Origin of the sequence: Bacillus sp. 03113 (assembly GCF_006546985.1) — a bacterium.
Lineage (GTDB): Bacteria > Bacillota > Bacilli > Bacillales > Cytobacillaceae > VATK01.
In genome coordinates this window covers 173,015-230,685 of the sequence record NZ_VATK01000004.1, presented here as the reverse complement: position 1 = coordinate 230,685, position 57,671 = coordinate 173,015, and the positions used below count along the sequence as shown (strand labels likewise).

Annotated in this window: 53 protein-coding genes and 1 riboswitch (2 of these 54 running past the window's edge); of the genes, 35 read left to right on the top strand and 18 right to left on the bottom strand. The window is 34.6% G+C overall.

Features of this window, described 5'->3' with window-relative positions; all coding sequences use genetic code 11:
• Both FDO66_RS05295 and FDO66_RS05290 read left to right on the top strand, forming a co-directional pair.
• A protein-coding gene (locus FDO66_RS05295; protein ID WP_141431380.1) for a LutC/YkgG family protein crosses the window boundary here: on the top strand, positions 1 to 487 show its 3' portion. It extends 233 nt beyond the left edge of the window; the window shows 487 of its 720 coding nt (coding positions 234-720); its start codon lies beyond the left edge, outside the window; it ends in the stop codon at positions 485 to 487.
• A 224-nt stretch (positions 488 to 711) separates the two neighbouring features.
• Positions 712 to 1,296 (top strand): DUF2087 domain-containing protein, encoded by a 585-nt coding sequence (locus FDO66_RS05290; RefSeq protein WP_141431379.1) that lies wholly within the window; start codon positions 712 to 714, stop codon positions 1,294 to 1,296.
• A 24-nt stretch (positions 1,297 to 1,320) separates the two neighbouring features.
• Here FDO66_RS05290 and FDO66_RS05285 read toward each other — a convergent pair whose 3' ends face one another.
• Positions 1,321 to 2,106, bottom strand: coding sequence for a carbon-nitrogen family hydrolase (locus FDO66_RS05285; protein WP_141431378.1), 786 nt, complete (start codon positions 2,104 to 2,106; stop codon positions 1,321 to 1,323).
• Between the two features lie 150 nt (positions 2,107 to 2,256).
• Between FDO66_RS05285 and FDO66_RS05280 the strand changes: the two genes are divergently transcribed.
• Positions 2,257 to 3,453 carry a pyridoxal phosphate-dependent aminotransferase gene (locus tag FDO66_RS05280; protein ID WP_141431377.1) on the top strand — a complete coding sequence of 399 codons (1,197 nt, stop codon included), beginning with the start codon at positions 2,257 to 2,259 and terminating at the stop codon, positions 3,451 to 3,453.
• Between the two features lie 344 nt (positions 3,454 to 3,797).
• Positions 3,798 to 4,049: an aspartyl-phosphate phosphatase Spo0E family protein gene (locus FDO66_RS05275; RefSeq protein ID WP_141431376.1), complete on the top strand. Its 252-nt coding sequence runs from the start codon at positions 3,798 to 3,800 to the stop codon at positions 4,047 to 4,049.
• Positions 4,050 to 4,240: 191 nt separating this feature from the next.
• Here FDO66_RS05275 and FDO66_RS05270 read toward each other — a convergent pair whose 3' ends face one another.
• Positions 4,241 to 5,464, bottom strand: coding sequence for an MFS transporter (locus tag FDO66_RS05270; RefSeq protein ID WP_141431375.1), 1,224 nt, complete (start codon positions 5,462 to 5,464; stop codon positions 4,241 to 4,243).
• Positions 5,465 to 5,913: 449 nt separating this feature from the next.
• On the opposite strand from FDO66_RS05270, the gene FDO66_RS05265 reads away from it, so the two are divergent.
• Both FDO66_RS05265 and FDO66_RS05260 read left to right on the top strand, forming a co-directional pair.
• On the top strand, positions 5,914 to 6,354 hold the full coding sequence (locus FDO66_RS05265) for a MarR family winged helix-turn-helix transcriptional regulator (protein ID WP_141431374.1): 441 nt from the start codon (positions 5,914 to 5,916) through the stop codon (positions 6,352 to 6,354).
• Between the two features lie 138 nt (positions 6,355 to 6,492).
• Entirely contained in the window at positions 6,493 to 8,187 is a 1,695-nt protein-coding gene (locus FDO66_RS05260) for a M3 family oligoendopeptidase (RefSeq protein WP_141431373.1), read from the top strand.
• A 99-nt stretch (positions 8,188 to 8,286) separates the two neighbouring features.
• Here FDO66_RS05260 and FDO66_RS05255 read toward each other — a convergent pair whose 3' ends face one another.
• Together FDO66_RS05255 and FDO66_RS05250 are read right to left on the bottom strand one after the other, a co-directional pair.
• Positions 8,287 to 9,870 (bottom strand): ATP-binding protein, encoded by a 1,584-nt coding sequence (locus tag FDO66_RS05255; protein ID WP_141431372.1) that lies wholly within the window; start codon positions 9,868 to 9,870, stop codon positions 8,287 to 8,289.
• Positions 9,871 to 10,319: 449 nt separating this feature from the next.
• A complete protein-coding gene (locus FDO66_RS05250) occupies positions 10,320 to 12,479 on the bottom strand; it encodes an ATP-dependent Clp protease ATP-binding subunit (protein WP_141431371.1) in 2,160 nt (719 codons plus the stop codon).
• A 216-nt stretch (positions 12,480 to 12,695) separates the two neighbouring features.
• On the opposite strand from FDO66_RS05250, the gene FDO66_RS05245 reads away from it, so the two are divergent.
• Entirely contained in the window at positions 12,696 to 13,748 is a 1,053-nt protein-coding gene (locus FDO66_RS05245; protein WP_141431370.1) for a YkvI family membrane protein, read from the top strand.
• A gap of 40 nt (positions 13,749 to 13,788) precedes the next feature.
• Here FDO66_RS05245 and FDO66_RS05240 read toward each other — a convergent pair whose 3' ends face one another.
• The 4 genes from FDO66_RS05240 to FDO66_RS05225 form a co-directional block, all read right to left on the bottom strand.
• A complete protein-coding gene (locus FDO66_RS05240; protein WP_141431369.1) occupies positions 13,789 to 15,150 on the bottom strand; it encodes a PFL family protein in 1,362 nt (453 codons plus the stop codon).
• A gap of 16 nt (positions 15,151 to 15,166) precedes the next feature.
• Positions 15,167 to 15,442, bottom strand: coding sequence for an ACT domain-containing protein (locus tag FDO66_RS05235; RefSeq protein ID WP_141431368.1), 276 nt, complete (start codon positions 15,440 to 15,442; stop codon positions 15,167 to 15,169).
• Positions 15,443 to 15,534: 92 nt separating this feature from the next.
• Positions 15,535 to 15,613, bottom strand: a riboswitch (glycine riboswitch).
• A gap of 286 nt (positions 15,614 to 15,899) precedes the next feature.
• A complete protein-coding gene (locus FDO66_RS05230) occupies positions 15,900 to 16,511 on the bottom strand; it encodes a CPBP family intramembrane glutamic endopeptidase (RefSeq protein WP_141431367.1) in 612 nt (203 codons plus the stop codon).
• A 304-nt stretch (positions 16,512 to 16,815) separates the two neighbouring features.
• On the bottom strand, positions 16,816 to 16,992 hold the full coding sequence (locus tag FDO66_RS05225) for a YkvS family protein (RefSeq protein ID WP_141431366.1): 177 nt from the start codon (positions 16,990 to 16,992) through the stop codon (positions 16,816 to 16,818).
• Between the two features lie 426 nt (positions 16,993 to 17,418).
• Here FDO66_RS05225 and FDO66_RS05220 point away from each other — a divergent pair, with 426 nt between their 5' ends.
• The 5 genes from FDO66_RS05220 (at position 17,419) to FDO66_RS05200 (ending at position 21,848) form a co-directional block, all read left to right on the top strand.
• Complete coding sequence (locus FDO66_RS05220) at positions 17,419 to 17,613, top strand: hypothetical protein (RefSeq protein ID WP_141431365.1); 195 nt, start codon at positions 17,419 to 17,421, stop codon at positions 17,611 to 17,613.
• 407 nt (positions 17,614 to 18,020) lie between these two features.
• Positions 18,021 to 18,287, top strand: a complete 267-nt coding sequence (locus FDO66_RS05215) for a phosphocarrier protein HPr (protein ID WP_141431364.1) — start codon at positions 18,021 to 18,023, stop codon at positions 18,285 to 18,287.
• Complete coding sequence (ptsP, locus tag FDO66_RS05210) at positions 18,287 to 19,999, top strand: phosphoenolpyruvate--protein phosphotransferase (protein WP_141431363.1); 1,713 nt, start codon at positions 18,287 to 18,289, stop codon at positions 19,997 to 19,999. Before FDO66_RS05215 ends, ptsP begins: the two co-directional genes overlap by 1 nt.
• Positions 20,000 to 20,158: 159 nt before the next feature.
• Positions 20,159 to 20,944, top strand: a complete 786-nt coding sequence (locus tag FDO66_RS05205; protein WP_141431362.1) for an SDR family oxidoreductase — start codon at positions 20,159 to 20,161, stop codon at positions 20,942 to 20,944.
• A gap of 28 nt (positions 20,945 to 20,972) precedes the next feature.
• The gene (locus FDO66_RS05200; protein WP_141431361.1) at positions 20,973 to 21,848 is read left to right on the top strand and encodes an NAD(P)-dependent oxidoreductase; all 876 of its coding nucleotides are present in this window, start codon (positions 20,973 to 20,975) and stop codon (positions 21,846 to 21,848) included.
• A gap of 113 nt (positions 21,849 to 21,961) precedes the next feature.
• Here FDO66_RS05200 and FDO66_RS05195 read toward each other — a convergent pair whose 3' ends face one another.
• Both FDO66_RS05195 and FDO66_RS05190 read right to left on the bottom strand, forming a co-directional pair.
• Positions 21,962 to 23,119, bottom strand: coding sequence for an aminotransferase A (locus FDO66_RS05195; RefSeq protein WP_141431360.1), 1,158 nt, complete (start codon positions 23,117 to 23,119; stop codon positions 21,962 to 21,964).
• Between the two features lie 643 nt (positions 23,120 to 23,762).
• Positions 23,763 to 23,966 carry a hypothetical protein gene (locus FDO66_RS05190; protein ID WP_141431359.1) on the bottom strand — a complete coding sequence of 68 codons (204 nt, stop codon included), beginning with the start codon at positions 23,964 to 23,966 and terminating at the stop codon, positions 23,763 to 23,765.
• Between the two features lie 320 nt (positions 23,967 to 24,286).
• Between FDO66_RS05190 and FDO66_RS05185 the strand changes: the two genes are divergently transcribed.
• Positions 24,287 to 25,609, top strand: coding sequence for an MFS transporter (locus tag FDO66_RS05185; RefSeq protein ID WP_141431358.1), 1,323 nt, complete (start codon positions 24,287 to 24,289; stop codon positions 25,607 to 25,609).
• A gap of 210 nt (positions 25,610 to 25,819) precedes the next feature.
• A complete protein-coding gene (locus FDO66_RS05180; protein WP_141431357.1) occupies positions 25,820 to 26,725 on the top strand; it encodes a chemotaxis protein in 906 nt (301 codons plus the stop codon).
• Positions 26,726 to 26,783: 58 nt separating this feature from the next.
• On the opposite strand, the gene FDO66_RS05175 is transcribed toward FDO66_RS05180, so the two are convergent.
• Positions 26,784 to 27,251 (bottom strand): YkyB family protein, encoded by a 468-nt coding sequence (locus tag FDO66_RS05175; RefSeq protein WP_141431356.1) that lies wholly within the window; start codon positions 27,249 to 27,251, stop codon positions 26,784 to 26,786.
• Positions 27,252 to 27,528: 277 nt separating this feature from the next.
• On the opposite strand from FDO66_RS05175, the gene FDO66_RS05170 reads away from it, so the two are divergent.
• Positions 27,529 to 29,067: a Ppx/GppA family phosphatase gene (locus FDO66_RS05170; RefSeq protein ID WP_141431355.1), complete on the top strand. Its 1,539-nt coding sequence runs from the start codon at positions 27,529 to 27,531 to the stop codon at positions 29,065 to 29,067.
• A gap of 81 nt (positions 29,068 to 29,148) precedes the next feature.
• A complete protein-coding gene (locus tag FDO66_RS05165; protein WP_141431354.1) occupies positions 29,149 to 31,248 on the top strand; it encodes an RNA degradosome polyphosphate kinase in 2,100 nt (699 codons plus the stop codon).
• Between the two features lie 72 nt (positions 31,249 to 31,320).
• Here the strand turns inward: FDO66_RS05165 and FDO66_RS05160 are convergent, their stop codons facing one another.
• Positions 31,321 to 31,596 (bottom strand): hypothetical protein, encoded by a 276-nt coding sequence (locus FDO66_RS05160; protein ID WP_181444450.1) that lies wholly within the window; start codon positions 31,594 to 31,596, stop codon positions 31,321 to 31,323.
• Positions 31,597 to 31,779: 183 nt separating this feature from the next.
• Between FDO66_RS05160 and FDO66_RS05155 the strand changes: the two genes are divergently transcribed.
• Positions 31,780 to 32,238, top strand: coding sequence for a MarR family winged helix-turn-helix transcriptional regulator (locus tag FDO66_RS05155; protein WP_141431353.1), 459 nt, complete (start codon positions 31,780 to 31,782; stop codon positions 32,236 to 32,238).
• A complete protein-coding gene (locus FDO66_RS05150) occupies positions 32,235 to 35,363 on the top strand; it encodes an MMPL family transporter (protein ID WP_141431352.1) in 3,129 nt (1,042 codons plus the stop codon). Before FDO66_RS05155 ends, FDO66_RS05150 begins: the two co-directional genes overlap by 4 nt.
• Positions 35,364 to 35,410: 47 nt before the next feature.
• Here the strand turns inward: FDO66_RS05150 and FDO66_RS05145 are convergent, their stop codons facing one another.
• Both FDO66_RS05145 and FDO66_RS05140 read right to left on the bottom strand, forming a co-directional pair.
• Positions 35,411 to 36,283 (bottom strand): metallophosphoesterase, encoded by an 873-nt coding sequence (locus tag FDO66_RS05145; protein WP_141431351.1) that lies wholly within the window; start codon positions 36,281 to 36,283, stop codon positions 35,411 to 35,413.
• 210 nt (positions 36,284 to 36,493) lie between these two features.
• Entirely contained in the window at positions 36,494 to 37,276 is a 783-nt protein-coding gene (locus FDO66_RS05140) for a C39 family peptidase (protein ID WP_258535584.1), read from the bottom strand.
• Positions 37,277 to 37,491: 215 nt separating this feature from the next.
• Between FDO66_RS05140 and FDO66_RS05135 the strand changes: the two genes are divergently transcribed.
• The 9 genes from FDO66_RS05135 to FDO66_RS05095 all read left to right on the top strand — a co-directional run bounded on the left by FDO66_RS05135 (position 37,492) and on the right by FDO66_RS05095 (position 45,617).
• Entirely contained in the window at positions 37,492 to 38,706 is a 1,215-nt protein-coding gene (locus FDO66_RS05135) for an EAL domain-containing protein (RefSeq protein WP_141431350.1), read from the top strand.
• 248 nt (positions 38,707 to 38,954) lie between these two features.
• Positions 38,955 to 39,191 (top strand): YkuJ family protein, encoded by a 237-nt coding sequence (locus FDO66_RS05130; RefSeq protein WP_141431349.1) that lies wholly within the window; start codon positions 38,955 to 38,957, stop codon positions 39,189 to 39,191.
• A 314-nt stretch (positions 39,192 to 39,505) separates the two neighbouring features.
• Positions 39,506 to 39,961, top strand: a complete 456-nt coding sequence (gene cbpB / locus FDO66_RS05125; protein WP_141431348.1) for a cyclic-di-AMP-binding protein CbpB — start codon at positions 39,506 to 39,508, stop codon at positions 39,959 to 39,961.
• 157 nt (positions 39,962 to 40,118) lie between these two features.
• Complete coding sequence (locus tag FDO66_RS05120; protein ID WP_141431347.1) at positions 40,119 to 41,003, top strand: transcriptional regulator CcpC; 885 nt, start codon at positions 40,119 to 40,121, stop codon at positions 41,001 to 41,003.
• 263 nt (positions 41,004 to 41,266) lie between these two features.
• Positions 41,267 to 41,977, top strand: a complete 711-nt coding sequence (gene dapD, locus FDO66_RS05115; RefSeq protein WP_141431346.1) for a 2,3,4,5-tetrahydropyridine-2,6-dicarboxylate N-acetyltransferase — start codon at positions 41,267 to 41,269, stop codon at positions 41,975 to 41,977.
• A 180-nt stretch (positions 41,978 to 42,157) separates the two neighbouring features.
• Complete coding sequence (locus FDO66_RS05110; RefSeq protein WP_141431345.1) at positions 42,158 to 43,285, top strand: N-acetyldiaminopimelate deacetylase; 1,128 nt, start codon at positions 42,158 to 42,160, stop codon at positions 43,283 to 43,285.
• A gap of 323 nt (positions 43,286 to 43,608) precedes the next feature.
• Positions 43,609 to 44,151, top strand: a complete 543-nt coding sequence (locus tag FDO66_RS05105; RefSeq protein ID WP_141431344.1) for a peroxiredoxin — start codon at positions 43,609 to 43,611, stop codon at positions 44,149 to 44,151.
• Positions 44,152 to 44,293: 142 nt separating this feature from the next.
• Complete coding sequence (locus FDO66_RS05100; RefSeq protein WP_141431343.1) at positions 44,294 to 44,749, top strand: TlpA family protein disulfide reductase; 456 nt, start codon at positions 44,294 to 44,296, stop codon at positions 44,747 to 44,749.
• A gap of 208 nt (positions 44,750 to 44,957) precedes the next feature.
• Positions 44,958 to 45,617, top strand: a complete 660-nt coding sequence (locus FDO66_RS05095) for a potassium channel family protein (protein WP_141431342.1) — start codon at positions 44,958 to 44,960, stop codon at positions 45,615 to 45,617.
• A gap of 176 nt (positions 45,618 to 45,793) precedes the next feature.
• Here FDO66_RS05095 and rnjA read toward each other — a convergent pair whose 3' ends face one another.
• Positions 45,794 to 47,461 (bottom strand): ribonuclease J1, encoded by a 1,668-nt coding sequence (gene rnjA / locus FDO66_RS05090; RefSeq protein ID WP_141431341.1) that lies wholly within the window; start codon positions 47,459 to 47,461, stop codon positions 45,794 to 45,796.
• Positions 47,462 to 47,464: 3 nt separating this feature from the next.
• Positions 47,465 to 47,677 (bottom strand): DNA-dependent RNA polymerase subunit epsilon, encoded by a 213-nt coding sequence (locus FDO66_RS05085; RefSeq protein ID WP_141431340.1) that lies wholly within the window; start codon positions 47,675 to 47,677, stop codon positions 47,465 to 47,467.
• A gap of 778 nt (positions 47,678 to 48,455) precedes the next feature.
• Here FDO66_RS05085 and FDO66_RS05080 point away from each other — a divergent pair.
• Complete coding sequence (locus tag FDO66_RS05080; protein ID WP_141431339.1) at positions 48,456 to 49,226, top strand: Cof-type HAD-IIB family hydrolase; 771 nt, start codon at positions 48,456 to 48,458, stop codon at positions 49,224 to 49,226.
• Between the two features lie 385 nt (positions 49,227 to 49,611).
• Here FDO66_RS05080 and def read toward each other — a convergent pair whose 3' ends face one another.
• Entirely contained in the window at positions 49,612 to 50,166 is a 555-nt protein-coding gene (def, locus tag FDO66_RS05075; RefSeq protein ID WP_141431338.1) for a peptide deformylase, read from the bottom strand.
• A 182-nt stretch (positions 50,167 to 50,348) separates the two neighbouring features.
• On the opposite strand from def, the gene FDO66_RS05070 reads away from it, so the two are divergent.
• The 7 genes from FDO66_RS05070 to FDO66_RS05040 all read left to right on the top strand — a co-directional run bounded on the left by FDO66_RS05070 (position 50,349) and on the right by FDO66_RS05040 (position 57,485).
• Positions 50,349 to 51,038 (top strand): YkyA family protein, encoded by a 690-nt coding sequence (locus tag FDO66_RS05070; protein WP_258535580.1) that lies wholly within the window; start codon positions 50,349 to 50,351, stop codon positions 51,036 to 51,038.
• Positions 51,039 to 51,777: 739 nt separating this feature from the next.
• Entirely contained in the window at positions 51,778 to 52,893 is a 1,116-nt protein-coding gene (pdhA, locus tag FDO66_RS05065; protein WP_141431337.1) for a pyruvate dehydrogenase (acetyl-transferring) E1 component subunit alpha, read from the top strand.
• Positions 52,894 to 52,896: 3 nt separating this feature from the next.
• The gene (locus FDO66_RS05060) at positions 52,897 to 53,874 is read left to right on the top strand and encodes an alpha-ketoacid dehydrogenase subunit beta (protein WP_141431336.1); all 978 of its coding nucleotides are present in this window, start codon (positions 52,897 to 52,899) and stop codon (positions 53,872 to 53,874) included.
• A 45-nt stretch (positions 53,875 to 53,919) separates the two neighbouring features.
• Complete coding sequence (locus tag FDO66_RS05055) at positions 53,920 to 55,212, top strand: dihydrolipoamide acetyltransferase family protein (protein WP_141431335.1); 1,293 nt, start codon at positions 53,920 to 53,922, stop codon at positions 55,210 to 55,212.
• A 3-nt stretch (positions 55,213 to 55,215) separates the two neighbouring features.
• Positions 55,216 to 56,625 (top strand): dihydrolipoyl dehydrogenase, encoded by a 1,410-nt coding sequence (gene lpdA, locus FDO66_RS05050; protein ID WP_141431334.1) that lies wholly within the window; start codon positions 55,216 to 55,218, stop codon positions 56,623 to 56,625.
• Positions 56,626 to 56,836: 211 nt separating this feature from the next.
• Positions 56,837 to 57,091 carry a hypothetical protein gene (locus FDO66_RS05045; RefSeq protein ID WP_141431333.1) on the top strand — a complete coding sequence of 85 codons (255 nt, stop codon included), beginning with the start codon at positions 56,837 to 56,839 and terminating at the stop codon, positions 57,089 to 57,091.
• A gap of 271 nt (positions 57,092 to 57,362) precedes the next feature.
• Entirely contained in the window at positions 57,363 to 57,485 is a 123-nt protein-coding gene (locus tag FDO66_RS05040) for a GapA-binding peptide SR1P (RefSeq protein WP_141431332.1), read from the top strand.
• Positions 57,486 to 57,661: 176 nt separating this feature from the next.
• Here the strand turns inward: FDO66_RS05040 and FDO66_RS05035 are convergent, their stop codons facing one another.
• Positions 57,662 to 57,671 carry the 3' end of an aminotransferase class I/II-fold pyridoxal phosphate-dependent enzyme gene (locus tag FDO66_RS05035; RefSeq protein ID WP_141431331.1) on the bottom strand. 1,460 nt of this gene lie beyond the right edge of the window, so the window shows 10 of its 1,470 coding nt (coding positions 1,461-1,470); the start codon falls outside the window, past its right edge — the gene reads right to left on this strand; its stop codon occupies positions 57,662 to 57,664.

Below are 57,671 nucleotides of genomic sequence, written 5' to 3'. Positions count from 1 at the left end.
TAAAGTTGTTGAAGCCTTTGGAGGCGGACCGATCGTAACCTGGAAGGATCTTAGGTTCGAGGAATACGGGCTATTACCTCTTTTTAAACAGGAATGGCCTGCGAACGATATTGATGTTTATGAGTGGGATTATTCTCAAGGAGAAGAAAATGTGCATAAAGCAGAACAAGCCAATATTGGGATTGCTATAAGCGAGATTACATTGGCTGAATCTGGAACCGTAGTATTGTTTAGCAGTAAGGATAGAGGGCGATCCATTAGCTTTCTCCCGGCAACCTCGATAATGATTGTTCCAAAAAGCAGTATTGTTCCACGTATGACGCAAGCAGCTCAATTGATTCGCAGCAAGGTAGAGCGAGGAGAAACTATTCCTTCTTGTATTAATTTTATTACTGGACCGAGCAACTCTGCTGATATAGAAATGAATCTTGTTGTTGGTGTCCATGGTCCGGTTAAGGTTGCTTACATTGTTGTAGAGGATTTGTAAAAAACGGATAAGAAAAAAAGCTGAAAGAGGTCATATAGCTTCTTTCAGCTTTTTTTCTTAATCATGAGTGAGGGTTCTTTAGTAAACAGTGCTGTACTAAGGACGATGATGGGCTTACCTATACCTACATACATAATGATACGAAGATGTCTTCATATTGACAGTTCATCCATTGTTTGATATATATCTAATTAGATAAACATCGAATGAAAGGAGGAGGATTGATGCAGCTCGACCGATTAGTTGCTTTTCATAAAACGATGGGAGACCCCACACGAATACGGATTCTTCGACTTCTAGCAAATGGTCCTTTACATGGCCAAGCCATTGCAGGGAAGCTTGGACTTACTCCACCAACAATTACTCACCATTTAAAAAAACTTAGAGAAATAAATGCGATTTATGAAAGAAGAGAGAGAAACACGATTTATCTTTACTTAAATAAATCAGTGATTAGTCAGCAAGCGGCTGTATTAAATGAGTTAATTGATGTAAAAGAGGGGCAGGCAGAAAACATGCCAAATATGAATATGGAAAAGCAAAAAATTCTTCAATCCTTTTTTTCTAAAGAAGGAAAACTTATCTCCATACCCGCTCAAAGAAAAAAGAAGCTTGTTGTACTTGAGTCAATCGTAAAGCGACTCAAAAAAGGCCATAAGTATGAAGAAAAAGAATTAAATGAATTTATCAAACAGTTTCATGAGGACTATGCTACGATCCGACGAGAATTTATCATTTATCACTTTATGTATCGTGAAAAAGGGATATATGAATTAAATCCCGAAGAAATGTGGGCAAAGGAGGAGTAGACTCGCTACCTTTGCCCAGTACTTTTATAAATAATATTCCGGTTTTCTATCTGCAAAAATCGGGATCATTTTCCGAACTTCTTTAACTTTTGATAAATCGATTTCACCATGGAGAATTTCTTGTTCTACACCTGCTTCTGTGATGATCTCTCCCCAAGGATCTATGATGATCGAGTGGCCAGCAAATGTATTATTTGGGTCGTCACCAGCTCTATTACAAGCAATGATATAGCATTGATTTTCTATCGCTCTTGCAATTAATAATGCTTTCCAATGCTCCAATCGAGGCAGCGGCCACTCTGCTACAACAAAAATAGCTTCCGCTCCTTTTGTTGTGTGAGCTCGAATCCATTCAGGGAAACGGATATCATAACAAATCATGCTTGCAAACGAATGGTCCTCTAATGTAAACAGGCCTTTCTCTTTTCCGCTTTTTAAAAACAAATGCTCATCCATTAACTGAAACAAATGAAGCTTGCTATATTCGTGGATTTTTTCTCCTTTTTTATTCACGACTAATAGAGTATTATAAATTCCATCATCGGTTTTATTAGCAATGGATCCTCCAATGATGTGCACTTGGTATTTTTGAGCCATTTTTTGTAGAAATGAAGTGGAGCTTGCTGCATTAGAATCTGCTAGTTCATCCAGTCGTGTAAGATCATAGCCAGTAGTCCACAGTTCAGGTAGGACGATCACATCCGTTTGTTGCTCTATGGCTTGGGCAATCAACTTCTCTGCCTCAAGCATATTTTTAGTTGGATCACCAAACGCAATATTCATTTGTAAACAAGAAATTTTTAATTTCAAAATACTCACCCTCTGCTATAATTAGTTATTGTATTCTATCGTTAAGAGTAAAATAATTGATTTTACTTTTAAGTCTTTACTTTACGTTATATCATTTAACTATCGTATTTCAATAATAAAATATTATTTATTATAAAAGCAGGTGAAAGCATGACTTTTTATCCACAATCTGAATTATTAAATAGTTTACCAAAGCAATTCTTTGCATCACTTGTATCCAAGGTTGCAAAGTTTGTAGAACAAGGACATGATATTATTAATTTAGGACAAGGGAATCCGGATCAGCCAACCCCAAGTCATATTATTAAAAAGCTGCAAACAGCAGCAGAAAACCCTCTGAACCATAAATATCCTCCTTTTCAAGGCTATTCCTATTTAAAAGAAGCTGTAGCTGAGTTCTATCGAAAAGAATATCAGGTCGAATTAGATCCTGAAAAGGAAGTAGCAATCCTATTTGGAGGGAAAGCAGGATTGGTTGAAATTCCTCAGTGTTTATTAAATCCAGGAGAGACTGTTTTAGTCCCAGACCCAGGTTATCCTGATTATTGGTCTGGTGTTGCTTTAGCAAAAGCAAAAATGGTCACTATGCCTCTACTTGAAGAGCATGACTTTTTGCCTGATTATCAGCAGATCAGTCAGAATGTTAGAGATGAAGCAAAGCTCATGTTTTTAAATTATCCGAATAATCCTACCGGAGCTACTGCAACGAAAGAGTTCTTTGAAGAAACTGTCGCATTTAGTCAAGAAAATAACATTTGTGTCATTCATGATTTTGCCTATGGAGCCATTGGATTTGATGGTAAAAAGCCTGTCAGTTTTCTGCAAACTAAAGGGGCTAAAGAGTCTGGGGTAGAGATTTATACACTTTCAAAAACCTATAATATGGCAGGATGGCGTGTTGGCTTTGCAGTCGGCAATGAAAGTGTCATAAATGCGATTAATCTACTTCAAGATCATTTATATGTAAGTCTGTTTGGTGCCATTCAAGAGGCGGCAGCAGCTGCATTAACAGAGTCCCAAGCGTGTGTAAAGGAACTTAATGATTTATATGAAAGCAGAAGAAATGTTTTCATTAAAGGGCTTCAAGACATTGGTTGGAAGGTAAAAGCGCCACAAGGCTCTTTTTTTGCATGGTTAAAAGTTCCTGATGGATTTACTTCAGAGCAGTTTTCTGATTATTTATTAGAAAAGGCTCACATTGTCGTTGCTCCTGGTGTAGGCTTTGGCCAATTTGGTGAAGGGTACGTTAGAGTAGGGCTATTGACATCAGAGGATCGTTTGGTTGAGGCAGTGGATCGAATGAAAGCACTACCTATTTTTACGACGCACCAAATACATGCCAAATAAAATGTGAATATTAAGTGGCATTTTTCTGAAAAAAACTTATTTAACAATAATTAAAATGAGGCTGGTATGAAGGATTCAAATCCTTTTGTGCCAGTCTTATTTTTTTACACATACGGTAAAAAAATTAACCCATTTCCTATTTTAAGGATTTAATTATGACAAGAAAAACATTTGTCGAATGATTTGAGTTAACAGATCAATATTTGTCGAAATAGCTAACGGATATTTTTTTTTGTCTAATATTGCGAATCTATTTACAATAATAGAAATATCTGTAATAATTTTTTCAGAAATCATTTTAATAGAATGAATATAGCAAAAGGGAAAAATTAGGAGGTAAGCAGGTGCTTGATACTAATAAAATCATATTGAACGAAATACAAAATAAGAGAGAAAAAATGATAGAATGTGCTCAAAAGCAAGGTTTTAATAGTGAAGAAACGATCCGATATAGTCAAGAACTTGATTGGTTAATTTATTTATATCAATGTAGTCTTCATTTTGAAAGCAGAAAAAAGGAAGAGTTGAAGGAAATGTTAAAAAAATTCATGCTCGTTTGGGCAAATACCCAAGCTAACGTACAACGATTTAGTTAATAGATCCGAAAACCTTCTTAAAAACATTAAAATTGTGAACTATTCATACTTTAGTATGCTCACTTTCTATCAAACAAATGACTATTATTTTGGAGATAAAATGAGTTAATAGTTTAATGGCAGACGATTGACTAAGGTTAGCCTACGTCTGCACATCATTTTTGCAGTGGTACCCCAACAAAAGTTTTTATTTATGAAGTTCTTTTTCGATCTGATGGAAGAAATAGAGTTAATAGCCCTAATAAAGGCAAAAATCCCGACAAAATAATTGTTTGTGGCAGACCAATCAAATCTGCTAAATATCCTAAAGTCATCGAACCAATTGCTCCCATTCCAAAGGCTAAGCCAACTGTCAATCCTGACATGGTTCCTATTTTTTCTGGAACAAGCTCTTGAGCATAAACAACTGTAACAGAAAAACTAGACATTAAAATAAATCCAGTAATGATAAGCAAGATAAATGCGATAGATGGAGATGCAAAAGGGAGTATGATCGAAAGTGGAGCCGTCCCTATCATAGAATATAAAATAATATTCTTTTTCCCAAAACGATCAGCTAAAGGACCTCCAAAAAATGTACCCACCGCACCTGATACTAGAAAAGCAAAAAGAAACATTTGAGAATGCTCAATGGTAAATCCATATTTTTCAATTGCATAAAATGTATAGAAATTAGTAATACCAGATGAATACCATGTACGCGCAAAAATTAAAAATAAAATCAAAATTAGTGAGAAGTAAACACGCTTTGAGATGTTCACTTTATTTTTTTGATAAGTCTCTTTTTTGTATTTGCGTGTTTCTTTTTGAATTTCAATCTTATTTGAATACCAACGAGCGATATAAATAAGCAGGCCGACAGCAATTGCTGCGACGATTGTAAATAATATGGCTCCTTTTTGCCCAAATGGTACAAGAATGATGGCTGTGATAAGAGGTGCAAGTGCTTGGCCAGAATTTCCACCAACCTGATAAATGGATTGCGCAAGTCCTCTGCGAGGTCCAGCTGCCATATAAGCTACTCTTGAACCCTCAGGATGAAAAACTGCAGATCCAAGACCAATAAAAATAACAGAGATAGCTACCAACTCGAATCTAGGAGCAAACGCTACCCCGATAACACCTATTAAAGTAACGGTTAAGCCAATAGGCAAAGCGTATGGTCGAGGTTTTTTGTCTGCAATAATTCCAACAACTGGCTGCATAACAGAAGATACCATATTTAAAGAGAAAGCAATGATCCCAAGCTGAGTATAATTGAGATTCATCGATTTTTCTAAGATTGGAAACATGGCAGGAACAACAGCTTGAATGGAATCATTTAATAAGTGGCAGCAGCCAATAATGAATAAAATTTTGTAAGCAGTAGATTGAGATGAAGCGGATGTTTTTGATTTTATTGCTGTAGTACTCATAACAAACTCCTTTTTTTAGAGTTGATCACTTTATTAACAAACTATTCCATATGAATTACTATACATGTTTTCTAAAATTTTTAAACCACTTTTTTCTTACTTAATTGAATGGTTTTAATAGAAGTTAGAATAGATCGTGGAAAATTGACTTTAAAGGAATTATTTATTATAATTAGTTTGAATTCAAGATATTCTTAATTATTGGCTGTTTTCTCAAAGTTTGTTGCTTTTGACATAAAAAACATTGAGAGAAACGTTTTGGAGCAGCCTGCATACACGTAGACTCCTGTGGGAATGCGAGAAAGGCGAGACCCCGCAGGAGCGTATGCGACGAGGAGGCTTGACGCTCGCCCACCGAAAGCGAAGTGTATGCAGGCTGTGCGTTTAAAAGCAACAATCTATACGAAAACAGCCTAATTATTTTACTTATAAAGGATTTTGATACGCATATGAAAACAGAACAAATTAACCAATCATTAAAGCTATTTATTGTTCTTTCACGAGCCTTTAGGGCGGTAAATGAAAAAATAAACAAGTTAATTCAAACATATGGCTTGAATCCAACTGAATTTGCGGTGCTAGAACTTTTATATCATAAAGGAGATCAGCCGTTACAGCAAATTGGCGGGAAAATTTTACTTGCTAGCGGAAGTATTACGTATGTTGTAGATAAACTAGAACAAAAAGGTTTTTTAAAAAGGGTTGCCTGTCCAAAGGATAGACGTGTGACCTATGCACAAATTACAGATCAAGGAAAGTCATTAATGGACGAAATATTTCCTGATCATGAAAAGCATATTCAAGAAGTATTCTCACATCTATCAGAAGAAGAAAGAAGTGAAGCAATCTTCCTTTTAAAGAAAATAGGATTATCCGTGCAAAAATATTAAATCGTGCCTAACGGCCGATTTTTTTTGCAATTAGGAGGAAAATATAAGACTCTTGTAGAAACTAAATTAAGATAATGAAGAAAAATTTGGAAATACGCAATAAGAAACAGCATAAGTAATGAAAATTGGAGGTTAAAAATGAAGTTTTCAGAGTATACATACGTTCGACCAAATTTAGAAGAAGTGAATGAAAAATTTGAAGGACTGATCAAAAGTTTTAATGATGCAAACAATGTCGATGAGCAGTTAACCGTTATAACAGAAATAAATCAACTACGAAATAAACTTAGTACCATGTTTAATCTTTGCTATATTCGTCATAGTGTCAATACAATTGATGAGGTTTATCAGATTGAACAAGATGTTATGGATGAAATGCAGCCGCATATAGAAGGACACGTTACGAATTATTATAATGTACTTGTCCAGTCCAAATTTCGCAAAGAGCTTGAAGCTAAATGGGGGAAGCAGCTTTTCGCCTTGGCTGAGGCTCAGCTTAAAATTTTTTCTCCCGAGATTGTTACACTATTACAAAAAGAAAATAAGCTTTCTACTGAATATACAAAGCTTATTGCCTCTGCTAAGATCATGTTTGATGGAGAAGAAAGAACACTTGCCCAAATGGAGCCTTATACCGAGTCTCCTGATCGTGAAATCCGTAAAAAAGCAAGTGAAGCTAAATTTGGCTTTTTTGCTGAAAATGAGAATGAGCTTGATCGGATTTATGATGAATTAGTTAAAGTTAGAACAGAGATTGCTAAAAAACTAGGCTATCAAAATTTTGTAGAACTAGCATACAACCGTATGTATCGTACAGATTATAACGCCGATATGGTGGCTAAATTTCGTGATCAAGTGAAGGAATACATTGTTCCTATTGCAACAAATTTAAAGGAAAGGCAAAAAAAGCGTATTAAAATAGATGCTTTAAAATATTATGATGAAGGATTCAAATTTCTTTCAGGAAACGCATCCCCAAAAGGAAGTCCAGATTGGATCATTGAAAACGGACAGACCATGTACAATGAGCTTTCAGATGAAACAGGTTCCTTTTTTTCTTTTATGAGAGAGAATGAATTAATGGATCTTGTAGCAAAGAAAGGGAAGGCTGGAGGTGGATATTGTACGTTTATTGAAGATTATAAAGCACCATTTATATTCTCAAACTTTAATGGAACTTCCGGCGATATTGATGTACTTACACATGAAGCTGGCCATGCCTTTCAAGTATATTCAAGTAGAGATTTAGGGATTCCTGAATATTATTGGCCAACGTATGAAGCTGCAGAGATTCATTCAATGAGCATGGAATTTTTTACTTGGCCGTGGATGGAGCTATTTTTCAAAGAGGACTCTGATAAATATAAGTTTGCACATTTGAGCTCGGCCTTACTGTTTTTACCATATGGTGTGTCTGTTGATGAGTTTCAGCATTGGGTTTATGAAAATCCAGTAGCTACCCCTAACGATCGAAAAAGAAAGTGGAGAGAAATTGAACAAAAATACTTGCCTCATAAGGATTATGATGGCAATGAATATTTAGAAAATGGTGGATTTTGGCAAAGGCAAGCGCATATTTATAATTCTCCATTTTATTATATTGATTATACACTTGCGCAAATTTGTGCCTTGCAATTTTGGAAGCGATCAAGTTCGGAACAAAAAGCAGCCTGGTCTGATTATGTGAAATTATGTAAATTAGGAGGAAGTCAGTCATTTACCAAATTGGTAGAATCGGCAAACTTAATATCTCCGTTTGAAGAAGGATGCGTTAAATCTGTCGTTACAGAGATCGAAAATTGGCTCAATACAATTGATGATCAGAATTTATAATCAAGGATTATTTTCTTAAGTTGGAAGGCGTATATTTTTTAAGGGATATAAGGCATAGTAAACGGGCAGGAAAGGTCAAATTTTCCTGCCCGTTTATTATTAATCATGGAGCTTGTTTTCTATTATGATTGGCAAGTAGATTTCTGCTCTAGTACCTTTTGTTTCGTGGTTTGATATGTTAAATCTTCCATTATGCTGTTCTATTATTTGTTCAGTGATCATGAGCCCTAGTCCAGTACCGTTTTCCTTTGTTGTAAAAAATGGAGATTTTATTTTCTTTAGAATTTCTTCAGGAATACCACTTCCAGAGTCTATCACTTCAATTCGTACCTTATCTTCTATCACTTCACAGCTTAAGGAAACAACTCCACCTTTTGGCATTGCTTCAAATGCATTTTTTAAAAGGTTAATAAAAACTTGCTTCAACTGATTTTTATTACACAGTACCATTATGTCTTCATCGATATTTTCCTTAATAATTGTTACGTTTTGATAATGTGCTTCGGATTCAAATAATAAGATTACTTCATAGATGATGGATGATAGCCTTGTTTTTTTAATTTGAGCTTCATGTGGCTTTGAAAGAAATAAAAATTCACTGATAATTTCGTTCATACGTGCAAGCTCTGAATTAATAATAGTTAAATATTGTTTAAACCCATTCTCTCTTTCATCAAGCATTTGTATAAAGCCTGAAATAACTGTTAAAGGATTTCTGATTTCATGAGCAACGCTTGCTGCGATTTCTCCTGTTACTTTTAATTTTTCTGAATTCCTTATATATTCATCCATTAATTTTTTTTCTGTCTGGTCTCTAATTATAAATGAAACTGCGAAAACCTCACTTTTTTGGTTAAGGATCGGTGAGATGGTTGTTTCAATGATTAACTTTGAATGATCAGCTGTTTGGATTGAAGTCTCAAATGCTGGAATACTTTGTCCCAATTTAGCTTTTTCAATAGATTGAAAAAATATTTGGCTTTGATCGTAAATTACCTTATCTATGTATTGGCCGATAATATCAGAGGTTAATTCAAAGAGAGATAAAAAAGATTGATTTGCTTCCAAAATTTCATTTTTAAGATTAATAACGATAATCGAGTAATTCGCATTTTCAAATAATGCTTTATAAAAGGATTTTGTTGAAAATAAATCTTCTTTTGCTTTTAATTCGTTTTGATAAGCTTTAATCCTTAGTTGATTTGCATAGAAGATCATAACAAAAAGTAAAATGGCAGTAAACAGTGCAAAAAGGAAGATGTAAATAAAATCCTGTTCTTGAAACAAAGATATCATTTTCGTTCCATTTATTTTGTAAAAATAAATTAAGGAAAAAGTCCCGATAATAGAAGAATAGACGATAGCAAAGATATTTTGATAAAAGGATGAAATAATAATCCCAAAAATGAAAAAAAAGTAATTTACAAAGTTGGGGGAGATAATGTTAATGTAAAATAAATAAACGTAGAAAGCTGTGATAATAGAAACCATAAACAAGTATGGATTCATTTGAAGCCGATAAAACAAAGCAAGAACAATAAAAAGGATAAAGCCTATTGGTGGCCATAAAAAATCCAGGCTTTGTTCAGAAATTGAATAGATAAGCAAGTCAATTAAATAAAATACGAAAACGATACTAAATATTAATTTATTTAGTTGTTGTGTAAATATCTTTTTCTCCATTGAACGATGCCCTTTCTATCATCATTAGAAAGATAAAGTGAAACTTCCATCAGTAGGGGTTATCTTTCATCCCCTATTGATGGTTAGTCACGCAGAGCCTGATTGACTTTTCTAAGGGCTGAAGCCCAAAGAAAAGTCTTATTTCACCAATCACGCTCATACATGCCACATCCTGTGGCATTCGCCTGACTAGGACGTCCTGTCCGTCGTCGGGCGTTTGCAAGCAGTTATCCCTTTGATACTCTAAAGTTTAGAGGTGGGGGTCTACTGCTAGTTAATGAGGGATAAAACAATATTATTTTCTTATATCATAATATTTTATCATAGGTAAAAGCGAAATTTGTTGGAAATTTAATAAAATTCGTCGTAAATGGGAGAAAAATTCTAAGTAATAAAAGAGACCTTGCCAATCATTTGGCAAGGTCTCAGTATGCTTTATCCTTTCATTATCATTTAATTTCTGATAGTACTATCTCATCATGATTTAATTGTGTACTTACATGTTTAATATCTGGCTGGTCGAGAATGATGTCAGCAAGTTTATCTTCAAGCTTTTCTTGAATAACTCTTCTTAAAGGTCTTGCACCATAAAGTGGATGATATCCTAATTCAGCTAGCTTTTCTTTCACTTCCTCTGTTACAGAAAGGTTAATACTTTGTTCAATTAGCGTTTGACGAAGTTCAGATAGCATAATGTCAACGATTTGTAACAAGTGTGGTTTAGTAAGCTTTTTAAATTCAATAATATTATCAAAGCGATTTAAAAATTCAGGCTTGAAGAATTGTCCTAGCGAGCTTAGTAAATTAGACTCTTCTATAGCCGTATTTTTTTCAAATCCAACTCGAATTTGTTTGTCGCTAACTCCTGCATTACTTGTCATAATGATCACTGTATCCTTAAAGCTAACGGTACGTCCACTACTATCTGTTAAACGTCCATCTTCAAGGATTTGTAAAAACATATGTTGTACATCAGGATGAGCTTTTTCAATTTCATCAAGTAAGATGATGCTATACGGATTACGACGAACCTTTTCTGTTAATTGCCCTGCTTCTTCGTGACCAACATAGCCAGGTGGAGATCCGATGATTTTAGATACACTATGCTTTTCCATGTATTCACTCATATCTAGACGAATCATGGAATCTTTTGCTCCGAAAAGTTCTTCTGCTAATGTTTTCGAAAGCTCAGTTTTTCCTACACCGGTGGGCCCAACAAAAAGGAATGAGCCGATTGGACGTTGTTTAGATTTTAAGCCTGCACGACTTCTACGAATTGCTCTTGCCACTTTTTGTACTGCTTCGGTTTGACCAATTACCTTATTATTAAGCTTGTCTTCTAGTTCTTTCATCTTCTTATGCTCATCTTCTTGTAATTTACCTACTGGAATACCAGTAGCTTTTTCTATCAGATGTTGGATTTCTTCTATCCCAACGACAGGGTGTTCTTTCGTTGGAGTAGCATTTAATGCTTTTTCAAGTTTTGTTTCTTCTTTATGCAAAATGGAAGCTTGTTCATAATTCTCTTGCTTTAATACAGCTTCTTTTTCTTTGGCAATCTCTTTTAAACGACTTTCGATTTCTTCTTGAGAAGAATAGTTGAACGTTAGATTCATTTTTGAACCAGCCTGGTCCATTAGATCGATGGCTTTGTCAGGTAAAAAGCGATCCTGAATAAATCGATGAGATAATTGGACACAAGCCTTTATAGCTTCTTCTGAATAGACAACCTCGTGAAATTTTTCGTACTTTGATTGAATCCCTTTTAATATTTCAATTGCAGCTTCTACAGATGGTTCTAATACTTGTACTGGTTGAAAGCGGCGTTCTAGAGCAGCATCTTTTTCGATATGACGATATTCTTTTAAGGTAGTTGCCCCGACAACATGTAACTCACCTCTAGCAAGAGCTGGCTTTAAGATATTCCCAGCATCCATTGATCCTTCTGCAGACCCTGCGCCGACCAATTGATGTATTTCATCTATAAAAAGGATTATGTTCTTTCTTCGTTGTAACTCACCGATAATCTGTTTCATTCTTTCTTCAAATTGGCCGCGTATTCCAGTGTTTGCTACAAGGGCAGAGATATCAAGGGCGTAAACTTCTTTTTGTTTAAGTTTTGTTGGGACATTTCCTTCTGCGATTTTCAACGCAAGACCTTCTGCAATCGCTGTTTTCCCAACACCAGGTTCACCAATTAACACTGGATTGTTTTTGTTTCTTCGATTCAATATTTCGATGACTCTTGCAATTTCTTCATCTCTTCCAATAACTGGATCGATTAATCCGGCTTTTGCTAATTGATTCAGGTTTCGGCCAAAATGATCAAGAATTCCTTTTCTTCCGCCTTGAGAGGATGCTTTCTCTTGAAGAGCATCATTAGCAGAAGCATTCATATTCGAATTTGAGCCAAATGAAAATGGTTTGAAAAATTCATCAATCGGCTGATGTTGATCAAAATTGCTCAAATTAGGAAAGCTTCCAGAAGCAATTTTCTGTTTTTCCTTTTGAAAACAACTTTCGCATAAAAAGAGCTGATTCTCTTTTCCGTTTATATTCATCTTTAAATTAATATGTGCATCGTTTTCATGACAGATTTGACATTTCATTCTAAATACCTCCTAAATTAAGAAATTCACTTGCACTCATTAATATTTGACTATATTTGACTAATGTTTAATTTGATTATACTTTGACCAAAACTGACTTTCAAGTTTTTTGCATAATAGAAGATGTTAAAGATTATGGAAAAAATCTATTTGCTAACTCGTCTTAGTTTTACTGTACTGTCATATAGTTTGTATGAGGAGAGGAGAGAGCTGCGATTGAAAATAAGATGGGGAGCGGCTTTCCAAATTGCCGCTGTTTATGTTGGAACAGTTGTTGGCGCTGGATTTGCAACAGGTCAAGAAATTGTTGAGTTTTTTACTCGATTTGGATTTATAGGATTAATAGGAATAGTAATGAGTGGATACTTATTTATTTTTTTAGGCTCAAAGTTGATGAGAATAGCAGCGAAAATTGAAGCAAGCTCTTATCAGGAATTAATGGAGCATTTATTCGGAAAGGTTTTTAGTATTTTTATTAATATAGTGCTGTTGATCATGCTTGTGGGAGTTTGTGCTGTGATGCTTTCAGGGAGTGGAGCCGTTTTTCATGAGCACTTTGGTTTAGCTAAATCCACAGGAGTGTATATAACGATCATATTATCACTGATTGTGATGCAGACAGGCATGAAAGGGTTATTTGCAGTCAATTCTTTCGTAGTTCCAATCATGATCGCTTTTAGTTTTTTCTTAATGTTTCATTCTTTTAAACTTCCAAATTTTACGTATCAACTCTTATATATCCCGTTTGTTGAAGATGGTTGGAAAGCAGTAGCTTCACCGTTTTCGTATACAGCTTTAAATTTAGCATTAGCACAAGCAGTACTTGTACCGGTAGCAAAGGAAATTAAAGACGATCAAACGCTAAAATGGGGAGGAATTTTAGGGGGAGTCATGTTAACCGCCATTTTAATAGCCAGTCACGCCACAATGATTATGCTTCCTAATGTTACTCAATTTGAAATTCCGATGGCTATTATGATGAAAAAGCTTATTCCAAGCTTTTATTGGGTTTATGTATTAATTATTTATGGGGAAATCTTTACTTCTGTTATAGGAAATGTATTTGGTATAGAAAAACAGATTAAAAAATATACATCGTTACCTAGTATGGCAATCGTTGTATTTATTTTTATTATTACTTATATCATTAGTTACGTACACTACAGCACTTTATTATCCTTTTTATATCCATTATTTGGATATATCAGTCTGCTGATTATTATTCTACTATGGATGTATCCTTTTGAAACAAAGAAAGGAAATAAATAAAGGATGCCCAATCAATTCAATTGGGTCATCCTAAAAATGATTAGTTTATTAATGATTGAAGGGGAGCAGGAACACGGCCGCCTCGTTGTATCAGTTTTTCTGAACTAAATGGATTTACACCCATTACCGGGGCTCTTCCGAGTAGACCACCGAACTCAACGATTTCCCCTTCTTTTTTTCCAGGTACAGGGATCACACGGACAGCGGTTGTTTTCTTATTAATCATTCCTATTGCCGCTTCATCTGCAATTATTGCAGACAGTGTGGCAGGAGAAGCGTCTCCAGTAAGAGCAATCATATCAAGACCGACAGAGCACACACATGTCATCGCCTCTAGCTTCGAAAGAGATAAAGATTGATCTAAAATGCCTTTTATCATTCCGTTATCTTCGCTGACAGGAATAAATGCGCCGCTTAGGCCCCCAACATAGGAGCTAGCCATGGCACCGCCTTTTTTTACTGCATCATTCATTAAAGCAAGAGCAGCAATGGTTCCATGTGTACCGACACGTTCTAATCCAATTTCTTCTAGTATTTCAGCAACACTATCATTTAATGCATTTGTAGGTGCAAGGGATAAATCCATAATTCCAAATGGAATATCTAATCTTTCAGCTACTACTCGTCCAATAAGTTCACCTGCACGAGTGATTTTAAAGACTGTTTTTTTGATTATATCAGATACTTCACCCAAGTCTGCATTTGGGTAGCGTTTTAAAGCATTTAACACAACACCAGGACCACTTACTCCTACGTTAATGACAGTTTCACCTTCACCTGAGCCATGGAATGCTCCAGCCATGAAGGGATTATCTTCAACTGGATTGCAGAATACTACGAGCTTTGCACAAGCAAGTCCATTTTGATCGGCTGTTTTTTCTGCAGCTTGTTTAATAATTACACCAAGCTTTTGAACAGCATCCATATTAATACCTGTTCTTGTTGTTGCAACAGAAACAGATGCACACACTCTTTCTGTAACGCTTAATGCTTCAGGAAGAGCATCAAGAAGGGTTTGATCTCCTTTAGATATTCCTTTATGAACAAGTGCAGAGTACCCACCGATAAAATCTACTCCAAGAGTATGAGCTGCTCTATCCAATGTTTTTGCTAACTCAACCGCTTGAGCAGTAGTTGCATTTCCTAATATTTCAGCAATAGGAGTGATTGATATTCTTTTGTTAATAATTGGAATACCATATTCGCGTTCTACTTGCTCCGCAACTTCCTTTAATTTTCCTGCTTTTTCCGTTATTTTATTGTAAACAGCTTGATTCAATTTTTCAAAATTAGAATCAGCACAGTCACGAAGGCTAATTCCCATCGTAACGGTTCTAATATCTAGATTTTCCATTTGAACCATGCGAATGGTTTCCATCATTTCATTTAAAGCAATTTTCATTTACGTTCACTCCTCATTATACCCGGTGCATCGCTTTAAAAATTTCTTCAAGCTGGATATTAATTTTTAAATTAAGCTCTTCTCCAATTTCATTAAATTGCTTTTGCAGATGATCTAAATTTTCTGTATTAGATACATCAACCAGCATCATCATTGTGAAAAAGTCTTGTAAAATGGTTTGACTTATATCAAGAATGTTGATGTGATTTTCTGATAAAATGGTGGTAACTTTTGCAATAATACCAACTTGATCCTTTCCAATTACACTTACTACAGCACGTCTTTGGCTCATTTTTTTCACCTCATAAAATATCAAAAATAAAAAGATTGGATCTCTCCAATCTTTAAAAAGTACATAAGAATAACATACAAATAAAATGTAGTGGTTACTCTTCTGTCCTTTTGCCTGAGATTGTGAATCCTTCGGCGCCGCATGAAATGCGGTCTCTCCAGAAGCTGCTCCTGTTATAGTGTTACCCATAACGATCATCGCTTATAGCGGTTGTTCAAAAAGTCCGGGAAAAATAGCTGTCGAATTTCTGTGTCAGCTTGCTTTTTCCGCTCCTCACGTATTTCAACTATACGCTGAGGTGCTCAAAGTTGCACTTCCTTGAACTTCTCGGCTCTTTTTGTCCTCCTTTATGAACACCTTTTATTATAAAAATAAAATAATAAAGTGATGGTATCAGTTTATGGTAAATAAATCAATAGTTATTTCATTGTTTCAATAAATCGTCAAAGTTACGTTCTTATTGATTTAAAGGAAACACAACAATTAAGAAAAAATCAAAAACCAAATGCGATAGGATGACAAGAGAAAGGCTTTTTTTCCAATAATACAGAAATCCCCAGAGTAATCCTGCGACAATTGCTGATAAAACATGAATCAAATAACCCGAATAAATTTGAATCGATGCATACAAAAAGCTAGAAAAAATGATACCTAAAGGCGCATTTGAAACAGAAATCAATTTCTTTTGGATATAGCCTCTCCAAAAAATTTCTTCGCCTGGAATAATAATGAGAAAGAGAGCTAGGTATTGCCAGAGCTGTGTTGGCTCATACAAAGCGTACAGTCTTGAAATCGACTCCAGAAAAGGGAGATTAAACTTTTCTATTAAAAAGCTTCCAAGTTTAAAAACAACAAATAGCAGGGTTCCTGAAATGATCCCGTATGAAAAGTAAATTAGAAAGGAAGCTTTATGTTCCATTTGCTCATATAGTATGGAAAAACTAATCAAAAGGAGCATGGAAAAAGTGAAAATATACCAAAAAACTGTTATTTCATGAAAAGTAAAAAATATGAGTAGATGAGCCAAAATAATTCCAACTATTAGTTGGTAAATAGAGGTTGTTTTCATAAACGTATACTCCCTTCAAAGAAACAACCTTTATTCTATCAAAAAGAATGATTAAAATGGAATGAAAAAGACGGGAAAACAAAAAAAGCAGCTAATGATAACTGCTTTTTGTTCTAAGGTAAGAAAGCATAAATTTTCTAAATTCCGACTGGTGTCTAGCTCTATCGCCTAGCCCTTGTGAAAAATAACCCCTTGTCTCTAAAAGTAAAAAACACTATTTGAGCCAAATGAACATTTTTCTTCAGGGCTGATTAAGGCGCTTCCGCTTTTCTTAATATATAGGAAGAAATCATTACTGAATCAATTATTTAATGATTTTATAATTTTTATGATTGACTACTGTTCTTTGATCTAATTCAAGATCCTGGTAATTGTCCATGTAGGTTAAATCCACAATAACTGAATTTTCATTTACTTTTTCAACAATACCTTGTAAGCCTTCTCTAAATTCAATCACATTGCCTACTTCTGCTCTTTTCACGATGATCTCTCCTTATCTTTCCAATTTTGAATATAATTTAATAACAGTTTGCACTAAAATCATTAGTTCGTAAAGAAATTTAACATCATTTGTTAAGAAAAAGTAATAAATCGATCATATTTTATGTTTTCTGGTAAGAAAATTTAAAAAATAGTGAATGGTTTAAGGTACAATCTGATAGGATGAAATTTTTTATTTGGATATTTTAATATATAATAAATTGTCAACATATAGAATCATGAATTTGTTTTGAAAAAATAAAGAAAGAAAATTTTTGAAGGTAGAATGGTGTCTAGCTTCAGGCGCCATCGGCTCGAGTCATAAGCCAAATCACTCCAAAAATCAGGATTTTCTACGTGATTCGTCTTATGCTTTTCGCCGATAGGCGGGCGCCTTCCGCTTTTCTTAATTTGAGGTGAATATGATTTGAATGAAGAACTGATTACTGAAATATTAGAAAAGCTTAAAAGTGGTGATCTATCTGAGCATCTTGTATTAAAGGAGAACTTTCTTTCCTTTCGTAAGATTTTAGTACAGCGAGAAGATTTTAAGCATTTCAGAGGTGCTGCTGATAGAGGAGGAAATATCCTTTATCAATACACAGAGTCAGCCAGAAGTTAATGCTCAATTAGAGGATACATGATTGTTCAATTCTTAGTTGAAAATAACATAAGTGAAGAATATAAGAATTGGATAAAAATAAAAAATTGTCTTCGTACTATGTAAATGATATTCTTATTTTAAGAAGGCTTTTGTAAGTAGATTCAAAGTGACATTAATAATTATGGAAGAAAGGTAAATGATTACTTTCATTTCTATCCTATCATTTAATGTCATGTAATCGTAACAATTTTTTTAACATATTTAGCGTTTTCAGTTTACATTTTTGTAATGAAAATATATATTAATTATGAATTAGTAAGAGTTAGTCCTTGACTAACATTTCATTGCTAAACTTCGGTTAGGCAATAACTTATAAATATAGATTAATCTTACTAACTTTATTTAAAGAAGGAGTTTGATTTTAAATGGCAGAAAAACAATTTAAAGTAACAGCAGAAACAGGAATTCATGCAAGACCAGCTACATTATTAGTACAAGCTGCAAGTAAGTTTGATTCAGAAATTCAATTAGAGTACAAAGATAAAAAAGTAAACTTAAAATCAATTATGGGTGTAATGTCTTTAGGGATTGGTCAAGGAGCTGACATTAAAATTATCGCAGATGGAAGCGATGCACAAGATGCGCTTAATAGCCTAGAAGAAACTCTTAATAAAGAAGGCTTAGCTGAGTAATGAATTTCTTACAAGGAATAGCTGCTTCTAATGGAATTGCTATTGCGAAAGCATATCGTTTAGTAGAGCCAGATCTTTCTTTCGAAAAAAGATCTGTAAATGATGCTACAGAAGAAATTAATCGTTTTCAGAGTGCGCTTTCAATTTCTAAAGCTGAACTAGAAGCGATTCGCGATAAAGCTAACGCAGAGCTAGGTGCTGATAAGGCCGCCATTTTTGAAGCTCATTTATTAGTATTAAGTGACCCTGAGCTCATATCCCCTATTGAAGACAAAATTAAATCAGATTCTGTTAATGCAGAATTTGCTCTTAAAGAAGTAGCAGACATGTTTATTATGATGTTTGAACAAATGGATAATGAGTATATGAAGGAACGTGCAGCTGATATTCGTGATGTTACAAAGCGTGTTCTTGCACATTTACTAAATGTTCAAATCGTCAACCCAAGTATGATTTCTGAAGAAGCAATAATTGTGGCAGAGGATTTAACACCTTCTGATACAGCACAATTAAATCGTAATTTTGTATTAGGCTTTACAACAGATATTGGTGGTCGAACATCACATTCAGCTATCATGGCTCGTTCTATGGAAATTCCAGCTGTAGTAGGTACAAAATCTGCAACTGAGGATATTCAAAATGGTGATCTAGTGATTGTTGATGGATTAAAAGGAGAAGTACATATTAATCCTTCAGCTGAAACTGTTGAAAGCTATAAAAAAGTGCAGGTAGAATACGAAGAACAAAAAGCTGAATGGGCTAAGCTTGTAAATGAAAAAACAGTGACAGCTGATGGAGAGCATGTTGAGCTTGCTGCTAATATTGGAACACCAAAGGATCTAGAGGGTGTTGTAAATAATGGCGGTGAGGCAGTTGGATTATATCGTACTGAGTTCCTATATATGGGAAGAGATCAACTTCCGACTGAGGATGAGCAGTTTGAATCATACAAAGCTGTTCTTGAGGGCATGGATGGAAAACCTGTAGTTGTTCGAACATTAGATATTGGTGGAGATAAAGAGCTGCCATATTTAGACCTTCCAAAGGAAATGAATCCATTTCTTGGATTCCGTGCGATTCGTTTATGCCTAGAGGAACAAGGTATATTTAGAACACAATTGCGTGCGTTATTAAGAGCGAGTTCATATGGAAATCTTAAAATTATGTTTCCAATGATTGCTACTCTTGATGAATTCCGCAGTGCAAAGGCTATTCTTGAAGATGAAAAAGAAAAGCTTGTTGCAGATGGTATTTCTGTTTCTGATCAAATCGAGCTGGGTATTATGGTTGAAATACCATCTACAGCTGTCTTAGCGGATCAATTTGCAAAAGAAGTAGACTTCTTTAGTATTGGAACAAATGATTTAATCCAGTATACAATGGCTGCTGACAGAATGAACCAAAGGGTATCCTATTTATATCAACCGTACAATCCTTCCATTTTACGACTCGTTAAAATGGTCATTGATGCTGCTCATAAAGAAGGAAAATGGGCTGGTATGTGTGGCGAAATGGCTGGAGATGAAACAGCTATTCCGTTATTGTTAGGATTAGGTTTAGATGAATTCTCTATGAGTGCAACGTCTATCCTTAAAGCACGTTCTCAAATTCTTCATTTATCAAAAGTGAAAATGAAGGAATTAGCTGATAAAGCATTGCAAATGAGTACAACTGAAGAAGTTATGGAAGCAGTTAAAGCCGCTGTTAAATAATGATATATGAGTGAAACAGAATCTGAGTGTATACCACTTGATTTTGTTTCACTCTTTTTTTGGTTTTTTAATGGATATTTCTAGAATAATTTTACGGGTATTAATTTTTATAATGTTTTATAATAGAGATGAAGGTCTTACAAAGGAGTGAAAATATAAATGGATTTTAACCTAAAAGGAAAAACTGCCTTAATAGCTGCCTCAAGTCAAGGGTTAGGACGAGCGATAGCAGAGGAGCTACTTAAAGAAGGCGCAAATGTAATGATTTCTGGAAGAGACGAAGAAAAGCTTCAAAAAGTAGCAGAAGAAATTGGGTCGTTATATCAAGGAAAGCTTGCGTATACGAAAGCAGATAACGCAAATCTTGATGAAATCCAACATTTAATTCAAGCGACAGTAGACAAATTTGGGACCATTGATATTCTAGTGAATAATGCAGGCGGCCCTCCTGCAGGTACTTTTGATTCAATGACAGATGAAATGTGGCAAAGTGCATTTGAATTGAATTTACTATCTTATGTTCGATTAATAAGAGAATCTCTTCCTTATCTTCGTAAAAATGGAGGGAAGATTGTTAATATTGCTTCATCTTCAATTAAAGAACCTATACCTGGCTTAATTCTATCAAACACGTTCCGAACAGGGATTGTTGGGCTTTCCAAAACATTAGCCTCTGAACTAGCTGCGGATGGGATTTTAATTAATACGGTGGCACCAGGTCGAATTGATACAGATCGAGTGAAGCATCTCGATGAAATCAATGCCTCGAAAACAGGTGTTTCTTCTGAAATAATTAAGGAAAAAGTACTTGAAGGTATCCCATTAAAACGATATGGTGAGCCTGAGGAGTTTGCAAAGGTAGTCGTTTTTTTAGCTTCAGATGCAAATACTTATATGACCGGAAGCTCGTTTTTAGTTGATGGAGGAATGATTAAATCTATCTAATTGTAAAAATAGGAGGGGGGAAAGATCAATGCTAACAACTGAAAACACTAAAATAGGATTTATTGGAACAGGAGTTATGGGAAAAAGCATGGCTTTAAATCTATTAAATGCTGGCTTTCCTTTAATGGTATACACTCGTTCTAAAAATAAAGCAGAGGACTTATTAGAAAAAGGTGCGGAGTGGGCACAATCAATTAAAGAGCTTGCAGAAAAAGTAAATGTTGTTATTTCAATGGTCGGCTATCCTTCTGATGTTGAAGAAGTTTATTTAGGAAAAGACGGAGTCATACCAAATGCAAGTGAAAATACATATATTATCGACATGACTACTTCAACCCCAACCTTAGCAAAAAATATATATGAAGAAGCGAAGAAAAAAGGGATTAAAGCTTTAGATGCGCCTGTATCAGGTGGTGATATTGGTGCAAAAGAAGGAAAGCTTTCCATCATGATTGGCGGAGACGAAGAGGATTATTCAGCACTTATTCCTGTATTTAATAAGCTTGGTACAAATATTGTATACCAAGGAAATGCGGGAGCTGGACAGCACACAAAAATGTGTAATCAAATTGCTATCGCCTCTAATATGATAGGGGTTTGTGAAGCCATTATCTATGCAAAAAAAGCAGGTTTAGATCCTGAAAATGTATTAAAAAGTATTTCATCAGGCGCTGCAGGGAGTTGGTCTTTATCAAATCTAGCACCGAGGATGATTCAAGGTAATTTTGAACCAGGTTTTTATATTAAGCATTTTATTAAGGATATGAGAATTGCTTTATCAGAAGCAAAGCAAATGGAGATGGATGTCCCAGGCCTTCAACTAGCTGAAAGTTTATATACAAAGCTAGCTGAATTAGGAGAAGAGGATAGCGGAACACAAGCCCTTTATAAATATTGGAACTAGGAAGAGAATAGGGAAGAAATTATCCTACCTGAGTAAAGTTTCCTTTTATTTTATAACATTTAAGATAAGCCCCAAGAGTACATCCTCTTTTGGGGCTTTAATTCTAAAGGAGATTATACGACTAATATTTCACTTAAAAAGGCTTCGATTCGATCCAATCCTTCTTTTAATGTATCCATAGAATAAGCAAAGGATAATCGGAAATAACCTTCGCCTAAATCTGAAAACGCACTGCCAGGGATAACAGCTACTTTTGCTTCTTTAGCTAAGCGAACACAAAAATCAAAGGAGTTTACCCCAAGTGGAGGAATTTTTACAAAGAAATAAAACGCACCGTCTGGTTTTACTACCTCTAATTTCATTTCAACTAGTCGGTTATATACATATTCTCTTCTCTCTAAATATTCCTGTCTCATAGGGATAGCGTCGTCTGTTCCATTTGTTAACGCTTCTAATGCGGCCATTTGTGAAATAGAAGAAGCGCATGTAACATTATATTGATGGACCTTGATCATGTGACGTGTTATATTTTCTGGTGCAAAAATGATTCCAATTCTCCATCCTGTCATCGAGTGTGATTTTGATAGTCCATTAATGACAATCGTCTGTTCTTTAATAAATGAAGCGATGGATACATGCTTATCATTAAATAGTAGCTCACTATAAATTTCGTCTGCCAATATAAAGATATCACGACCCTTTACAAGCTCTGCAATTTTTTGAAGCTCTTCCGCTGTTAAGCTAACGCCTGTTGGATTTGACGGGTAAGGAATGACAATACAACGAGTCTTTGTTGATATGTATTTCTCGATTATTTCTGCAGTTAATCGAAAATGATTTTCTCTAGTATCTGCATAAATAGGAGTTGCTCCGCAAAGACGGATGATTGGTTCATAGCCAGGATAAACGGGTCCTGGTAATATAACTTCCGTCCCTTCTTCTAAAATGGTTCGGAATGAGATATCGATCGCCTCACTTGCACCTGTTGTTACAATGATTTCCGATTCAGGCTGATAGGACAAATGGTATTTTTCTTTTACAAATTGAGCAGCTGCTTGTCTTAAACGAATATCTCCTGCATTATGCGTATAAGAAGTGAAGTTTTCGTCGATTGCCTTTTTTGCAGCTTCTTTTATATGGAGTGGGGTAGGAAAGTCTGGCTGACCAATTGTAAGTGAAATCATATCTTTCATATCTGCAACCATATTATAAAATTTTCTTATACCAGAAATTTCTATATTGTACACTTTTTGATTAATTAAATGCTCCAATGTTAAAAATCCACCTTCCAATAAACTTATTTCAATAGGTTTATCATATCAAATTCCTATCATCATTGAAATAAACATTGATCAGTCGTAAACACTCACAGGAAATGTGATTAAAAGATGATAAGATTAATTAAATCATTTGCTCAATATAAAAGAACAAAAGAGCAAGCTCCTTGATCATCGACGTACAAACTGGAGGGACTTCGACTGAGATAAGGCGAACCTTCCATTAGGGTGTTCTTTCCTTGATTTAGTTTGAGCCGATCAGGTTTTTACGGGCAGTTTTTTATCCACTGTCCATTTTTTTAGGTCATATCTTACTGCCCGTTAAAACATGATAAAGGATACACGATAAGCGATAGCAAATCGATGTTGACTTATCTTATCGTAGGAAGAGGCCTGAAGCTTGAAGTTATATGCGCTGGCCGATTAAGAACGCCACATCCGCATGTCTTCATCGGCACTAGTACGTCCTGTACGTCGGAGCTGGACATCGATACATAACCTTCAAAGTTATACACAGCCAGCCAATTTATAATTTCCTGGTTTAAAACAAAAAAGCCGAATAGATAATTTTATCTACTCAGCATATTATTAAAAAATCATAATTATTTTCGTTGTTTGTGTTCAATAAAAAGGATTATTAATAACCGTAATCCCAATCCACTTCATCTTCGTACCAATATACAGGGGACACCTTACCATAGTTGACCATTTTATTATCGAGCTTACAATTACAATTTGAGTCTCCGCTATTTTCTTTCATTTCTACAAATGTGGAGTGCTCGACATTTTCAATGAATGCCATATTCTGGTCCTCTTTGACAAGGATTGCAGTACCTTTCATAGGTTTTTGCACCTCTTTACCATTTTTGTTGTAAATAACAATAAGTCATCTACAGTTGTATTGTATTCCTTAAAACACTTTGAGTCTAGATGTTTGATATAAAGTTCACAAAATAAACAAAATGAAAACGTTTTATATCCTAAGATAAGAATTTAATTGGCTTGTATTTCTTTCATTAACATGATATTAGAAAAATATGAAAGAAAAATATCATTTATATTCTAATGTAAAACTAATGTTAAGATGTGACGACAAAGAGGGTTTTTGTAAATATTTATTGAATGTAAAAAAGTAGACATGAATATACGAGGAGTGATGATATGGATCATCTTGAAAAAAGTAATGTTCAAATAAGGAAGGGGATAAGCTTATATTTTACCTTGCCGATCTTTTCTTGGGCATTATATGATTTTGCTAATACAATCTTTTCTTCAAATATTAATACCATATTCTTTCCCTTTTATTTGCAGGAAGTTGTGGGAGAAAGTGAAAAATTAAATCAAATTGCCAGTACTTTTATCTCTTACTCAAATGCATTAGCAAGTCTCTTTCTGGTCATTTTCTCTCCATTATTTGGAGTATTAATTGATCGGACAGGAAAGAAAAAGAAATATATTATGATTTTCACCGTAATAACAGTTTTGTCCACTTTCTTAATGGGGGTATTAGCAACAAATCAATCGAGTTATACGATTTTTGGTTTACCATTTGCACTTGCAGCAGTCATTTTGTTTTTTGTTATGGCAAAGTTTTTTTATCATTCAAGTCTCATCTTCTATGATGCAATGATCTCAGACTTAGGGGTAAAGGAGGAGATCCCGCTAATTTCAGGATTTGGTGTGGCAATCGGGTATTTTGGTACACTTGTTGGCTTAAGCGTGTATCTTTTTATTGGGGATAGTGGATTTCATAAAGCATTTATTCCATCAGCTATTTTATTTTTAATCTTTTCATTGCCTCTATTTTTCTTTATAAAAGATCATCCAAAAGAAGCTAAAAAAGATGAAAGAGAATCTACTTTTTTGTCAGGTTATAAGGATATTCTTTTAACCTTTAAGGAAATACAAATGTATAAGCCTATTTTTACTTTTATGGTTGCCTATTTTTTCTTAAATGATGCTATTTCAACTACGATTGCCATAATGGCTGTTTATGCGAAAGCAATCGTCGGGTTTACAACGGGGATGTTTATTTTATTATATTTAGTTTCTACTATATCCAGTATTTTGGGATCCTTTCTTTTTGGCTATATAACAAAGGTAAAAGGAGCATATAAAGCAGTAAAATACGTTGGATATGTATTAGTAGTGGCACTTGTGATTGCTTCAACTGCTGTAAATGAAATGATGTTTTGGATCGCTGGTAGTATGTTTGGGATTTCCTTAGGCGCGATGTGGGTTACAACTAGAACGTTCATTGTTGACCTTACTCCCATAGAAAAAAGAGGGCAGTTCTTTGGATTATTTGCCTTTTCTGGAAAAGTGTCTTCCATCGTCGGACCTTTTCTATATGGGACGATTACATATGTATTTTCAGATTATGGAAATATGGCGAGTAGATTAGCCCTTGGTTCTTTACTGATCCTAACGATTATCGGTCTAATTATTCATTCGAAAATTAAAGAACCCTCTGTCATACAATAGGTTATAATGAATGAAAGGGAGTCTAATGTAATTTTTATCCCGCATTAACAGGCAGTAATCCCCCACATCTCAGCTTTAGAGTATCGAAGAAGCGAAGGTGAGGGATAACTGCCTGTAAAAGCCCGATTGGTTTAACTAACCATCAGTGGGGATGAACTAATACCCCCACAGATGGAAGTTTCACTTTATCTATTAAATGGAGGAGCTATCATGATTAGAGATAATGGAATTCTTTTGGAAAGCGGTACAAATGAGCTTGAAATTGTTGAATTTATCATTGGTTCGAATAAATTTGGTATTAATGTTATAAAAGTGAAGGAAATCATTCTGCCTGTTCCTGTTTTACAAATTCCTCATTCTCATAAATATGTTAAGGGGATAATAGAGCTTCGAGGTGAAATATTACCTGTTGTCAATTTGGTAGAAGCAATTGGCTTTGCTCCTTCTTCTCAAAATGAAACAGACAAATTTATTGTGACTGAATTTAATCAGCAAAAATTCGTCTTTCATGTTCAAAATGTCACCCAAATTCATCGGATATCCTGGGAACAAATTGAAAAGCCTTCTAGTTCATATCAGGGACAAACAGGTGAACTAACGGGAATTGTTAAAATTGAAAATGAAATCATTATGCTGCTTGATTTTGAAAAAATCATCACTGAAATTAATCTAGATTTAGGAATTAATAAAAATCGTATTAAAGCAGTAAATAAACGAGATCGTTCTAACATAAAGGTAATTGTTGCGGAAGATTCACCACTCTTACGTAAATTACTGCATGAGACATTAATAGAAGCAGGGATAAAGCATATTCATTTTTTTGAAAATGGACTTGAAGTTTTACATTATTTAGATGATCTCAGCTCAAAGGGTAGGAATGTTAAAGAGGATGTTCAATTAATTATTACAGATATTGAAATGCCTCAAATGGATGGTCACCATTTAACATTGAACATAAAGAAGCACCCTGAGCGCTCAAATATCCCTGTGATTTTATTTTCATCCCTCATAACCGATGATCTGCGCCATAAAGGGGAAAAAGTAGGAGCAGATGCTCAAGTAAGCAAACCGGATATTGAAAAATTAATTGAAATGATCGATACATATATTAAGTGAAAAAGAGCTTAGCAAGGCCAGCTCTTTTTCTCGAAGCAGCTTAAATACCAGACGCTTTTTAGTAGTAACTTTCACCAAGTTTTTTAAATACGGGTTTATTGTATTTACTTTTTTTAGGTTGATTCATTTGCTCTATTTCAGTTAAACCAGTGTAGTCAGATAACATACTTTTGGCTTGTTTTAGAGAAAGTAATGCTTTAGGATTTCGAACGGAATTATTTAGTGATCCTAAATGAGGTAATTGATCGAAGTCTTGTTTTGTAGGAGGCAAGTGGAAGGAGTAATTTCCACAAACGACCAATACATCTGATTGCTGTTGACTTAATTTTGGATTGCTTGAAAAATGAAGGCCGACTTTTTTTGCTTTTCCTTCTTTTATCAATTTTTGTAAGGCATTGTGCTTCAATTTATATAAATATTTTGGATTAGTAGCTGTTTTTGCATGTCGATTAACCACGAAGATCGCTTGGGAGAGGCTTTCAATGGTTGGATTTAACCGAGGCGGGAGATTATCATATCCGTTCACGCTCTTACTCCTTTCTATACAATGAATATTTCATCTTTATTATAACGCTACTTAGTGTGAAAAAAAAGGACCAATCATTATTCAATATAGTAATGAAGAATCCTGCTTGGAAACTTGTTCATTAATCTAAATAACCATTAGTTTCATTATTGACTGAATAGGTGATCATTAATCACTAATAATATGAAAAATGGGAAGATAAACATGATAATATTTATATATGAAATAGATGCTCATAATATAAGGTCATAAAAGAAAGGCAGGAGATTTCGTTTACATGATGGGAGAAAAATGGTCAATTATTGATATAGGTTCAAATACAATTCGCCTTGTTATATATGAATACAATCATGGTGGTTGTAGAGAGCTTGAAAATATAAAGTCAGTTGCCAGACTTCGTCACTATTTACAAGAAGACAAAATATTAGATGATAAAGGTTGCAATCTATTAATAAAAATATTAAATGGCTTTCGTAAAATTATCGAATTTCATCAAGTGAGTGAAGTTTTATGTGTGGCAACTGCTACAATCAGACAAGCAAAAAATCAAGCGAAAATAATAAAAAGAGTAAAAAAAGAAACGGGCTTTGATATCAAAGTGCTTTCAGAGGAGAAGGAAGCGTACTATGGATACTTAGCTGTTAGTCGAACAACCCCTGTTACGGAGGGAGTTACAATTGACATTGGCGGTGGTAGTACAGAAGTTACCTATTATAAAAATAGAAAACTCGTTCATTCCTATAGTTTTCCATTTGGGGTTGTTTCATTGAAGGAACAATTTATTAAAGGAGAGCAAATTCTTGAAGAAGAAAAAGAAAAACTTATCAAATTTATTCAATCATCCTTTGAAAAGCTCCCTTGGTTAAAGGATTTGAATGTACCAATTGTGGCCATTGGAGGAAGTGCGAGGAATATTGCACAAATTGATCAAGGGATAAAGAATTATTTGCTTTCAAGTATTCATCAATATGTAATGAAGCCTGAAGATTTATTATACATTCGTTCTTATTTAGAAAGCATGAACATTAGCCAGCTTGAAAAAGTTGAAGGGCTTTCAAAGGACAGGGCTGACATTATTATTCCTGCTATTGAAGTTTTTGTTCAGCTTATTAAGTATACGGGTGCAAAACAGTTTATGCTGAGCAGAAAGGGACTTCGTGATGGGATCTATATTCATGTTCATGAAAAAAAAGATGACTATCCGAAAACAGAGGAAATTATTAATAAAAATATTAATGAGCTTATATATGATTATGGAATGGATCTTAATCACACAAATAACACTGCAAGGCTGGCTGTAGAAGTCTTTCATCAAATAAAAACCTTTTATCGTGGTAATGATAGCAACCTATTCATAAAGGAGCTTAAAAGAGGGGCTCGGCTTTATTATATAGGAAAATATATTGATCAAAATGCTAGTAGTCAACACACATTTTATTTGCTTGCCCATCAGTCTATTAACGGGTTAGAGCATAGAAGCAGAGTGAAGCTAGCACTTATTGCTTCTTTTAAAAATAATGCTTTGCTTAAGCAATATGTAGCGCCCTTTTCAAATTGGTTTGGGAAGGAAGAAATGTCTGACCTTCGAATGGCAGGAGCAATAACAAAGTTTGCCGCTTCATTAGATGCGTCAAAAAGAGGAATTGTAAATAAAATTCATGCAGAAATAATCGGTGAGAATCAGATACAGTTTGTTATTTACTGTAAAGGTGATTTTTTTGTAGAAAAATACTATGCAGAAAAGGAAGTACGGCAACTTGAAAAGGCGCTTAAACAATCGATTCAGTTAAAATTTAAATTAGTAAATTTTATGTAAATTTTTAAGTAATATCTACCATATTATTCACATAGAGTGTTATGATAACTTGACGAAAATTTTTATAAAAGGTGTGTAATGATGACTGAATATTTAGAGTTAAATAATCCATCGCATTTTAATAATCGAGAGCTTAGTTGGCTTTCTTTTAATGAACGCGTTTTAGAAGAAGCGCTTGATCAAAGTAATCCTGTATTAGAAAGAATGAAATACTTAGCGATTTTTAGCTCTAATTTAGATGAATTTTTTATGGTGCGAGTTGCTGGTCTTAAGGATCAAGTGAAGGCTGGCTTTAATAAACCAGAGAATAAAGCGGGCTTGACCCCTAGGCAACAATTGGACAGGATTTCTGAAATAGCGCATGTACTTGTCAAGAAACAAACAGAGACTTTCCATCATATGATACTGCCAGAATTATATAAAGAAAATATTTCTCTTTTAGAGACAGACCAATTAACAAATGAGCAGCTAATGGAGCTCGAAGCGTATTTCGATGAACAAATTTTCCCTGTTTTAACTCCATTAGCAGTTGATGCTTATCGTCCTTTTCCGATGCTCTTAAATAAATCTTTAAATTTGGCTGTATCTATTGAAGGAGTAAAAGATGATGAAGAATATAGAAATAAATTAGCGATTGTTCAAGTTCCAGCCGTATTAAGCCGTTTTATTGAAATTCCATCGTATGACGATCAGATCCATTTTGTTATGCTTGAGGATGTGATTTGTCATTTTATTCATAAAATGTTTAATGGCTTTAAAGTTCTTTCTGTTACCCAATTTCGGATTACAAGAAATGCAGACTTAACGATTCATGAAGAAGGCTCGGATGATCTACTATATGAAATTGAAAAAGAATTAAAAAAGAGAAAATGGGGAGCGGAGGTTCGTTTAGAAATAGACGGAGATCAACTTGATGAGGAAGTGCTTTCGTATTTATTAGATGAATTGGAAATATTAGAGCAAGATGTTTATCGAATTAATGGATTAATTGATCAAACAAGTTTATTCTCCTTGTATAAGCTTTTAGCTGGGAAAAGAGAAAAACTCATTTATGAAACGTTTATACCACAAAATCCAATAGATTTAGATTTTGACGAAAATATTTTTGATAAGGCATTAGAACAGGACATTTTATTGCACCACCCGTATGAATCATTTCAGCCTGTCCTTGATTTTTTATCCGAAGCAGCAGATGATAAAGATGTACTCGCGATTAAACAAACTCTTTATCGCGTAAGTGGAGGATCTCCTATTATAGAAGCCCTAAAGCGTGCTGCTGAAAAAGGGAAGCAAGTTACTGTTTTAGTGGAATTAAAGGCAAGATTTGATGAGGAAAATAATGTTCAATGGGCAAAGGAGCTTGAAAAAGCAGGCTGTCATGTTATTTATGGGATGACGCATTTAAAAACCCATAGTAAAATTACGCTTATCGTTAGAAGAAAGCATGGCACAATAGAACGGTTTGTCCATTTAGGAACAGGAAATTATAACGATCAAACTGCAAAAATATATACAGATTTAGGCTTAATCACGACAAATAGAAGATTTGGCATCGATGCTACGAATTTCTTTAATTTTCTAAGCGGTTATTCTGAAAAGCCCCAATATCATCACATGTTTGTTTCACCTTTTGATATTAAAAATAAATTTATTGATTTAATCGATGAAGAAATTAACTTTCATTTAAAAAATGGAAATGGGCATATGATTTTTAAGATGAATTCCTTGTCGGATAAAGACATTATTCTAAAAATGTATGAAGCCTCTTGTAAAGGGGTAAAAATTGAATTAATAATAAGAGGGATTTGTTGCTTAAAGCCTGGGATCAAAAATGTAAGTGAAAATATTCGAGTAATTAGCATTTTAGGACGCTTTTTAGAGCATAGTAGAGTCTATTATTTCCATCATAATGGTGAAGAAAAAATCTTTTTATCCTCTGCAGATATGATGACAAGAAATATGGAAAATCGTGTTGAAATTTTATTTCCAATCTTTAAAGGATCCTTAAAGAAAAGGCTGAAGAATACATTACAGCTGCACTTAAATGATACTTTAAAAGCAAGAGAGCAAGATGCTGATGGCATTTATCATTACGTTACACCTTCTATTGACCAGGAACCTAATTGCAGTCAGAACTTATTAATGGAACAAGCTAATAAAGTCGTTCAGCTTAATGAATAAGATTATCCGAAGTGCCAGTTATCTGTATTAAAAAGATAACTGGCACTTTTTTCTTTTTAGAATGCATTCTCTTTAAAACTTATTTGGATATATATTAATATTTTCTGTCCCTACATAAGATGGTTGTTGATATGGAGCAAATGATGGCTGTGCAGCATATGGAGCTGGGTATGGTGTAGGAAGAGGATAAGGAACTGGATACGGATAAGGGTACGGATATGGGGGTCTAAAGAAAAAAGGTGCTGCCGCAAGACCAAAAACAGAGCCAGCAACAAATGGCAATAAACCGAACCCAAAAAACCTCTGATTTTGATAAGGAAGAACATTTCTCGGAAGACGATAATACATTTTGCATACCTCTTTCTGAAAATCTATTTTTTTTAGTCTATTTCATAAAGTTAAACTTTGCGCCTGTCCTTTAGTAGTGTTGTTAGATTCCACGAATGACCTAAATAGATGCAAGAAAATATTGACAGTTATAAGAGATTGTTATATAGTTCATGATATGAATAATTAATGGGGTGAACTAAAATGGCAAATCATTTGATTAAACAGCTTATTGATCGCTATCAAAATGTTTATTTATTTGCAATGAAGAATATTTCTAATATCGTTTCTGATCAAGGTCTCGACCTTACGTTAGAGCAATTTGCAGTTTTAAAGCAATTACATAAATATGGTGATTTACGTCCTTCCGAGCTTGCTGATTGCTGTGGAGTAAACAAAAGCGCAATGACAGCAAAGATTGATCGATTATACGCTCGAGGTTTAGTGGAAAGAATTAGAGATGATAATGATCGACGAAGTGTATACATAAAAATAACAGAAGCAGGAGAACTAATTTATTTAAAAGGAGAGGAAAGGATTGAAAGCTTTGTTGGTTCCTATTTAGAAGAGCTGACACAAGATGAATTTGAAACCTTCCTTTCACTCTACGAAAAAATAACTGCAATTATTGATAAGAAAGTGAAGGGAGAGCAGACAAAATGAGTCAAATTATTCGATTTCGCTGGTTAGTCCTTTTAGCTTGGATCATATGTGTGACCGTTCTCGTTCTTTTTGCCCCGAACATGGAGAATTTAGTAAGAGAGAAAGGGCAGATAAAGGTTCCAGATGGCTATCCTTCTACAATAGGAAGTAAAATCATCGAAGAACACAATCCTAAAAATGAAAATAGCAATACAGTAGTTTTAGTTTTTCATGAAAAAAAGGGATTTACTAATGCCCAAATTGCAGAAGTGGAAAAAACATTTGAAACTCTTTCACAAAAACGAAGTGAACTGGGGATTAATGAAATAACGAATCAATTTAATAATCCGGACTTAAAGGATCAGTTGTATAGCGAAAATAGGCAAACGATACTTGGTTTGCTCGATGTTAGCTTTAAAGGAAGAGAAGTAAAAGAAGTTCGGGATAAACTAGAAGATGCTATTAAAACAGATGGTGTAAAAACCTATATGACAGGGAATAATTTCATTAGTGAAGATGTTATCATTAGCTCTCAAAATGGATTGAAAAAAACAGAGTTGATTACGCTTGTGTTTATTTTAGTCGTTTTGATTCTCGTATTTAGATCGTTTGTTGCCCCATTTGTTCCACTGATTACAGTGGGATTAACGTATGTCACAAGCCAAGCGATTGTTGCTTTTTTAGTGGATCGATTAAACTTCCCATTATCAAATTTTACACAAATTTTTTTAGTGGTCATCCTTTTTGGAGTAGGAACAGATTACTGTATTCTACTTTTGACTCGTTTTAAAGAAGAGCTTTCAAGTGAGGAAAATATTATATCAGCCATTATTGAAACATACAAAACAGCTGGGAAAACAGTATTGTTTAGCGGACTAGCTGTATTAGCTGGATTTATATCTATTGGCTTTGCTACTTTTAAACTCTATCAATCAGCTGTAGGTGTCGCTATTGGGGTTGCAGTATTATTGATTGCCCTTATGACCATTGTTCCGTTTTTTATGGCGGTACTAGGGAAAAAGCTCTTTTGGCCTGTAAAAGGAGAAATTTCTCATTCTCAAAGTAAGCTTTGGGGACTAGCTGGGAAGTTATCGCTTAGTCGCCCTATCGTTACACTTATAATTATTGGGATCATTGTTACACCATTGTTAATAAAGTACGATGGGAGTCTGTCCTTTAATTCATTAGATGAAATTGGTGAAAACTATAATTCGGTTAAAGGGTTTAATATTATTGCCGATAACTTTGGGCCGGGAGAAGCGCTGCCAGCGAAAGTAGTCATAGAAAATGATGAAAATATGAAAAATAGTGAGTATTTAAATTTAGTTGAAAAGATTACAAGAGAAATTGAAAATGTTGATGACATAGAAAAAGTTCGAAGTGCAACTCGACCAGTTGGAGATCAAATAAAAGATTTTTACGTCAATAATCAAGCGAATCAGCTTAAGGATGGATTAACAGAAGGGAATAACGGAATAACTACAATTAAGAATGGTTTAAGCAGCGCTGCGAATTCAATCAATTCCTCAAAGCCGCAGATGAACCAAGCTGTATCCAGCGTGTCTGAGCTTGTAAATGGGACGAATCAATTAAAATCGGGAGTTACCGATCTTAAAAATGGATTAATTCAAATTGAAACAGGCTTAAAACAAGGAACTGTCGGTTTAGGACAATTAAAATCTGGACTTAATGAAGCAAAGATAAGCGCTGGTCAATTAAGTGCTGGGCAGCAGCAGCTGTCAAATGGCTATCATAAAGCGGCTGACGGAATGAATGAGCTTTATCAAAACTATCAAAAAGTAGAAAATGGATTAAATGAACTCCAGTCAAATGTAAAAAATCTAGATAAACCATTACAAAATATTGAATCTAATGGGAAGTACCCTGGAATCGAAAGCGACCCTGATTTTGGAATAATCAAACAAACTATTGCAGGCGTCAATCAATCTTTCCCATCCATAACTGTAGGTTTGAAAAATTTAAATCAAAATTTTGCTTTATTGTCACAAAATATAGCTGTTGCAAATAAAAGCATGAATGAAATAACATTAGGACAATTACAACTGACAGCAGGGTTTGATCAATTTATAAATGCAGTAGATCAGCTTGAAAAAGGGGTTGATGCTGCTGGTCAAGGGCAAGGGAAAATTATTTCTGAGGTTCCAAAGATAGAGCATGGTCTAGATGGAATAGCTGGAGGTCAGACTCAGCTTCAAAATGGATTTAGTGAACTAGTAAGTCAACTTGACCAATTACAAACAGGTCTAAATGACAGCTCAACAGGGCTCAATCAAATCGGAAATGGATTAACCTCTGCTACGGATTATTTAGAAAAACTCTCAAGTATTAAGGATAGTGAGTTAAGTGGCTTTTATATTCCTGACGATGTAGTGTCCAGTCAAGATTTTTCTCAAGTCTTTAATACGTATATGTCTGAGGACGGAAAAGTAACAACCATGGATGTTATATTAAAAGTAAATCCATATTCAAATGAGGCTTTAACGAAGGTTGCTGATCTTAAGGAAGCTGTTAATAGAGCTGTGAAAGGTACAAAATTAGAGAAGGCTGAAATTGGTGTAACAGGCGTTACAAGCATTAATCATGATTTAAAGAATATTTCCGATGCGGATTATTCAAGAACAGTTTTGTTAATGCTCGTTGGAATAGGCGTCATCCTTGTCTTATTATTAAAATCTCTTATTATGCCAATCTATTTAATTGTTTCATTGATCATTACTTATTTTTCTTCGTTGTCTATTACCGAGCTTATTTTTGTAAATATTCTTGGATATCCCGGACTTAATTGGTCTGTACCATTTTTTGGATTTGTCATCTTGATGGCTTTAGGTGTAGACTATTCCATTTTTCTAATGGATCGTTTTAATGAATATAAAGATATGAAAATTGAAAAAGCATTAATGCTTTCTATGCGAAATATGGGAACAGTCATTATTTCAGCCGTAATTATTCTTTCAGGTACTTTTGCGGCAATGCTGCCATCTGGTGTGCTATCTCTACTACAAATTTCAACACTTGTTCTTGCGGGTCTATTGTTTTATGCATTTATTATCTTGCCATTGTTTGTGCCTGTGGTTGCAAAGCTATTTGGAAGAGCAAACTGGTGGCCGTTTTTTATACAAAAATAAATCATAACGAAATATAAAAGGATGCTCATTATGATTATGGGCATCCTTTAATCATCCTCTGATAGTAAAGTGAATAAAGTTAATTCTGGTACTGAGAGGAAACGAAAAGGTAATCGTGTTGTTCCGAGACCACGATTCACATATAAGGTTAATGGAATTGTGCTCTTAATTGAATAAAAACCTTCTACATATTTCCGTGCGTATGGTGGCTTTACCAATGCTCCGTAAAAAGGAATTTTAATTTGTCCCCCATGACTGTGTCCGCTTAATTGAAGATGGATTCCATATTGAACTGCTTCATCTGCTAAATCAGGCGCGTGGGATAATAAAATCTTAAAGGCTGATTTTGAAACATTTGAAGTAGCTTTTCTAAAATCTGGTTTTCCAAGCTTCGCATCATCAATACCGATAACATAAATATGACTTTGATCTATTAGTTTTATTTCTTTTCCCTCATTTAATAGAAGAGTAAAGCCACTTTCTTCGATAATGGATTTGTATATTTCAGTGCCATATCCACCATGATCATGATTTCCATACACTGCAAATTTACCGAAAGGCGCATTTAGCTTTTGAAGAAAGGGGATTAGTTCTTGTGGATTATCATATCGATTAGGGTTGTCCATTAAATCTCCTGTAAAAAATATTATATCAGGGTTTAATGAATTAATGGTGTCAACAAGATCTTTTAGCTGATTAAGGCGATATTGAAAACCTAAATGAGTATCACTAAATTGGATGATTTTAAATTGATGAAAGCTTTTTGGGATTCGTTTGTTTTTAATTTCAAATTGATTAATGTCTAAAAGGTTTGGTTCGATATGTCTTGAATATTGGTAGCTAATTGTGCTTAGTCCAAAAGCTGTAAGGATAGATCCTAAAGAAACCTTAAGGAATTTCTTTCTTGAAATTTTTTTCATAGTTTCCCCCTGAGTTAAACATAACTCTTATACTATCAAACTATAAACTCTTATTTCAAATCAAAAAATGAAAAGAAGACCTATAAGTTAGAAGCGACTTGTATAGGTCAACGTTGTTTTGTTTCTTTTTTGTGATAAACCCTATTTCTTAATAAAGAGTAGCTGAGGCTTGGCAAATTCGAGTAGTACTACTTATGAATGATCAACAGATCATTCATATTTTTGATAACTTATCGCTCTAGATTTTAGTGCTATCCACGAGGAAATAAATTGGGTTTTGTTTACTTTTACTTGCTTTCTTCCAGATAAAGGATCATTTATATACACATAATTCTGATCAAATCCAACTAATAAAACGGCATGAAGATCAAGTGGAGTAGATATGGTTTGATTATGATGCTTCCATGCTTCCCACCGATCTGGCAAACGATAATCACCTGTTGTCCAAACGACAATGGGATATCCATCTAATAAATGATCCTCCAATACCGTAAAGGGCTGATTTGATAAATTCACTGCACAGTTTGGAAGATAAAAATTGACTAAGTTTTCAATTGGTTTATCAAAAACAGCATATCCAGCTTTTTTACCTGTCATATCCCCCACAAATCCTTCGTTTGGATCCCCCCATTGAATTATATCCTTCCCCGATTTGATTATAGGGTCGGGGTCTTTCTTTATCCTTTTATACAGATCAATTTTGCTAATAGGTGTCCCAGCATATTGAAGCATCATAGCAATGCTCGTGACTTCACATCCATATTTAAGCTCCGGATTTTGTTTTATAAGTGGAGCATCCAAAATAATTTTTCTCGGCAACGTCTTTTCTGTCTGTACATGGGGGGTATGGATGATCATTTGCTGCTGAATATGTGTCTTTTTGTTGTTATTCAATGTTTCATGAGCAGGCAAAGGCGAAATTGTGTTAAAATGATGTTCGTGACTACATCCAAAGAGCGGTAATAAGGTTAAGAAAACAAAGTATTTTCTCAAGGCTTAAACCTTCTTTCATACCGTCTTTAATAAATAGATTATGTTTTTCATCTCTTTTATATGTAGTTTGAATGATCCCAGATGCGGTTAGTTTTGGAAGTATTGTGAAATTGAATAAATCAACATGCCTTTATGTACAACGCTATTGTTTAATCAATGCGTTAAATGTATGGTATAATTATTCATTATTTGGAAAGATGGAGGAAAAGAATTTTATGGACGCATTGGATATCATAACAGATTTAGAAAATGTTATCCCTTTTTTTCAACCGATATTCAGTGCCGATGAACATCGTGTTATCGGATATGAAATACTTGGTAGATATCGAAGCAAGGAAGGTATAGAAAGCTTAGGTCCATTTTTTTTGGATGAAAGTATACCGGATGAATATAGAATTGATGTTGATAATACCGTATTAATTAAAGCACTGGATCAAGCATTAACCTTAGATAAAGATATCCTTTTGTTTATAAATAGAGATGCGGATTTATTAATGGTTGATGATGGAGAGGAATTTCTGCAACTACTTCTTCAATATCAAGAAAAAGGGATCAACTTAGACCGAATCGTATTGGAAATTACTGAACGGAATTATAAAGGCCAGCCAGATCATTTAGATCATTTATTAGCTTATTACCGTACGTATGGAATTAAGCTTGCCATTGACAAAATGGGGAATGATAGTAGTCATTTGGATCGAATCGGGCAGCTTGAACCAAATATTTTAAAAATCGATTTGTTAGCCTTGCGCTCAACAACAACTGCACCATCCTATCAGGATATTTTGTTTTCATTGTCCGTTTTAGCAAGAAAAATTGGGGCTACTTTGTTATTTGAGAATATCGAGATGGTATTTCAACTTCAGTTTGCTTGGAAGAATGGAGGAAGATATTACCAAGGTTTTTATCTTCAGAAGCCAAGTGATTGTTTTGTAGACAAGGATATATTAAAGGAAAAATTAAAAAATGAATGTCATGAGTTTATTTCATATGAAAAGAAAAAGCTTGAGGCTTTATTCCGAATTACAGAGACGTTTAATACAAAGCTGCAAGAGTTTTTAATGAAGCATAGGAAATATAATGCATATGAAGATTTACTTAAGACATTAGGAAATGAAATGGATGGAATTGCCTTTAGAATGTATGTATGTGATGAGGATGGGTTTCAAAGGTCTGCTAATCTTTTTAAGGCTGATAATCAATGGGTTTTACAGCAGGATTACGTTCAGAAAAATTGGAGCTGGAGACCTTATTTTTTAGAAAATATTATCAAGATGAGGAATGAAAAAAAAGGAATTCTATCAGACTTATACAGCGATATTGAAACAGGTGAATCGGTTAGAACCTTCTCGTATCCACTAAGCAATGATCATTATTTATTTATTGATTTAACTTATAGCTTTTTATATGAACATGAGGAATTGCTTTAAATAAAGTGAAATTTTCTTAAGTGGGAGTTTCCAGCGATTAATACTGGATAATATTAAAATAAAAAATTGAGTTTCATTTGTAATAAAGGAAAGATAAAAGTAAGATTTCCTTGTACAAATGTTCAACATTCATTATTCTGTAAGTATGCATGTCTAACAATTGAAATTAGTTTTCTATAAACTTACGGATAGAAACATGCTGAATGAGAAAGATAAAAACAACGGTTTTGGTTGAAAGGAGAGGGAGCATGTCACAGCTTCAAGGTATATTAACACGTTTAAAAAATCTACAAGAACAATCGATTGGTGGAGAGCCAACTCAGCGTTTTTTTGAGGTAAATGGAGAAAGAAAATGTCAGGTTACATATCATCCAAAAACAGAAACATTTGAGTTAGAAGTGTATAATGAAAAAGAAAAGCCAAAAAGATATCAATTTGATAATGTTGATATGATTACAATTGAAATTTTTGATTTACTTCAATAATAAATAAAAGGAGCAGCTGGCTCCTTTTATTTTTTAAAAGAGAATAAAGTATGTTAAAGTAGACAGGTGCCTAGCTCCGACGTCGCTACAAGACGGCGTTTTAATTAATGCGCTTCCGCTTTTCTTACATGTCCAGCTCCGACGTACAGGATGTACTAGTGCCGATGTTGCCACAGGACGTGGCGCCCTTAATCGGCCAGCGCCTAGCCCTTGTGAAAAATAAGCGCTTTCGCTTTTCTGTGTTATTAGGAGCGTATTTCCAAAAACTATGATAAGATAGCAAGGTACAAATAACCTTTGAGGAGTTTTCGGCTATGATCTATCTTCACAGCGGAGAATTTTTAGAAAATAACATTGGTGATTTATTAATTTCGTCTGAGCATGTTGCCCACGTGCAAATAGGAAACAGTTTGGAGCATGCACTTTTATTGTTGACGAAAAGCGGATATTCAGCCATACCAGTACTAGACCCGCAATATAAGCTTCAAGGATTAGTTAGTACACCCATCATTATGGATGCAATTCTTGGAATAGAACGAATTGAATTTGAAAAGCTAGAAAAAAAGCGGGTAGAAGAAGTAATGAACATAAATATCCCAAGATTAAAGGTGGATTCACCTGCAAAACAATTTATTGGTTTATTAGTTGATCATCCGTTTTTATGTATTGAAAATAAAGATGGATTTTTTGAAGGTATATTAACAAGGCGTTCCGTTTTAAGTCAGCTTAGCAGTCAATTAAATAATTTAAGAAAAAATAAAAACAATTAAGAGTCTCTTTACAGGGACTCTGTTTTTTGCGATAAGCTATATGAAAAGAATAGTGGCATTAAATACATTGCTAGGCTTTATTGTTAACAAATTGGTATGACTAGTGCTTCTAAAAAACATACAATGGCTATAAGCAGATTATGGGAGAGATGAATGAATGTCAGCTATTTCAGAATTGCAGCTTCTCTATGTACTAGCACAGGAAATGAATATGAGAAAGGCTGCTGAGAGACTTTTTGTTTCTCAGCCTGCTTTGTCGCAAAGGCTTCAAAATATCGAGAAAGAATGGGGAACAAAGCTTTTTATTCGTTCACAAAAGGGCTTGTCCCTTACACCTGCTGGGGAACAGGTTATCCAGTTTGCTGAAGAAGTCATTGTGAAAGAAGAAAAGGTTAAAGAATCGATTCATGCATTTAATACGGAAGTGCATGGTACATTAAAAATTGCTGTAGCTTCTATTGTTGGCCAAAATTGGCTACCTAAAGTATTAAAAAAGTATGTTCAACGCTATCCTCATGTGAAAATTTCCCTGAATACAGGCTGGAGCAGTGAAATGTTGAAGTCTGTTTATGAGGATCACGTCCATATTGGAATTATTCGAGGAACTCCAGATTGGAATGGGGTTAAACTACATTTATTTGAAGATCCTTTATATTTAGTTGATACTGAAATTAATCGACTTGAACAAATACTCGAAACAAAGCGGCCATTTATTCAGTTTAAAAGTGATTCTAATTACTATCAATTAATTCAAGATTGGTGGCATCGAGAATTTCAAACTGCGACAAAAAGAACTGTTGCTGTAGACCAAATTGAAACATGTAAGCAAATGGCGCTGAATGGGATTGGATATGCCATTCTTCCATCAATTACTTTGCACCAAACAGAGCAGCCTATTTATAAAATTCCTCTACTAGATGATAACGGGCAGCCTATTAAAAGGGATACATGGCTGCTTGGTTATGAATCGTCATTTCAGTTAAAACAAGTACAAGCATTTGTTGATATTGTAAAAGACCATATAAAAGAAAATCAGACTTGATGGATAATAAGTATAGTTTTCGAAACTCCGACCGGTGTCTAGCTTTAGCGCCCTATCGACTAGAATTGCTTCCCTCATCTCGTCTACGATAAGTCGAGAACGAATGACTAACGTCCTTTGACTCTCCTATATCTCACTCGATTCAGTCCAGCACTTTACGTCGATAAGCAAGGGCGCCTGCGCTTTTCTTATAATTTTCCTTGTCTTACATCCGGTTGTTTGATAAAGTATTGTCTAGCATATACATATTGGAGGTTTTAATCATGAAAATGATGGATGCACATGAGATTATTTCTTTTATTCAAAACAGTAAAAAATCAACACCAGTAAAGGTGTATATTAAAGGTGATTTAGAAGGAATCGATTTTGGAGCAAGCTCCAAAACATTTATCAATGGAAATTCAGGTGTTGTGTTTGGGGAATGGGATGAAATTAACACTGCATTAGAAGGAAATAAAGAGAAAATTGAAGAATTTGTAATTGAGAATGACCGCAGAAATTCTGCAATTCCACTAGTTGATATGAAGAAATATAAAGCTCGAATTGAGCCTGGTGCTATTATTCGAGATCAAGTAGAAATTGGAGATAATGCAGTCATTATGATGGGTGCAATAATTAATATTGGAGCTTCTATCGGTGAAGGTACGATGATCGATATGGGTGTTGTAATGGGTGGAAGAGCAACAGTAGGGAAAAATTGTCATATCGGTGCAGGAGCTGTGTTAGCTGGAGTTATTGAGCCACCTTCCGCAAAGCCAGTTATTATTGAAGACGATGTATTAGTAGGTGCGAATGCTGTTGTTGTTGAAGGAGTAACAGTTGGAAAAGGGTCTGTTGTAGCTGCAGGAGCTGTAGTATTAGAAGATGTTCCTCCTAATACACTTGTTGCGGGTACTCCTGCACGAGTTGTAAAAGAAATTGACGAAAAAACAAAATCTAAAACAGAAATTATGCAAGAGCTTCGTCAGCTTTAAGAATAAATAGAATGAGGGTGGCTATATGCTATAGTTGCTCCAACAAACTGCATCGATTTCAATATTACTTGAAATCGATTTAACAGAATGTTGGGGGACTGTATAGGCATGGAGGTCACCCTCTTTTTAAAACAATGTTTCTAAAACAGTTATTTAGACTTATTAACACGGAGGGGGAAAATGGAAGCTGTGAGTACTTTTATAAAAATACGAAGAGATCTTCATCAAATACCAGAATTAGGTTTTCAAGAAGTGAAAACTCAAGCTTATTTGTTAAATTATCTACATACTCTTTCGAAAGACCGTTTAGAAATTAAAGCTTGGAAAACAGGGATTTTTGTTAAAGTTCTAGGTTTAAATCCTTTAAAGACGATTGGATATCGTGCAGATATTGATGGACTTCCAATCACTGAAGAAACTGGGTTGTCATTTTCCTCTACTCATTCAGAGCAAATGCATGCTTGTGGCCACGACTTCCATATGTCCATTGCTCTTGGTGTTTTAACATATTTTGTTGAAAATCCAATTCAGGATAATGTGTTATTTATTTTTCAGCCTGCCGAAGAAGGTCCTGGTGGAGCGGAACCAATGATGAATACAGATATCATGAAAGAATGGAAACCTGACATGATTTTAGCTCTTCATATTGCACCTGAATACCCAGTAGGAACGATTGCAATCAAGCCAGGTCTTTTATTTGCTAATACTTCTGAATTATTTATTGATCTTAAGGGAAAAGGTGGACATGCTGCATATCCTCATAAAACAAATGATATGATTGTAGCTGCTTGTGCCCTAGTTACTCAGCTTCAGTCAATCGTCTCTAGAAATGTAGATCCTTTAGATAGTGCGGTTATTACGATAGGTAAAATTACGGGTGGAACCGTACAAAACATTATCGCTGAGAAGGCAAGGTTAGAGGGGACTATTCGAACGCTTTCTGTAGAATCAATGCATAAAGTGAAGAGCAGAATAGCTTCGATGATTAAAGGAATCGAAGTAGGTTATGAGTGTGAAGGAAATATAGATTTCGGTTGTATGTATTATGAGGTTGATAATGAAGAAGTCTTAACAAGAGAGTTTATGGATTTTGTCCATACAAACACAGATATTCATGTACATGAATGCACAGAAGCGATGACAGGTGAGGATTTTGGTTACATGTTAAAAGAAATTCCAGGATTTATGTTTTGGCTTGGTGTCGATTCTGAATACGGACTTCATCATGCAAAACTCAGCCCTAATGAAACAGCCATTCAAACAGCTATTGACATGATTACAAAGTATATTGAATTTAAAGGAAAGTAAAAAGAGAAGCGTAAGCGCCCTGTGCAATCCAGCATAGCGTTTGCGCTTTTCTTTTTTAAGCGTATTGTTTTATTAGTTTCGTGAGATTTGGTAAACTTAAGAATAAATAGAAGCAGTATTTTGGACTATTTTTTTAGCAATTGGGTAAAACAAATAGTAGGCTGTAATGTTCGATTTTTATAATGAGTATTTAATTAAATTAATTATTATTTAGCGTTGACTAAAATACTGAAAACAACTATAATAATGATTGTTTAACACGATAATAAATGAGAAAATCAATTGATTTTCTCATTTAAAAATGATATTGGAGGGATTTTATCATGCCAGAACGCTTTGTAGGAAAACAAGCACCAAAATTTGAAATGGAAGCTGTATTACCTAATAAAGAATTCGGAAAAGTAAGCCTTGAGGAAAATATTAAGAATGAAAAATGGACGGTTCTTTTCTTCTATCCAATGGACTTTACTTTTGTATGTCCTACTGAAATCACTGCTCTATCTGACCGTAATGACGAGTTTGAAGATCTTGATGCAGTTATAGTTGGTGTTTCTACTGATACAATTCATACGCATTTAGCATGGATTAAAACAGATCGTAAAGATAATGGATTAGGAGATCTTAATTATCCTTTAGCAGCGGATACAAACCATACCATATCACGAGACTATGGTGTATTAATTGAAGAAGATGGTATAGCTCTTCGTGGATTATTCATTATCAATCCAGAAGGTGAATTGCAATATCAAGTAGTAAACCATAATAACATTGGCCGTGATGTAGACGAAACTTTACGTGTACTACAAGCATTACAAACTGGTGGACTTTGCCCTGCAAACTGGAAACCAGGACAAAAAACACTATAATCCCTCCAAAAAAATACTTACGAAAAAGGCCTAACACTATCGTTAGGTCTTTTTTAAAAATCTCTGTTCCAATTCACTTTACTTATAAATTAATAATATCATGTTAAAAATCTAAAAATTAATGAATAATGGAGGCAAGAACATGAAACTACGTGATCAAATGCCAGAGCTTGAAGGTGCAACAGAATGGTTAAATGGAAAAACAACGAAAAATGATTTGGTCGGTAATAAACCAACTTTGGTTCATTTTTGGTCTATTAGCTGTCACCTGTGCAAAGAAGCAATGCCTCAGGTGAATCAATTTCGAGATGAATATAAAGATAAATTGAATGTTATTGCTGTTCATATGCCACGTTCTGAAGATGATTTGAATCTTGATGAAATCAAGAAAGTAGCTGAAGATCATGGTATTATTCAGCCGATATTTGTAGATAGCGAGCATAAATTAACTGAAGCTTTTGAAAACCAATATGTCCCTGCATACTATGTGTTTGATAAAGATGGAAAGCTACGGCATTTTCAGGCAGGTGGAAGCGGAATGAAGATGCTTGAAAAACGTGTAAATCGTGTACTAGATGAGATGGAAAAAGTGCAATAAACATTTGCTGGATAAGTAAAACCTTGTCATATGGACAAGGTTTTACTTCTTTGATAATCCATTCTATGCTAATGAATATTTAGTATGATAACATATAGTAAAATACAATCTCAAACGATTGTTGAGCCAAATAAGGAAAATAGCGGCTTAGGAATACTGTAGAGGTTTAAAAAGAATAATAGAGTGTGTATATTGACGGAGGAATCAGATGAAGAAAGAGTTCGCAGTTATTGGATTAGGACGATTTGGAGGAAGCATATGTCAAGCTCTATCAGAACAAGGACTAGAAGTCATGGCCATAGATAACAACGAAGATAAAGTCAATGAATTTTCTTCAATAGTTTCTCATGCAGTTGTAGCTGATTCTACTGATGAAGCTGTTCTTAAAAGTTTAGGTATCCGTAATTTTGATCATATTATTGTTGCGATCGGAGAGGATATCCAGGCTAGTATACTAACCACACTCATATTAAAAGAATTAGGTGTGGTTAATATTACGGTTAAGGCTCAAAATGATTACCATGAGAAAGTGTTACGAAAGATTGGTGCTGATCATGTTGTTCACCCGGAGCGTGATATGGGACAAAGAATTGCTCATAACATTTTATCTAACAGTGTTTTAGATTATTTGGAGCTTTCGGATGAACATAGCATTGTAGAGATTGTAGCAAGAGGCAAGTTAGAAGGCCATTCAATTATGGATTTGGATATTCGAGCTAAATATGGAATTAATATAGTAGCAATTAAAAGAAACAGTGAAATTATTGTTTCTCCTCAAGCAACTGAAATCATTCATGAGGATGATATTCTAATTGTCATAGGAGCAGATGTAGATATAAAACGTTTCGAACATAAAGTAATGAGTTAAAAAGAAAAGGAAGGGGCCAGCTTATCGGCGGCAAGCAAGCCAACCAGGTTGGAAAGGTTGTTATTTACCTTACCTACCTGGTTGGCTTATGACATCGAGCTGATGGCACCTGTAGCTAGACAAAAAGAAAAGCGGAAGTGCCTTAAACATAGCATTTCCGCTTTTCAATTTATTATCTAGACCTCCATAATAATAGGAAGAATCATTGGACGACGTTTTGTTTTTTCATAAAGGAATGGAGCTAATGTATCTGTAATTTCATTTTTTATTTCTGACCATTGTGTCGTTTTACGTTCCATTACTTTATTTAAATGCTTAGAAATTAAGCTTTGAGCGTCATTAATAAGATCACCCGATTCACGCATGTAAACGAATCCACGTGAAATAATATCTGGTCCTGCTGAAATTTTAAATTCTTTCATGTTTATGCTTACAACTACAACAACTAAACCTTCTTCAGAAAGTATTCTACGATCTCTTAATACGATGTTTCCAATATCTCCAATTCCACTGCCATCAATATAGACAGAGCCAGAAGGAATTTTCCCAGCAACTTGGGCTGTGCTATCTGATAAAGCTAAAACTTCACCATTATCCATGATAAAGCAATTTTCTTCTTCTACTCCGCAATCTACAGCTAATTTATTGTGCATTTTCTGCATTCTATATTCACCATGGATAGGCATAAAGAATTTTGGCTTCATTAGTCTAAGCATTAGCTTTTGTTCTTCTTGACCACCATGACCGGATGTATGAATATCACTTAATGAACCATGGATGACTTCTGCGCCAGCTCTAAATAACATATTAATGGTTCTGCTAACACTAATTGTGTTTCCTGGGATAGGAGAAGATGAGAAGACGACTGTATCACCAGGAATAATTTGTATTTGTCGATGGGTACCGTTTGCAATTCTTGATAGAGCTGCCATTGGTTCTCCTTGGCTACCTGTACATAGGATCGTTACTTTATTCGCTGGAATTCTATTGATCTGCTGTGCATCTATAAATGTTTCTTTAGGTGCTCTTATATAACCAAGATCACGACCGATTTCAATTGCTGCTTCCATGCTTCGTCCAAACACAGCGATTTTTCTATCATTTGCGATTGCAGCCTCTGTTACTTGCTGTAATCGGTGAATGTTTGAAGCGAAAGTAGCGAAAATGATTCTCCCATCTACTTTTCTGAAAATATCATGAATGCTTTCGCCTACACGACGCTCAGACATTGTAAAGTTGGGAACTTCACTATTTGTACTGTCAGATAATAGGCAAAGTACACCTTCTTTTCCGATTTCGGCCATTTTTGTTAAATTTGCTGGTTCCCCAACAGGAGTAAAGTCAAACTTAAAGTCACCTGTATGGACAATTTGGCCCGGTGGTGTTTTTACAACAATCCCATAAGAATCAGGTATGCTGTGTGTTGTACGGAAGAAAGTAACAGATGTTTTTCTGAATTTTATGATATCATCTTCTTTTATTTCGTGTAACTTTGCTTGTCTTAATAATCCGTGCTCTTCTAATTTATTTTTAATTAATCCTAAAGCGAGCTTCCCGCCATATATCGGAATATTTATAGCTCTTAATAAATATGGGATACCGCCAATATGATCTTCGTGACCATGTGTGATAAAAAGACCTTTTATTTTATCTTCGTTTTTAATTAAATAAGTGTAGTCTGGAATAACATAATCAATTCCAAGTAATTCGTCTTCAGGGAACTTAATACCTGCGTCGATCAAAATAATTTCATCTTGAAATTGTACACCGTACGTATTTTTACCGATTTCCCCTAGCCCTCCCAGGGCAAATACAGCTGTTTGATCATTTTTTACAAATTTCATATATTATTCAATCTCCAATACAGTAAAATCTTCTTTTTGTTTCTCATACTCTAAGAATGCGTTATCAACAGGTGTTACAAACTCAATATTATATGGGTTTTTTGCCAATTTTGTCCGAACATCTCTTTCCGAATTAGCTTCGATAAAAAGTGTTTTTGTTTTTTCACGAACAGGTACTTCTGTAATTAATTCTTGATAATAAACTTTAAATATCATTATTATCGCTCCTTCATTTTTTAGCTTTTTATATTATATAAAAAAACAACATGTTTTTCATGTTTTTTCTTAAGTTGATTTTTCTATCCTTAAATGGAAAAAAATTATAAATAAGTACGTTATGTATAAAAATAGCTTCCGCTTTTCTTTAACCGCTGTGCTTTAATTTACTATAAGGAAGGAGCCCTTCGCAAGTTTGAAGGGCTCAAAAATCAAGATTAAGCAATGGATTTTTTGCGAAGCATATCCTTCCACTGTTTTAAAAGCTTCTTTCTTAGCTTTTTTAACATAGTGGATCAACTCCTTACTTTCTATTTTAAACAATTCTTGTCCAAAGTAAAGCCTTCGCGAATCGCTTACTAATAGAAGTTTTCTTTTTCAGTAATTTTTCTCAATTATTATTATAGTATATGATAGCATTAAGAAAATTATTATAGACTAGTTTTAAAAGACAAAATTGATAAGTCTGCTGATCAAGGCGCTTGCGAAGTACAGGATGTACGAGTGCCGATGAAGACATAAGGCCGTGGCGCTTTTAATCGGCCACTTTTCTTACTGTTTAGCTTCAGCGCCTAGCCCGTGTGAAAAATGTTCTAATGTCTCTAAAAGTAAAAAACACTTTTTGAGCCATTAGAACATTTTTCTTCAGGGCTGATCAAGGCGCTTACGCTTTTCTTACTAGATATATATGGGAAATGCCAATATAATAATATTGTATCTTTTTGCTTCGGTCGTTATTATTTTAAATATTACCAAGTAAAAGAGAGGGAGAATTTTTTTGAAAAAGATTGTTTTTTTTGATATTGATGGCACATTATTGGATCACGAAAAGAAAATTCCCGCTAAAACAAAAGAAGCGATTAAACAATTGAAAGAAAATGGAGTGTTTGTTGCCATTGCAACTGGCAGATCTCCTTTTATGTTTAAAAGCTTAAGAGAAGAATTAGATATAGATTCTTATGTAAGCTTTAATGGACAATATGTCGTGTTTGAAAATGAAGTCATCTATAAGAATCCGCTGCATGAAGATGATGTTGAACTGTTTTTACAGCATTCATACCGTAATGATCATTCCATGCTTTTTATGAATGAAAATACGATGAAAGCAAGTGTCACGAAAAGTATAAAAATGAAGGAGAGTATGGGGTCTTTAAAATTTCCTCATCCTGAAAAAGACCTCCAATTTTATAAAGAAAATAAGATTTATCAATGTATTGTTTTTTGTAATGAAGGTGAAGAAGAACAATATATTGCAGTGTATTCACAATTTAAGTTTATCCGATGGCATACATATGGTGTAGATATATTACCAGCAGGAGGTTCAAAAGCAGAGGGGATCCATAAGCTTATTGATCGTTTAGGATTTAAGATAGAGGATGTTTACGCTTTCGGGGACGCTCTTAATGATATTGAAATGCTGCAAGCAGTTGGTACAGGAGTAGCAATGGGGAATGCAACGGAAGAAGTAAAAAAGTTTGCGGATATTGTTACAAATGATGTAGATCAAGATGGGATTTGGAATGGATTAAAAAAATGTGGATTAATCTAAAAATAAAGAGATTCAATTTGAAAATCATTGTTTCGTATCATCATTAATGTAGAAGAATTATTGACTAAAAGCGCACATTTCACGAAGTCTGCTGCAAGACGGGCGCCTTAAGTCAATTTATCCCGCATTAACGGGCAGTAGACCTTCAACCTCAAGGTTATGTGTGTAAACGAAAAATCCTAGGTGGAGGATAACTGTCCGTAAAAGCCCGACGACGGACAGGACATCCTAGTCAGGCGAATGCCACAGGATGTGGCATGTATGAGCGTGATTGGTGAAATAAGACTTTTCTTTGGGCTTCAGCCCTTAGAAAAGTCAATCAGGCTCTGCGTGACTAACCATCAGTAGGGGACTAACTAAAACCCCCACTGATGGAAGTTTCACTTTATCTTTCAATCGGTTTAGCGTTTTCTATTGGAGCAAATGGATCTGTTTTGTTTATATGGTCATAAAACATGATGCCGTTTAAATGGTCAATCTCATGCTGAAACACGATGGCAGGTAATCCTTTTAATCGAAGTTTTACTTCACTGTTGTTTATGTCAAACCCTTTAACGGTTATTCTTGCATGTCTTGGAACAAACCCTGGAATAGATTCGTCAACAGAAAGGCACCCTTCTCCTGAAGTTAAATAAGATTTTTCAACAGAGTGGCTTACAATTTTTGGATTGAAAAGAGCATAGCTAAATAACTTTCCATTTTCATCCTCAACATGAACAGCAATCATTTTTTTTGAAACATTTATTTGAGGGGCTGCTAGTCCAATACCTGGTCTTAAACCATATTTTGATGCAACTTCAGGATTTTGACTATTTTTCACAAATTCGATTAATTGATTCAAAATCTCTTTATTTTCTTCACTTGCTGGAATTTCTACTGGTTCAGCAATCATACTTAAAGTAGGATGACCATCTCGAATTATGTCTTTCATCGTTAGCATGAAACTCACTTCCTTAATGTGCTTGGTAATAATATAAAAATCTTTAGAAGATGAACTTAAACAATTCTTGTCATCTCATGATTAGACTAAATAATATGTAAATCTAGTCTAACAGAGGAAGAAAAAAAAGTTAATGAAAAACAGTAAAATCAAGCTTAGATTCTTTAAAGGAGGGAAATCATTTGTCAAAAATTTTCAAAAGTTGTTATTTTGCTTTTCTACTATTTATTATGATGTTATCCATGACAGGGTGCAGAAATAGTCAAACACCTACTGAAAAAATGTATAGAGAATTAGAAAAGGTTGTTACAATTGAAAAGAATTTTGAGAAGCAGCAGGATCCTTTAGTAAGACTAGAAAAACAAGAGCAGGAATTATATAATCAAATTATCTCACTAGGTATGAAAAATCCTGAAGAAATAAGAAATTTAGCAGATAAAGCATTAGATTCAGTGGCACAAAGAAAAGAGCATATTGAAAAAGAAGAAAAAAGTATGGAAGCTTCTGAAAATGAATTTAAGAAAATTGAAAAAATCATTGATCAATTGAAAAATAAAAAAGAAAAAAAAGCTGCACAAAATTTATATCAAATGATGATGAAACGATATGATGTACACGATGAGTTATATCAAACATATTTAGAAGGAATAAAATATGATAGTGAATTATATGAACTATTAAAAAAAGAGGATGTACCATTAAATGTGTTAGAAGCGCAGATTAATAAAATAAATGAAACTTATGAAAAAGTAATGTACGCAAATAAAAAATTTAATGAGTATACAAGCAAATATAATGAAATGAAGCTTTCTTTTTATCAAGTATCCGGTTTGGATGTTAATGTAAATAAAGAAGATAAAAAGAATGAATAGCAAAAACTATAGCTGCATTCGCCCAGGTGAGATACCGAGCTAGGGTGATTAGCTGCGAAAAGAAATGGTCGCGCTTACATTTTTGATCAGTAATGATGTTATTTATGAATAGTATTTAATAGTAGTCAAAATGAAATAAACTCGTTTCAGTAAGTTGCAGATCAGCCTAATTTCGTGGGTGTTAATTTTGAACCTAAAAACATACCTTCATCATACATAGAGGGAAATGGGTGGAATTTAACCAACAATAACAAAGTTAGGTCCTTAATAAAGTTGGCGTTCATAAAGGAAGACTAATATTGTTTTTTTATGACTATGGTAGGATAATATCATTAATGATTTTTATTATAACACAGCAAAGGTATTTATTATTTTATATAATACAGAAGCGAAATTATTATAATACAGACTCTTAAAACCGTAACTAGTATAAAGAGCGTGTTGATAATAAAAACTTAGTGCGAAGTAATTGACGATTAACTTTCATGTATTATAAACTTAAAAAGAGTTAAAAGTTGTATCAATAAAAGAGGAAATTTCAATTGGTACAGGATGTAAATAGAGCATTAATTTTTAATATATGTTTTTTTCGGGTAAATCTGTGGAAAACTTAGTTTAACGGGAATTATAGTTAAGGTATCACAATGAAGTTTTTCACTTTTTTATATATGTACTGCGATTTCCATTTTGTGATTCAATTTCATTGATATCTTTAAAAAGAAAGGGAAGGGTGACTTACATGGCTTCTAAAACTCAGAAGGCAAAATTAGATGTTAAAGCTCAGCTTGAAACAGTTGAAGCTCAATTTCAAACATTTCAGATATTAAATGAAGATGGTGAAATTGTAAATGAATCAGCAATGCCAGATTTAAGTGATACACAGCTTCAAGAGCTAATGCGACGTATGGTTTATACACGTATTCTCGATCAACGATCTATATCATTAAACCGTCAAGGACGTTTAGGATTTTATGCACCAACTGCTGGGCAAGAAGCATCTCAGCTTGCATCGCAATTTGCATTGGAAAAGGAAGATTTTATTTTACCAGGATATCGTGATGTTCCACAAATTGTGTGGCATGGACTTCCTTTGTATCAAGCATTTTTATTTTCAAGAGGTCATTTCCGTGGGAATCAGATCCCAGAAGGTGTAAATGTTATCTCTCCACAAATTATCATTGGGGCTCAATATATTCAAGCAGCGGGTATTGCCTTGGGAATGAAAAAGCGCGGTGCAAAATCTGTGGCTATTACATATACAGGTGACGGAGGAGCCTCTCAAGGAGATTTCTATGAAGGAATAAACTTTGCTGGTGCGTTTAAGGCTCCTGCGATCTTTATTGTGCAAAATAATCACTTTGCTATTTCAACTCCTGTTGAAAAGCAGTCAGCTGCTAAAACCATCGCTCAAAAAGGTGTAGCAGCGGGTATCCCTAGCATTCAAGTTGATGGTATGGACCCACTTGCTGTATACAGTGCTGTAAAAGAAGCAAGAGAGAGAGCAATTAATGGCGAAGGTCCAACATTGATTGAAACTTTAACTTATCGTTATGGTCCACATACAATGGCTGGAGATGACCCAACTCGCTACCGTACTTCAGAGCTTGATAATGAGTGGGAAAAGAAAGATCCATTAGTTCGATTCCGCAAGTTCCTTGAAGGCAAAGGACTTTGGAATGAAGAGAAAGAAAACGAAGTCATTGAGCAAGCAAAAGAGGATATAAAAGAAGCGATTAAAAAAGCTGACGAGACACCTAAGCAAAAGGTTTCAGATTTAATTAACAATATGTTTGAAGAAATAACACCAAACTTAAAAGAACAATTAGAAATATATACAGAGAAGGAGACGAAGTAAGCCATGGCCCAAATGACAATGATTCAGGCAATCACTGATGCATTGCGTACAGAATTACGTAATGATCCAAATGTTTTAGTATTTGGAGAGGACGTAGGTCAAAACGGTGGTGTATTCCGTGCTACAGAAGGTCTTCAAAGTGAATTTGGAGAAGAACGTGTATTTGATACACCTCTTGCAGAATCTGGTATTGGCGGATTGGCGATTGGTCTAGGGTTGCAAGGATTCCGTCCTGTTCCTGAAATTCAATTTTTTGGATTTGTATACGAAGTAATGGATGCTATTTCTGGCCAAATGGCACGTATGCGATATCGTTCTGGGGGAAGATATAACTCTCCTGTCACAATCCGTTCTCCTTTTGGAGGTGGAGTACATACTCCTGAACTTCATGCTGATAGCTTAGAAGGATTAATGGCTCAACAACCAGGCTTAAAAGTAGTTATTCCTTCAACTCCATATGATGCAAAAGGTTTGTTAATCTCTGCTATTCGAGATAATGATCCTGTTATCTTCCTTGAACATATGAAGCTATATCGTTCATTCCGTCAAGAAGTTCCAGAGGGAGAGTACACGATTCCTCTTGGAAAAGCTGAAGTAAAAAAAGAAGGAACGGATCTAACGATTGTTTCTTATGGAGCAATGGTTCATGAAGCGTTAAAAGCAGCTGAAGAGTTAGCTAAAGAAGATTATTCAGTTGAAGTGATCGATCTGCGTACAATTAGCCCGATTGATATCGATACGGTTATTGCTTCTGTAGAAAAAACAGGTCGTGCCATTGTTGTTCAAGAAGCTCAAAAACAAGCTGGTATTGCAGCAAATGTTGTTGCAGAGATTAATGACCGTGCGATTTTAAATCTAGAAGCTCCAGTGTTACGTGTAACTGCCCCTGATACAGTCTTTGCTTTTACACAAGCGGAAGCAATTTGGCTACCTAATTATAAAGATATTATCGAAACAGCAAAAAAAGTATTAAATTTTTAATTATGACTTCAACATTGTGATGAAGGATTAGGAGGTTGAGTTTCATTGGCATTTCAATTTAGATTACCAGATATAGGTGAGGGCATTCACGAAGGTGAAATTGTTAAATGGTTTGTAAAGCCTGGCGATAAAGTTCAAGAAGATGATGTCCTTTGTGAAGTTCAAAACGATAAAGCAGTTGTGGAAATTCCTTCACCTGTAACAGGTACAGTTGAGGAAGTTTTAGTAAGCGAAGGAACAGTAGCAATTGTTGGTGATGTTCTTATTACATTTGATGCACCTGGTTATGAAAATTTACAGTTTAAAGGTGATCACGGAAACGAAGAGCCTAAAGAAGAAGTAAAAGAAGAGGCTCCAGTCGAAGCGCCGAAAGAAGAAGTTCAAGAAGTAGCGGATCCAAATAAGAGAGTTATTGCTATGCCATCTGTTCGCAAGTATGCACGTGATCATCAAGTGAGTATTCAAGCGGTAAGTGGCAGTGGTAAAAACGGGCGTATATTAAAGGATGATATAGATGCATTCTTAAATGGCGGTGCTAAAGTAGAAGTAAAAGAAGAAGCTCCTGCCCCTGTTCAAGAAGCAGCACCAGTTGAGAAAGAAGCAGCACCAGCAGCTCAAGCAATTCCACAAGGCCAATACCCTGAAACGCGTGAAAAAATGAGCGGTATTCGCAAGGCAATTGCTAAAGCTATGGTGAATTCTAAACACACTGCGCCTCATGTAACGTTAATGGATGAAATCGATGTGACAAAATTAGTTGCACACCGCAAAAAATTCAAAGAGGTTGCAGCAAGTAAAGGAATCAAATTAACTTTCTTACCATATGTCGTTAAAGCATTAACCAGTGCTTTAAGAGAATTTTCAGCTCTTAATACCTCAATTGATGATGCGAGCAGTGAGATTGTTCACAAGCATTATTACAATATTGGAATTGCAGCAGACACTGAAAAAGGCTTATTGGTACCAGTTGTAAAAGACGCTGATCGCAAATCGATTTTCTCTATTTCTAATGAAATTAATCAACTTGCGACTAAAGCGCGTGAAGGTAAGCTTGCTTCAGACGAAATGAAGGGTGCGTCATGTACGATAACGAATATTGGATCTGCTGGTGGACAGTGGTTTACACCTGTCATCAATCATCCAGAAGTAGCAATATTAGGGATCGGACGTATTGCCGAAAAACCTATTGTAAAAGATGGGGAAATTATAGCGGCTCCTGTTTTAGCACTATCCTTAAGTTTTGACCATAGAATCATTGATGGTGCGACAGCCCAGAATGCATTAAATCATATTAAACGTTTATTAAACGATCCAGAACTTTTGTTAATGGAGGCGTAAAGAATGGTAGTTGGGGATTTTCCGATTGAAACGGATACTATTATTATTGGAGCAGGTCCTGGAGGATATGTAGCTGCAATTCGTGCTGCACAGCTAGGACAAAAAGTTACTATTGTAGAAAAAGCCAATTTAGGCGGAGTATGTTTGAATGTCGGCTGTATTCCATCAAAGGCATTAATTGCAGCTGGTCATCGTTATGAAACAGCAAAGCATTCAGATTCGATTGGAATCACTGCTGAAAATGTTACTGTTGACTTCACAAAAGTACAAAAATGGAAAGGTGAAGTTGTTAACAAACTAACAAGTGGAGTAGAAGGTTTACTTAAAGGGAATAAAGTAAATATTGCACGAGGCGAAGCTTATTTCGTTGATGCAAATACTTTAAGAGTAATGGATGAGCATGCAGCACAAACATACACCTTTAAGAATGCCATTTTGGCAACTGGTTCTCGTCCAATCGAATTGCCTGCCTTTAAATACTCCAAGCGTGTATTAAATTCTACTGGAGCTCTTGCTTTGCAAGAAATTCCTAAAAAGATTGTTTTAATTGGTGGAGGAGTTATCGGTACGGAGCTTGGCGGTGCTTATGCTAATTTTGGTACACAAGTAATTGTCATTGAAGGCTCTGATGATATTTTACCTGGATTTGAAAAACAAATGGCAGCATTAGTTAAACGCAACCTTAAGAAAAAAGGCGCCGAAATTTTTACAAAAGCATCTGCTAAAGGTGTGGAGGAAAGTGAAAACAGTGTTGTCGTTACCGTAGAAATTAAAGGCGAAGAGAAAAAAATCGAAGCCGATTATGTATTTGTAATGGTTGGACGTAGACCTAATACAGATGAATTGGGCTTAGATCAAGTAGGAATTGACATGACAGACCGTGGCTTTATTAACATTGATAAGCAATGTCGTACAAGTGTAAGCAATATCTTTGCAATAGGTGATATTGTAGCTGGTCCACAGCTTGCTCATAAAGCATCCTATGAAGGGAAAATTGCAGCAGAGGCTATATCAGGACATCCTTCTGAAATTGATTACTTAGGGATACCAGCCGTCGTGTTCTCTGAACCAGAACTTGCTTCTGTAGGTTATACAGAAAAACAAGCTAAAGATGAAGGAATCGATATTAATGCTGCTAAATTCCCATTCGCGGCTAATGGGCGTGCTCTTTCCCTAAACGACACAGATGGCTTCTTAAAGCTTATTACTCGTAAGGAAGACGGCCTTGTAATAGGTGCTCAAATAGCAGGTCCAAGTGCATCTGATATGATTGCAGAGTTAGGATTGGCTATCGAGGCTGGAATGACAGCTGAAGATTTAGCGATGACCATTCATGCTCATCCAACCCTTGGAGAAATTACAATGGAAGCAGCAGAGGTTGCTTTAGGAAATCCTATTCATATTATTAAGTAAATAATATAGAAAAAGTCCTCTTCATTTTTGAAGAGGATTTTTTTACGTTAGATTTTGGAATGACCTCCAATGTTAAGGAGTATTATGTTATAAAAAAGATCGTACAAACTATAAATGAAAGCAAATATAGATCATTTCAAAGATTTAAATCTTCACCCCAAATAAATAGATTATTTATATATATAGAATGAAGGTATTGGTGGTGTTGGATATGAGAATTTATATAGTTGTGTTTATACAATTGATGATCTGGAGCAGTTTTTCATTGATCGAATGGCTGTCAAAGAACGATTTGTATTTTTATAAGCTTTTAATGTTTCTTGTTTTTTTCTATTTAGCGATCTTGATTGGTAATCATATTATTAGATCAACAAAATTAGCGTTTTTTGTAACAGTGATGAGTTTAATGATTTATGGTTCTATTCATACTGTATTGTCAGCAATAAATACGAATGTTTTTAATTAAGATCATTTTAATAATCGTCGAATTTCTTCATGTATCGATTCTTTATCGAAAATCCTCGAACTTTTCTTTTCTTTAAAAAAATGGATTCAGCCTTCATATCGATTCAGGCAAGTTCTATTTTTGTTATAAACAAATGATACAACGTTTAATAGTATGTTATATTTTTTTAATTAGTACATACTATATAGGGTTGAAAAAATAAAAGTGTTATATTATTATTAGGTTGTAGAATTAAAAACGCTTACAAATATTAAAAAGGGAGAGTGTCCGAATGGGTATTATTGTTTGTCAAGATTGTAATAGAACAATTGATCATTTTGAAGATGAAAAAGTAACTGTGCTTTACTCTAAATGTGATTGTACATGTCAACAACATAATACGGATGAAGGATAATCTTTCTTTAATACGCAGTGAAAAACAGGGTGTCCCACTTTGGGGTACCCTGTTTTTAATAGTAGGTTTTAACTTTTTCGGCTCTAAGTTTAATAAAACAGAACACGCAAGTCAATCAGGATTTCTTCGTATTGCAGCTTATGTCTTTCGACGCTAATAATGGTGCTTTTGCTTTTCTATTTAATG

What these genes read in the sequence shown, in the direction of transcription:
- FDO66_RS05290 (WP_141431379.1), top strand. Translation starts at nt 712, where the DNA reads ATGCAGCTCGACCGATTAGTTGCTTTTCATAAAACGATGGGAGACCCC.
- FDO66_RS05280 (WP_141431377.1), top strand. Translation starts at nt 2,257, where the DNA reads ATGACTTTTTATCCACAATCTGAATTATTAAATAGTTTACCAAAGCAA.
- FDO66_RS05270 (WP_141431375.1), bottom strand. Translation starts at nt 5,464, where the DNA reads ATGAGTACTACAGCAATAAAATCAAAAACATCCGCTTCATCTCAATCT.
- FDO66_RS05265 (WP_141431374.1), top strand. Translation starts at nt 5,914, where the DNA reads ATGAAAACAGAACAAATTAACCAATCATTAAAGCTATTTATTGTTCTT.
- FDO66_RS05260 (WP_141431373.1), top strand. Translation starts at nt 6,493, where the DNA reads ATGAAGTTTTCAGAGTATACATACGTTCGACCAAATTTAGAAGAAGTG.
- FDO66_RS05255 (WP_141431372.1), bottom strand. Translation starts at nt 9,870, where the DNA reads ATGGAGAAAAAGATATTTACACAACAACTAAATAAATTAATATTTAGT.
- FDO66_RS05250 (WP_141431371.1), bottom strand. Translation starts at nt 12,479, where the DNA reads ATGAAATGTCAAATCTGTCATGAAAACGATGCACATATTAATTTAAAG.
- FDO66_RS05240 (WP_141431369.1), bottom strand. Translation starts at nt 15,150, where the DNA reads ATGAAAATTGCTTTAAATGAAATGATGGAAACCATTCGCATGGTTCAA.
- FDO66_RS05235 (WP_141431368.1), bottom strand. Translation starts at nt 15,442, where the DNA reads ATGAGCCAAAGACGTGCTGTAGTAAGTGTAATTGGAAAGGATCAAGTT.
- FDO66_RS05230 (WP_141431367.1), bottom strand. Translation starts at nt 16,511, where the DNA reads ATGAAAACAACCTCTATTTACCAACTAATAGTTGGAATTATTTTGGCT.
- FDO66_RS05215 (WP_141431364.1), top strand. Translation starts at nt 18,021, where the DNA reads ATGGCAGAAAAACAATTTAAAGTAACAGCAGAAACAGGAATTCATGCA.
- ptsP (WP_141431363.1), top strand. Translation starts at nt 18,287, where the DNA reads ATGAATTTCTTACAAGGAATAGCTGCTTCTAATGGAATTGCTATTGCG.
- FDO66_RS05205 (WP_141431362.1), top strand. Translation starts at nt 20,159, where the DNA reads ATGGATTTTAACCTAAAAGGAAAAACTGCCTTAATAGCTGCCTCAAGT.
- FDO66_RS05200 (WP_141431361.1), top strand. Translation starts at nt 20,973, where the DNA reads ATGCTAACAACTGAAAACACTAAAATAGGATTTATTGGAACAGGAGTT.
- FDO66_RS05190 (WP_141431359.1), bottom strand. Translation starts at nt 23,966, where the DNA reads ATGAAAGGTACTGCAATCCTTGTCAAAGAGGACCAGAATATGGCATTC.
- FDO66_RS05185 (WP_141431358.1), top strand. Translation starts at nt 24,287, where the DNA reads ATGGATCATCTTGAAAAAAGTAATGTTCAAATAAGGAAGGGGATAAGC.
- FDO66_RS05180 (WP_141431357.1), top strand. Translation starts at nt 25,820, where the DNA reads ATGATTAGAGATAATGGAATTCTTTTGGAAAGCGGTACAAATGAGCTT.
- FDO66_RS05170 (WP_141431355.1), top strand. Translation starts at nt 27,529, where the DNA reads ATGATGGGAGAAAAATGGTCAATTATTGATATAGGTTCAAATACAATT.
- FDO66_RS05165 (WP_141431354.1), top strand. Translation starts at nt 29,149, where the DNA reads ATGACTGAATATTTAGAGTTAAATAATCCATCGCATTTTAATAATCGA.
- FDO66_RS05160 (WP_181444450.1), bottom strand. Translation starts at nt 31,596, where the DNA reads ATGTATTATCGTCTTCCGAGAAATGTTCTTCCTTATCAAAATCAGAGG.
- FDO66_RS05155 (WP_141431353.1), top strand. Translation starts at nt 31,780, where the DNA reads ATGGCAAATCATTTGATTAAACAGCTTATTGATCGCTATCAAAATGTT.
- FDO66_RS05150 (WP_141431352.1), top strand. Translation starts at nt 32,235, where the DNA reads ATGAGTCAAATTATTCGATTTCGCTGGTTAGTCCTTTTAGCTTGGATC.
- FDO66_RS05145 (WP_141431351.1), bottom strand. Translation starts at nt 36,283, where the DNA reads ATGAAAAAAATTTCAAGAAAGAAATTCCTTAAGGTTTCTTTAGGATCT.
- FDO66_RS05135 (WP_141431350.1), top strand. Translation starts at nt 37,492, where the DNA reads ATGGACGCATTGGATATCATAACAGATTTAGAAAATGTTATCCCTTTT.
- FDO66_RS05130 (WP_141431349.1), top strand. Translation starts at nt 38,955, where the DNA reads ATGTCACAGCTTCAAGGTATATTAACACGTTTAAAAAATCTACAAGAA.
- cbpB (WP_141431348.1), top strand. Translation starts at nt 39,506, where the DNA reads ATGATCTATCTTCACAGCGGAGAATTTTTAGAAAATAACATTGGTGAT.
- FDO66_RS05120 (WP_141431347.1), top strand. Translation starts at nt 40,119, where the DNA reads ATGTCAGCTATTTCAGAATTGCAGCTTCTCTATGTACTAGCACAGGAA.
- dapD (WP_141431346.1), top strand. Translation starts at nt 41,267, where the DNA reads ATGAAAATGATGGATGCACATGAGATTATTTCTTTTATTCAAAACAGT.
- FDO66_RS05110 (WP_141431345.1), top strand. Translation starts at nt 42,158, where the DNA reads ATGGAAGCTGTGAGTACTTTTATAAAAATACGAAGAGATCTTCATCAA.
- FDO66_RS05105 (WP_141431344.1), top strand. Translation starts at nt 43,609, where the DNA reads ATGCCAGAACGCTTTGTAGGAAAACAAGCACCAAAATTTGAAATGGAA.
- FDO66_RS05100 (WP_141431343.1), top strand. Translation starts at nt 44,294, where the DNA reads ATGAAACTACGTGATCAAATGCCAGAGCTTGAAGGTGCAACAGAATGG.
- FDO66_RS05095 (WP_141431342.1), top strand. Translation starts at nt 44,958, where the DNA reads ATGAAGAAAGAGTTCGCAGTTATTGGATTAGGACGATTTGGAGGAAGC.
- rnjA (WP_141431341.1), bottom strand. Translation starts at nt 47,461, where the DNA reads ATGAAATTTGTAAAAAATGATCAAACAGCTGTATTTGCCCTGGGAGGG.
- FDO66_RS05085 (WP_141431340.1), bottom strand. Translation starts at nt 47,677, where the DNA reads ATGATATTTAAAGTTTATTATCAAGAATTAATTACAGAAGTACCTGTT.
- def (WP_141431338.1), bottom strand. Translation starts at nt 50,166, where the DNA reads ATGCTAACGATGAAAGACATAATTCGAGATGGTCATCCTACTTTAAGT.
- pdhA (WP_141431337.1), top strand. Translation starts at nt 51,778, where the DNA reads ATGGCTTCTAAAACTCAGAAGGCAAAATTAGATGTTAAAGCTCAGCTT.
- FDO66_RS05060 (WP_141431336.1), top strand. Translation starts at nt 52,897, where the DNA reads ATGGCCCAAATGACAATGATTCAGGCAATCACTGATGCATTGCGTACA.
- lpdA (WP_141431334.1), top strand. Translation starts at nt 55,216, where the DNA reads ATGGTAGTTGGGGATTTTCCGATTGAAACGGATACTATTATTATTGGA.
- FDO66_RS05045 (WP_141431333.1), top strand. Translation starts at nt 56,837, where the DNA reads ATGAGAATTTATATAGTTGTGTTTATACAATTGATGATCTGGAGCAGT.
- FDO66_RS05040 (WP_141431332.1), top strand. Translation starts at nt 57,363, where the DNA reads ATGGGTATTATTGTTTGTCAAGATTGTAATAGAACAATTGATCATTTT.